Genomic DNA, 56,542 nt, shown 5'->3' with positions numbered 1-56,542 from the left:
GTGACCATTCCGGCCAGCGTCTCCGGCGTGGTGTCGGTGAGGTCGACGCTGTGCCGCTTGGGCAGCACCAGCGTGTGGCCACGAGTGAACGGGCGGATGTCGAGGATCGCCAGGTAGTCGTCGTCTTCGTAGATCCGGATGGCCGGAGCTTCCCCGGCGACGACCGCACAGAACACGCAGGACATGTCGCCCACGGTACTTGTTGCCGCCCCGCGGCCCCGCCGACGCCAGCCAGGGCCCGGCCCAATTACGGGGTTACGCTGCCGCAGTGAACGACGATCTCGCCTTCGCCGGCGCGGCGGCGCAAGCGCGCATGCTGGCCGACGGTGAACTGACCGCACCGGAGTTGCTCGAGGTCTACCTGGAGCGGATCGCCCAGCTCGACAGCCAGCTGCGGTGCTACCGCGTGGTGCTCGCTGACAAAGCTCGCTACGAGGCCGCCGTGGCGCAGGACCGCCTGGACGCGGGCGAACGGCTGCCGCTGCTCGGCGTGCCGGTCGCGATCAAGGACGACGTCGATGTCGCCGGGGAGGTGACGACCTTCGGCAGCGGCGGGCACCGGCCCGCGGTGAGCTCCGACGCGGAGGTGGTGCGCCGGTTGCGCGCCGCGGGCGCCGTCGTCGTCGGCAAGACCAATGTGCCCGAGCTGATGATGCTGCCGTACACCGAGTCGCTGACCTTCGGAGCTACCCGCAATCCGTGGGATCCCAGGCGCACGCCGGGCGGCAGCAGCGGCGGCAGCGCCGCCGCGGTCGCGGCCGGGCTGGCCCCGCTGGCGTTGGGCTCCGACGGGGGCGGGTCGATCCGCATCCCGGCGACCTGGTGCGGCGTGTTCGGCCTGAAGCCGCAGCGCGATCGGGTGTCGCTGGAACCCCACGACGACGCCTGGTACGGGCTGAGCGTCAACGGCCCCATCGCCCGCACGGTGATCGACGCGGCCGTGTTCCTGGACGCGACGTCGACGGTGCCCGGGCCCGAGGGGGAGTTCGTGACCGCGGCGACCAGCAGCCCCGGGCGGCTACGAATTGCGTTGAGCGCCAAGGTCCCAACCCCGCTGCCGGTTCGGGTCGGCAAGCGGGAGCTGGCCGCGGTCGACGAGGCCGGCGCGTTGCTTCGCGACCTCGGGCATGACGTCATCACGGCCGACCCGGAATATCCGGCCTCGGCGATCCTCACCAACTACCTGCCCCGCTACCTGCGCGGCATCTGCGACGACGCCGATGCCCTGGCTCATCCCGAACGCCTGGAACCGCGCACCCGCAACATGGCCCGCTTGGGGTCTTTCTTCTCGGACCGCCGGATGGAGTCCCTGCGGGCGGCCGAGGGGGCCGTGGTGTCGCGGATCCAGGCGATCTTCGACGATGTCGACGTCGTCGTCACGCCGGGAACGGCGACGGGCCCATCCCGTATCGGCGCCTACCAACGGCGCGGCGCCGTGTCGACCCTGCTGAGGGTGGGGCAATACGTTCCCTACCAACAGGTCTGGAACCTGACCGGACAGCCCGCCGCGGTGGTTCCCTGGGACCTCGACGCAGACGGGATGCCGATGTCGGTCCAACTCGTCGGCCGGCCTTATGACGAAGCGACGCTGTTGTCGCTGTCGGCGCAGATCGAAGCCGCTCGACCGTGGGCCCTTCGCCGGCCCCCGGTGTCATGAGACCGGACGGGCCTCCGCAACCAGCTGGATCTACGCGCGCCGACCCGCTTCGCCCGGCGGCGCCGCGCTCGCGATCGGCTGGATCTACGCGCGCCGACCCGCTTCGCCCGGCGGCGCCGCGCTCGCGATCGGCGCCCACGCCGCGAGCTTGGCGCCCGGCCGCATCACGTGGGCCGGGCTGGTCGACGGCAGCCGGTGGCACTGGATCTCGTCGGGCGACACCACCCGGCGGCGGTAGAGCTCGGCGGCCTTGGCGCCGTTGAAGTACACCGCCGTGATGGCGGGGTAGTCGGCAAAGAACGCGCCAAAGTCGTTGACCGTCAGGCTGGTTGGATCGATGGCCGAGTCGGAACTGCCGCGGCGGCGGCACGTGTGAAGAACATCCCAAAGCGCAATTCCGTGGGATTGCAGTCCCGCCAGGCGCCTGTCGTAGGGCGCGGCGGCGTCGAAGCCGAAAAGCTCAGCGGTGATCGACCAGAACGCGTTGCGTGGATTGGCGTAGTACTGGTCCGCCACCAGTGATTGCGCACTGGGAAACGACCCCAGAATCAGCGTCCTGGCGCGCTCGTCGACGACCGGCGGGAATCCCCGCAGCAACGGTGTGCTCATCACCTCACATCATGACGCGCCCGCGTTGTACGTTGGCGACGTGCACGACGGGGACGACCACACCATCGACGACCTGCTCGAAGGGCTCGAGGGAACCGCGCGCACGGAACGGGCCGAACTGGTGCGGTGGCTGTTCGAGCAGGGCATCACCGCCGAGGAGATCCGGGCGACCAATCCGCCTCTGTTGCTGGCCACCCGCCACATCATCGGCGACGACGGCACGTACGTGTCGACGCGGGAGATCAGCGAGACCCACGGCATCGACCTGGGACTGCTGCAGCGCGTGCAACGCGCCATCGGTCTGGTCCGCGTCGACGACCCCGACGCGGCCGTTCACATGCGCGCCGACGGCGAGGCCGCCGCCTTCACCCAGCGGTTCGTCGAGCTGGGCCTGGACCCCGAGCACGTGATTCTCGTGGTCCGGGTGCTCGCCGAAGGTCTGTCGCGGACCGCCGAGGTCATGCGGTACTCGGCGCTTTCGGCGATCATGCGCCCGGGCGCCAGCGAGCTCGAAATCGCGCAAGCCTCAAAGGCTTTGGTGACCAAAATCGCGCCTATGCTGGGCCCGATGATCCAGCACATGCTGTTCATGCAGCTGCGCCACATGATGGAGACCGAAGCGGTCAACGCCGCCGAGCGCGCCGCCGGCAAGCCGCTGCCGGGCGCGCGCCAAATCAGCGTCGCCTTCGCCGACCTGGTCGGCTTCACCCGGATCGGTGAGGCCGTCACGCCCGAAGAGCTGGGGCATCTGGCCAACCGGCTGGCCATCCTCGCCCGCGACATGACCGTTCCTCCGGTGCGTTTCATCAAGACCATCGGCGACGCGGTGATGTTCGTCTGCCCCGAGCCGCAACCGTTGCTCGACGTCGTCCTGAAACTCGTCGAAGCCGTCGACTCCGACAACGACTTCCCTCGGCTGCGGGCGGGCGTGGCCTCCGGCATGGCGGTGAGCCGTGCCGGCGATTGGTTCGGCAGTCCGGTCAACGTGGCGAGCCGTGTCACGAGCGTGGCGCGCCCGGGCACGGTCCTGGCGGCGGATTCGGTGTGGGACGTCATCGGGGAGCGCGGTGAGTTTTCGGCATCGTTCGCGGGCTCCCGCCACCTCAAGGGCATCAAGGGCGAGGTCAAACTGTTCCGCATCCGGCGCGGCGACGCCGAGGACTGACGGCCGCCGGCCGCGGTGACATCAATATGGGCAGGCCCGGTGCGACTCCAGGGGGCGTCTGACTCCGTCTTACGCGTGTCCTACGCGGCCGGATTCCTACCCCGTGTTCCGGCGCTTCGAATTGGTCGCTTCCCGGGCCTGCTTCGCTACCCAAAATACGCCGCACAACAGCCCGGATCAACGGGTTTTCAGGCGTGGAGATGAGTTCGGCGACCGGCCCGTCTTTCGCCCCCGGCGAACGCTGTTCCGTTATACGTGCAACGGTGTAATCATGTAATCATGAAAGCGCATCACACCCATGGGCGGCGGTACGGTCGCCCCGGAGGCTGGCAGCAAGCCCAGCAACCCGACGCCGGCGACGCCGCGGAATGGTTCGCCGGACGCCTTCCCGAAAAGTGGTTCGACGGCGACCCCACGGTGATCGTCGACCGCGAAGAGATCACCGTCATCGGACGGCTCCCGGACACGGCGAGCGCCGAGAGCGGGGAGAGTGAGGCCCGCGCGGCGGGACGGGCGTCGCGATTCCGCGAGGAGACGCGATCCGAGAGAATGCACATCGCCGACGAAGCCCAGGATCGCTACGGACGCAAGGTTTCCTGGGGGGTCGAGGTCGGCTCGGAGCGAATCCTGTTCACCCACATCGCAGTACCTGTGATGACCCGGCTGAAGCAGCCCGAACGCCAGGTGCTCGACACGTTGGTGGATGCCGGCGTCGCGCGGTCGCGCGCCGACGCCCTGGCCTGGTCGGTGAAGCTGGTCGGCGAACATGCCGAGGAATGGCTGGCCAAATTGCGCGACGCGATGACGGCGGTCGACGACCTGCGTGCGCAGGGTCCCGATCTGCAGTCGTAGCAATGCCGTGACGCCCTAACGGCGTTGGCGCGTAACCGTCCGGCTACTCGTCGGCGATTCTGGCGGCGATCTTGTCCGCGATCTGGGCGCCCTGGTCGCTGATGTGATACCCGCACGCGTTGATGTCGACGATCACGTTGTTGGCCACGGTCAGTGCGCGCTGGCACTCCCAACCGTCGGCGCCTTCCTGGGTGTCCATCAGCGTGATCTTCGGCGGGCTCCCTTGAACCTGAGCGAACGTCCACCGATAGGTCTTGCTCTTGTTCGTGACCGTGACCGTCTTGCCGGCGCAGCCCTTCCACTTCTCCGCAGAGTTCTCCAGGAAGCTCTTGGCCTTGTCGGCGGACGGAAACAGCACCACCGCTTGGTTCACCCAGTGGTCGTAGTTGTCGCCCGGCTCCGAGGACACCAGTCCACTCACCGAGGTGTAACCGGTGCCCGCATACACCGGGTCTTGGGTCGTGTAGAGCGCGCCCTGGCAGTCGGGCGTCGACACCGTCACCGACGAATGGTCCGTCGACGTAATGGGTTTGCCCGGCTGCATCGTCGACGAGCCCATCACGGTGTTGATATCGGACGGGCCGAGCAGCAGGGCGCTGAGACGGTCGGCCTCCAGCGGCGCGGGGGGTGGCGGTTCGGGATCGGGCCGCGTGACCAGCCAGATGCCCAACCCGCTCCCGAGGAGAACGAACACCACGGCGACGGCCGCGACGACGAGCCAGACGTTGCGGCGGGGCCTGGGCGGGGGCTGACCCCACGGCGTCGCATTGGCGAACTGCGGCGGCGGGCCGCCCCAATTGGCGCTGGCGCCTTGGTAATACGGCGCCGCGGACGGCGACGGCGGCGGGGTGTTGAACACGGGCTGGTACGGCCGGGGAGGCGGCGCGGTGCTCAGCCGGGGATCGGGGTTGACGGCCGTGGGCAGTGCGGCTTCCTGGCTGCGGCGCAAGATGGTGGCGGCGCGGTCTTGATCGGGGTGGCTCAGCGCCTGCTTGGCGGCCAGCGCGAGGTCGCCCGCGCTCGCGTAGCGGTCCTCGGGCCTTTTGGCCATGCCGCGCGCGATCACCGCATCGAAGGCCTTGGGGATGTCCGGGCGCCGCTGACTGGGCGCGGGTATGGGGTCCATCATGTGGGCGGAGACCAGCATGCCGGCGCTGTCGGCCCGGTAGGGCGGCGCCCCGGTCAGGCACTCGAACAACACGCACGCCAACGCGTAGATGTCGGCGCGGTAGGTGACCTCGGCGTCGGAAAACCGTTCGGGCGCCATGTATTTCCAGGTGCCGACCGCGGTGCCCAGTTGGGTGAGTTTCTCGTCGGTGGTGGCGCTGGCGATGCCGAAGTCGACGAGGTAGGCGAAGTCGTCCGCGGTGACCAGGATGTTTTGCGGTTTGACGTCGCGGTGCATGACGCCGGCGGCGTGGGCGGCATCGAGCGCGGAGGCGATCTGGGTGATGACGGCGACCGCGCGTGGCGGGGTCAGCGGGCCGAAGCGTTTCAGCACGCTGTCCAGGTCGGTGCCCTCGACCAAGCGCATCTCCAAAAAGATCTGGCCGTCGATTTCGCCGTAGTCGTGCACGGGCACCACATGGGGTTCCTGCAAACGTCCGGCGGTGCGGGCCTCGCGTTTCATCCGCTCGCGGAAGACGGGGTCTCTGCTGAAGCTTTCGGAGAGAAGTTTGACCGCCACGGTCCACTCTTTGACGGTGTGTTCGGCCTCGTAGACCTCACCCATCCCACCGCGGCCCAGCAGCCGTTTCAGGTGGTAGGGGCCGAACATCGACCCCGCCCGTGAGGCCTGCTCGTCGCTCATTGCTCATCCTTCCAACCCGACCCCCGGCCCGCCGTCCCGTGGCAACGTTGCGGACGCACGCCCGATCGTCGACCCGTGACCGAGCAATCATGACGGTAAGCGCCCACCCGTCGCGCCGCATGATAACGCCGACAATCGGCGGGCCAGCATTTCGTGGCCGCGACGCCGGCCGCGGTTGTCATGCGCGGGTCATGGCGTAGTAGGCGCCGCGCCGGGCCAGCAGCTCGGCATGGTTGCCTTGTTCGACGATCCGGCCCCCCTCGATCACCAGGATCCGATCGGCGTCGCGGATCGTCGAAAGACGATGCGCGATAATGAAACTCGTCCGATCCCGGCGCAGATCGCACATGGCGCGCTGGATGAGGGCCTCGGTGCGGGTATCGACCGAGCTGGTCGCCTCATCCAGGATCAGCAGCTGCGGGCGGGCAAGGAACGCGCGCGCGATGGTGATGAGTTGCTTTTCGCCGGCGCTGATGTTGGCGCCGTCGCCGCTGACCCGGGTTTGGTAGCCGGCCGGCAGCGACCGCACGAACGGGTCGACGTGGGCTGCCTCGGCGGCCGCCACCACCTCGTCGTCGCCGGCCTCGGGGAGCCCGTAGGCGATGTTCTCCGCGATCGTCCCGTCAAAGAGCCAGGTGTCCTGCAGCACCATGCCGATTTGCGACCGCAGCGAATGCCGGTCCAACGTGGCGATGTCCACCCCGTCGAGGAGGATCTGGCCGGAATCGACCTCATAGAACCGCATCAACAGGTTCACCAGCGTGGTCTTGCCCGCCCCGGTCGGTCCCACGATCGCCACCGTGCTACCCGGTTCGGCAACCAGCGACAGGTCGTCGATCACCGGGACGCCCGGCCGGTAGGCGAAGCTGACATGCGCGAATTCCACGCGGCCGGTCCAGCGTGGGGCGCCATCGGCAGGCGGGGGCGCCGCGGGCTGGGGATCCGGGGATTCTTCCGGTTCGTCGAGCAGGGCGAAGACGCGTTCGGCGCTGGCCACCCCCGACTGCAGGGTGTTGTACATCCCGGCCAGTTGGCTCAGGGGCGAATTGAATTGCCGCACATACTGAATGAACGCCTGGATGTCGCCCAGGGTGATTTGCCCGGTGGCCACCCGCAGGCCACCCACCACGGCGACGGCCACGTAGCCGACGTTGCCGATGAACGTGGTCGCGGGTGCCACCAGCCCGGAGAAGAACTGGGCGCCGAAACTGGACCGGTAGACGTCGCCGTTGAGGGCCCGAAACTGCTCGCGGGCCGCGGCCTGGTGGCCGAACGTCTTGACCACCGTGAATCCGCTGTAGGTCTCCTCGATGTGGGCGTTGAGGCGCCCGATGCTCGCCCATTGGGCGAGGAACAGCCGCTGGGAACGCCGCGCGATCGCCCGTGTCGCCAGCAGCGACAGCGGCACCGTCAGCACGGTGATCCCCACCAGCAGCGGCGAAATGGACAGCATCATCGCCAACACCGCCACCACTGTCAGGACCGAAGTCAGCAGCTGGCTGATCGTCATCGACAGGGACGACTGGACGTTGTCGATGTCGTTGGTGACCCGGCTGAGCAGCTCGCCGCGCTGGCGCCCGTCGAAGTACGACAACGGCAACCGGTGGATCTTGTCCTCGACGTCGGAACGCAGCGCCACCATGGTGCGCTGCACGGTGAGGTTGAGCAGCCGGGCCTGCGCCCAAATCAGCACCGAGGAAACGAGATAGAGGGCCAGCGCCAGCGTCAGTGTCCGCGCGACCGCCCCGAAATCCACGCCGTGGCCCGGCACCACGTTCATTCCGGACAGCAGATCGGCGAAGGTGTTCTCGCCCCGGCCGCGAGCGGCCGAGACGGCCTGTGCCTTGCTGATGCCGGCGGGAAGCTGCCGCCCGATGACGCCGTTGAACAACAGATCGGTGGCATGGCCGAGGATCCGCGGGACGATCACGCCGATCACCGTGCCCGCGAGGCCCAGCGTGATCACCGCGATGCTCAATCTGCGTTGCGGCGCAAGTCGTTTCACCAACCGGGCGGCCGAACCCCAGAAATCGCGGGATCGCCCGGCCGGCGGCGGGGCCACGCCCCGGGTCGCGGTGCTGGTCGACGAGGTCATTGCGCGCCCCCGACGTGGCCTGACGGCAAGGCGCCCACGGCTTGTGAGTCGGCGAATTCCGCGTAGGTGGCGCTGTCGGCGAGCAGCGACTCATGCGTGCCGGCGCCGACCAGCCTTCCGCCGTCGATGACGATCACCTGGTCGGCCTGGGCGGCGGTCGAAACCCGTTGGGTGACAACGATGACGGTGGCTTCCTTCGATATCTGCTTGAGGGCGGCGCGCACCCGCGCGTCGGTGTGCACGTCGAGGGCGCCGAAGGAGTCGTCGAACAGATAGACGGCGGGGCGGCGGATGACCGCCCGGGCGATGGCGAGTCGTTGCCGCTGCCCGCCGGAAAAGTTGATGCCGCCCTGGGCCACCCGCATCTGCAGCCCGTCTGGGTGCGCGCGCACGAACCCGTCGGCGTCGGCCACCCGCAACGCTTCCCACATCTCGTCGCCGGTGATGTCGTGCCCCGGGGCGGCGCCGTAACGCAGGTTGTCGGCGATCGTTCCGGAAAAGAGGTAGCCGCGCTGGGGGACCAGACCGATCGCCGACCACAGCAGCTCGGTGTGGTAATCGCGGACGTCGATGTCGTCGACCAGGACGGTTCCGCCGGTCACGTCGTAGAGCCGGCACATCAAGGAGATCAGTGTCGACTTTCCCGATCCCGTGCTGCCGACGATCGCGGTGGTGGTCCCGGGCCGGGCGATGAACGAAATGTCTTGTAGCACTGGGCGATCGGCGCCGGGATAGGTGAATGTTGCGCCGTCCAGGCGGACCACACCGGTGATTTTGCCCGGGGGAGACGCCGGGCCGGGCGGGTCGGTGACGGCGGGACGGGTGGTGAGCACCTCGGTGATCCGTTCGGCGCACACCGACGCCCGCGGCAACACCACCAGCGTCATCGTCGCCATCAGCACGGCCATCAGGATCTGCGTGAAGTACGCCAGGAAGGCGGTCAACGAGCCGACCTGCATCTGGCCGCGATCGATGCGCTGCCCCCCGAACCAGATCAGCGCGACGCTGGACACGTTGATGGTCAGCGTGGTCACCGGCAGCATCAGCGCCTGCCAGTTGCCCGCGGTCAATGCGGTGTTCGACAGCGCGGCGTTGGCGCGCGCGAAGCGGTCGCGCTCGAAACCTTCCCGGGCGAACGCGCGGACCACCCGCACGCCGGCCAGCTGGTCGCGCATCACGCGGTTGATGCCGTCGATCAGGCCCTGCATCCTGCGGGACAGCGGCAGCATGTGCGACATCACCCAGTAGTTGGCCACCGCCATGACCGGCACGCTGACCAGCAACAGCCACGTCAGCGCCGCCTCCTGGCGCAGGGCCATGACGATTCCGCCGAGGCACATGATCGGGGCGGTCACCAGCACGGTGGCCGTGATCTGGACCAGGTACTGGATTTGCCGCACGTCGTTGGTGCTGCGCGTCAGCAAGGTCGGCGCGCCGAATCGGGCGCTCTCGCGCTCGGAAAAGGTGAGGACGTGTTCGAACACCGCCGCGCGCAGGTCGCGGCCGAAGCCCATCCCGGTCCGGGAGCCGAAATAGACCGCGCCGACCGAGCACAACACCTGCAAGCCGGTGGCCCCGAGCATCACGATGCCCAGCCGGACGATCGCGGCGGTGTCGCCCTTGGCGACGCCCTCGTCGATGATGGCCGCGTTGACGGTCGGCAGGTACAGCGACGCGAGGTTGCTGATCAGCTGCAGCACCATCAGCATTGCGACCAGCCGGCGGTACGGCTGGATGTACTGGCGCAGCAGTGCCAGGAGCATGGGGTAACTGTCGCACACCGGCGGCCCGGGCGTCCCCGCCAACCGGCGACGGTCAACGCGCGCACGGCACTCGCCGGCGACATTGAAATACCTGCTCAGGCGCGTCGGTGGTTGACCCGCTGGGCTGCCGCTACAGTGCATCGTGTGGACGAGCAGCGGGCGGAACGGAAGCAGGGTAGCGGTGCGGCGTAGCGCGAGGGCGCTGGCTCTTGTGGCGTCAGCATTGACGATCCTGATTCCCGCCGTTGCCGCCTGCTCCGATTCCGGCGGCAACAAACCCGGGGCGACGGCGTCTTCGACGCCGCAGAAGGGGCAAGGCAACCACGGGCCGATGTTCCCGCAGTGCGGCGGCATCAGCGACCAGACGGTGGCCGAGCTGACCCGGGTGACAGGGTTGATCAACACCGCCCGCAACTCCGTCGGCTGCCAATGGCTCGCCGGGGGCGGCATCCTCGGGCCGCACTTCTCCTTCTCCTGGTATCGCGGCAGCCCGATCGGACGCGAACGCAAGACCGAGGAGCTCTCACGTGCCAGCGTCGACGACATCAACATCAACGGCCACGGCGGTTTCATCGCCGTCGGCAACGAGCCCAACCTGGGTGACTCGCTGTGCGAAGTAGGCATTCAGTTTCAGGACGACTTCATCGAGTGGTCGATCAGTTTCAGTCAGAAGCCGTTCCCGCCGCCGTGCGATATCGCGAAAGAGCTGGCTCGTCAGTCGATTGCGAACTCGAAATGAGGGCCCCGATGCGCGCCGCCGCCGTGGTTTTGCTGGCCGCGCTGCTGGTGCTGACGGGCTGCTCCAGGTCGATCGGCGGCAACGCGGTCAAGGCGGGCGGCAACGTGCCCCGCAACAACAACTCCCAGCAGCAGTACCCGAACCTGCTCAAGGAATGTGAGGTGTTGACCAGCGACATCCTGGCCAAGACCGTGGGGGCCGACCCGCTCGACATTCAGAGCACGTTCGTCGGCGCGATCTGCCGGTGGCAGGCGGCCAACCCGGCCGGCCTGATCGACATCACCCGGTTCTGGTTCGAGCAGGGCAGCCTGAGCAACGAGCGCAAGGTCGCGGAGTTTCTGAAGTACAAGATCGAGTCGCGGCCCATCGCCGGGATCGACTCGATCGTGATGCGTCCCGACGACGCCAACGGCGCGTGCGGCGTGGCCAGCGACGCGGCCGGGGTGGTGGGTTGGTGGGTCAACCCGCAGGCGCCGGGAATCGATGCGTGCGGGCAGGCCATCAAGCTGATGGAACTGACGCTGGCCACCAACTCCTAGCCGGAGGTTGCGCCACCGCGCCGAATGTCGACTTGTTGTCGTCGATTTCGCGTTTTGAGCCCAACAAGTCGACGTTCGCCGCAGCGGTGTGGGCTCAGCGCGGAACGACGAAGTCGATCAGCGACGCACCCCCGAGTTCCAGTTCCTTCCACGCGCACGGCACCGCGAGGACCGCGATCGCCGACGTCGGGAACTTGGCCGAAATGCGTTCGGCCGCAGCGGCGTCGGTGCCGCCGGCGCGGCCCAGCCCCAGCGCAAGCGCCGACATCGTCGGCTCGTGTCCGATGACGAGCAGCGTGCCGATGCCGTCGTCCACCGTGTTGATCTCGTCGATCAGCGTGCCCGGGGTGCTGGCGTAGAGGCGTTCGCTGTATCGCACCGGCGCAGCGATGCGGGTGTTCCGCAGTGTCTCGCGGGTCCTGGTCGCCGTGGAACACAGCACCCCGTCGACGGGGGGCACGTGGGCGCGCAGCCAGTCGCCGGCGAGCCCGGCTTGCCTGACGCCGCGGGGCGCCAACGGCCGGTCGTGGTCGCCGACCCCGGCCGGGTAGTCGGACTTCGCATGCCGCATCAACAGCAGGGTGCGCTCGGCAGTCACGAAGGATCAGATTAATCAGTGTGGCACCCCGCCGGCCACGCCCGCTGCGCCGGAATTTGCGCAGTGCCAAGACCTGCCGATCGAGGTCCCCCGTCTTGTCGGTGCGCAGACCTAAACTCGCGATGCCCCGGTAAACACGCAGTTCGAAAGGGGGTCGCCCGCATGCGATTCCTGCACACCGCCGACTGGCAACTGGGCATGACCCGGCACTTCCTCGCCGGCGACGCCCAGCCACGCTACTCGGCGGCCCGCCGCGACGCGGTTGCCGGTCTGGGGGCGCTCGCCGCGGAGGTGGGCGCCGAGTTCGTCGTCGTGTCGGGCGACGTCTTCGAGCACAACCAGCTCCCGCCGACGGTCATCGGACAGTCCCTGGAAGCCATGCGCGCCATCGGAATTCCGGTGTATCTGCTTCCGGGCAACCACGACCCCCTGGACGCCTCATCGGTGTACACCAGCGCGCTGTTCGCCGCCGAGCGTCCCGACAACGTCGTGGTGCTCGACCGTGCCGGCGTGCATCAGGTGCGCCCCGGCCTGGAGATCGTCGCCGCGCCGTGGCGGTCGAAGGTGCCGACCACCGACCTGGTCGCCGACGTCCTCGACGGCCTGCCCGCGGCCGCGGGCACCCGAATCCTCGTCGCGCACGGCGGGGTCGACGTCCTGGACCCCGACAAGGACAAGCCCTCGCTGATCCGGCTCGCCACCCTCGACGACGCGCTGTCCCGCGGCGCGGTGCACTATGTGGCGCTGGGGGACAAGCACTCTCTGACCCAGGTCGGCGACAGCGGCCGGGTCTGGTATTCCGGATCGCCGGAAGTCACCAACTTCGATGACGTGGAATCCGACCCGGGCCACGTCCTGGTCGTGGACGTCGACGAAACCGACCCGCGGGGCGCGGTCTCGGTGACCGCACGAGACGTCGGACGCTGGCGCTTCGTCACGCTGCACCGTCAGGTCGACACGAGCCGCGACATCGCCGACCTCGACGTGAACCTGGACCTGATGACCGACAAGGACCGAACCGTGGTGCGCCTGGCGCTCACCGGGTCGTTGACGGTCACCGACCGCGCCGCCCTGGACGCCTGCCTGGACAAATACGCGCGGTTGTTCGCCTGGCTGGGCCTGTGGGAACGGCGCACCGACCTGGCGGTGATCCCCGCCGACGGCGAGTTCAGCGATCTCGGGATCGGGGGATTCGCCGCCGCGGCGGTCGAGGAGCTGATGGCGACGGCGCGCGAGGAGGATTCCGCCACCGCCGGCGACGCCCAGGCGGCGCTGGCGCTGCTGCTGCGCCTCGCCGATCGGGGCGCGGCGTGAAGCTGCACCGGTTGATCCTGACGAACTACCGCGGCATCTCGCACCGGGAGATCGAATTCCCCGACCACGGCGTCGTGGTGGTGTGCGGCGCCAACGAGATCGGCAAGTCGTCGATGATCGAGGCGCTGGACCTGCTCCTGGAGTCCCGGGATCGGTCGACGAAGAAGGAAGTCAAGCAGGTCAAACCCACCCACAGCGACGTGGGCTCCGAGGTCTCCGCCGAAATCAGTTGCGGCCCCTACCGTTTCGTCTATCGCAAGCGGTTTCACAAGAAGTGCGAGACGGAGCTGACGATCATCACGCCGTGCCGCGAACAGCTGACCGGCGACGAAGCCCACGAACGGGTGCGGGCGATGCTGGCCGAGACGGTGGACAGCGACCTCTGGCATGCCCAGCGTGTGCTGCAGTCGGCGTCGACCGCCGCGGTGGACTTGTCCGGGTGCGACGCGCTGTCACGCGCGCTCGATGTGGCCGCCGGCGACAGCGGCGGGCTCTGTGGCACCGAGCCGTTGCTGATCGAGCGGATCGACACCGAATACGCGCGGTACTTCACCCCGACCGGGCGTCCGACGGGGCCGTGGGCCGCCGCGATCGCCCGGCTCGCCGACGCCGAGGCCGCGGTCGCCGAGTGCGCGGCCGCCGTCGCCGAGGTCGACGACCGGGTCGCTCGCCACGCCGTTTTGACCGAGCAGGTGGCCGACTTCTCCCAGCGGCGCATCGCCGCCGGCCCGCGCGTGGCGGCCGCCCGGGAAGCCGCCGACCGGATCGCCGAGCTCACCGCGCAGCAGCGCGAAGCCCAGTTGGTCGCCGAGGCCGCGGACGCCACCAGCGCCGCGGCGACCGCCGCCCACACCAGCCGTTTGCAGCTGCTCGCCGAAATCGACGCCCGCGCCGCCGCTGTCGCCGAAACGGAAGCCCAGGCGGACCAAGCCGCGTCCGCGCACGCGTCGGCGCGCGCCGAGGCCGAGGCGTGCGACGCCACGCTCCAGCGGGCCACGCAGGTCCTGGCCGACCTGCAGTGCCGGGTCGACGCCGCGCGCCGCGGCGTCGACCGGCTCGCCGACCTCGAGGAGGCCGACCGGTTGAGCACCCGGCTGGCCAAGGTCGACGCCATCGAGCGGGATCGTGAGCGAATCTGCGCCGAGCTCAGCACGATCGCCGTCACCGAGGAACTGCTGCGACGAATCGAGGACGCCTGCGCCGCGGTCGATCGCATCGGGGACCAGTTGGCGTCGACGTCGGCGGCGATCGAATTCACCGCCGCCGCGGACATTCACCTGGTGGTCGGCGGTGAGCGAATCTCGTTGTCGGCGGGGCAGAGCTGGTCGATCACCGCCGCCGGGTCCACCGTGGTCGAGGTGTCCGACGTCCTGACCGCCCGGGTCACCCCCGGCGCGACCACGCTGGATATCCACACGAAACATGCTGCGGCACAACAAGAAATGGCGGCGGCGCTGGCCGCCGCCGAGGTGGCCGATCTCGCCGCCGCGCGCTCGGCCGACCAGCGGCGCCGCGAGCTGGTGAGCGCCCGCGATCAGCTCGGCGCCACGCTGGCCGGTCTGTGCGGCGACGAGCAGATCGACGAGATGCGCTCGCGCCTGGCGCAGCTGCGGGCCCAGCACCCGGCCGAGCCGGCGCCCGGTGCCACGGACATCGGCGCCGCCCGCGCCGAACTCGACGCGGCCCAGCAGGGTCACGCGGCGGCGTCGACCGACTGCGAGGCTCACCGCCAGGCCGCCACCACCGCCGCCGCGGCGCTGGCCGAGTTATCCACCCGGGCAACCGTTCTGCAGAACACGTTGGAAGCCCAGCGGGCCGAGCTGCAGGCGACCGCGGGCCGGCTGGCCGCCGAGCGCGCCTCGGTCAGCGACGAGGAACTCGCGGCGTCGGCGGACTCGGCGTTGCGGGCCGCGCAGGCCGCGGACCAACGAGTCGGCGAGCTCGCCGCCGCCTTGGCCGCCGCGTCCCCCGATGCCGTTGCCGCCGAATTGGCCGAGGCCACAAAGGAAGCCGAGTCGCTGCGGGAGCGCTACGAAGAAGCCGCCCGCGCGTTGCGTGAGATCACCATCGAACTCTCGGTGTTCGGCAGTGAGGGGCGCCAGGGCAAGCTGGACGCCGCGGAAACGGAGCGCGAGCACGCCGCCACGGAGCACAGTCAGATCGGCGCGCGGGCCCGGGCCGCGAAACTGCTGCGCTCGGCCATGACGCGTCACCGCGACACCACGCGCAGACGCTACGTCGAGCCTTATCGCGCGGAGCTGCAGCGGCTCGGACGTCCCGTGTTCGGGCCGAGTTTCGAGGTCGACATCGACAGCGACCTGTGCATCCGTAGCCGCACGCTCAACGGCATCACGGTGCCCTATGAATCCTTGTCGGGCGGCGCCAAGGAGCAACTGGGCATCCTGGCCCGGCTCGCCGGTGCCGCCCTGGTCGCCAAGGAGGACGCCGTGCCGGTGGTCGTCGACGACGCACTGGGTTTCACCGACCCCGACCGGCTGGCCAAAATGGGTCAGTTGTTCGACAGCGTCGGCACTCACGGGCAGGTGATCGTGCTCACCTGCAGTCCCGACCGTTACGACGGTGTCCGGGGCGCGCATCGCATCGACCTCACCGCCTGAGGGCCGCTGACCTCAGCCGATACCGCCGGGTGTGACGACTCGGCGCGTGCCGGGATGCGCTGCCTGCAGAATGGGACCATGGCGGTCCGACACGAATGACGATGAACGCGAAGCGGAGCCGGGTGCAGCAGAAGCTGGCGGAATTGCCCGGTGTGCGCGCCGTGCGCCGGCCGATCTCGCCGCACAGCGCCGACGAGTTCGATCTGTACTACGTGCGCACGGGCCGCAAGTCCCGCCACCCGCTGGTCATCATCCCCGGCGGGCCGGGCGTGGCGTCGGTGCAGATGTACAAGGGACTGCGCAGGCGCGCGGCGGCGGCCGGTCTCGACGTCATCATGATCGAACACCGCGGGGTGGGGATGTCGCGCCACGACGATTCGGGTGCCGACCTGCCGCCGCAGTCCATGACCGTGAATCAGGTCGTCGACGACGTGGCGGCGGTGCTCGACGACGCCCACGCCGACTCGGCCGACATCTATGGCGCGTCCTACGGCACCTATATCGCGGCCGGAGTGGGTGTGCGCCATCCCGACCGCGTGCACGCGATGGTGCTCGATTCGCCGCTGCTGTCGCGGCACGACATCGTCATCGTGCGCCGGGCGATTCGCCGGCTGCTGCTTCGGGGCGACAGCCCCGAAACCGCCGCCTTGGCACCGAAAATGCGCAAACTGGTCGACGCCGGCGTCATGACCCCGGCGGCGACACACGTCGTCGCGACCATTTACGGCTACGGCGGCGCCGACCTGCTCGAGCGTCAACTCGATCTGTTACTGCAGCGCCGGAAACTCTTGTGGTGGACGCTATCCCGGTTCACCACCCTGAGCAATCTGCCGTTCCGCTACGAGGAAGATCTGGTGAGCCGCATCGCGTTTCGCGAGCTGGACTACGCCGCCGAACCCGACGGCCTGCCGCTGGACCCCGCAGTGGCCGAAAGCGAAGCGCGCACGCAGCGAGTGACTTTCGAGGACGAGCCCTATGACCTGCCCACGGAAATGCCGAACTTCAACTGGCCCACCGCGGTGATTTCCGGCGGCCGTGACCTCATCACCCCGCCGGCGGTGGCCGAGCGCGTCGCGTCGCTGCTGCCCGATGCGGTGCTCTTGAGCCTGCCGAGCATGGCGCACAGCGCGCTGGATTTCCGCGAGCCCGTCGCGCTCGCCGCCGCCGAGGCGGTGGGGCGCGGCGACCTGAAAGGGCTTGCCGCCCAAGCGTCGGCGCTGGACGCGCTGCCGCCGCGCCCCGAGGTGCGGCTGCTGTGGAAGTTGATCGAAACGGCGGCCGCCGCCGAAGGCGCGCTGCCGGTCCCCACGCGGCTGTTGCGCCGGCTCAGCTGCGCGTGAATCCGATTGCGGTGTAGTCCAGGTCGCCGAGGCCGGCCGCGCCGAAGTTGGCCAGCGTGCTGTGCACCGCGACGTCCCCGGGCGACTGGGTGAGCGGCAGGCTGAACCCCTCCGCCCAGATCAGCCGGTCGAGGTCGTTGGCCAGCGCCCGCGCCCTGTCGGGGTCGAGTTCTTCCAGGGTCCGCTCGATGGCGGCGTCGATCTGCGGGCTGCCGATCTTGCCGAAGTTGCTTTCCCCGTCGGACTTATAGATCTGGGTCAACGATGAGAGCGGGAAAGCGTCCCCGAGCCAACCGAATTGGGCGAGGTCGAAGTCTCCGACGTTGATGTAGTTGGTGAAAAAGCCGCTGCCCGCGCGGGCGACAAGCTCGAGCTTGACGCCGATTTGGGCGAGGCTGTGCTGGGTGATCTGGGCGAACTGTCGGCTGCCCTGGGCGTCGTAGAACAGGTCACGAATGACCAGCGGGCGACCGTCCTTCTCCCGGAACTGGCCGACCTGCTTCCAGCCCAGGGCGTCGAGCTCGCGCTTGGCCGCGGCCGGGTCGTAGGGAACCACGGCGCTGTTGTCCTGGTAGCCCTTCTGGCCCGCGACGTAGATGTGATTGCCCAGCGCCACCGGGTCGCTGGTGAGGCCGTACTGGACGACCTTGGCGATGGTCTGGCGGTCGATGCCCTTGGACACCGCGACCCGCAACGCCTTGTCGGCCAGGATCGACCCCGGGGCGCCGTTGAAGGTGATGTGCGACCAGGCCGGGGCGGGGGCGCGCCGGATGGTGATTCCCTTGGTGCGCTGCGCGATGGTCAGTTGATCGATGGTGCCGACCCCGGTGGCGTCGATCGTGTTGTTCTGCAGGGCCGGCAGCCGCGCGGCGTCGTCGAGCACCAAGTAGGTGATGTTGTCCAGGCGCGGTCGCGGGCCCCACCATTTCGGGTTGCGGCTCAACACGATCCGCTGGGTCGTCCGATCCAACGAGGTGGCGATGAATGGGCCGGCCGACGGGCCCGGCCCGTCCAGCTGGCCCTTGTTGAACGCCTCGGGGGTAGCCGTCATGCTCTTGGGCAGCAGCATCCCGTTGCCGGCGAACATGCCGCGCCACTCGGCGTACGGCTTGGCGAAGGTCATGACGGCCTGCCGGTCGTCGACGCCGCGGGTCACCGAGGCGACGCGCTCGGCGCCGCTGGGCCCGGCGATCTCGAAATTCTTGTCGGCGCCACTCAGCGCGTGGACCTGGCTGGCGATGTCCTCCCAGGTGATCGGGGTGCCGTCCGACCACACCGCCTTGGGGTTGATCGTGTAGGTCACCACTTGCGGTGCGGTTCCGGTCAGTTCGATGCTGGTGAAGTAGTTGGTGTCGACCGTCGTCGAGCCGTCCGGCCCGATGACGAAGGCTCGCGGCAAGGTGGCCTTCATCATCGCGGCGACCTCGGCGGAATTGCCGTCGATGTGCAAAATGTTGAAGTTCGGCGGGAAGGCGGTGAGCGCGAGTCGCAGGTCACCGCCGTCTCGCAGGGTGGCCGGATCGCGCGGGTTGATGTCGCTGGACGTCCCGATCCGCGCGTTTTGCCCCGTTTCCGGAATCAGGTTGATGGCCGGCGAGCAGCCCGACAGCGCCAGCGCCATCGCGAAAAGCGCCGCCGCCAACCGGATGCCGACGCTAGCCACCTGCGCCCGGATCGGGTCGCGGCACCGCGTCCAGCAGCTGCCGGGTGTATTCGTGTTGCGGGTTGTCGAAGACCTGCCGGCTGTCGCCCCGCTCGACGACCGTTCCGGAACGCATCACGACCACCTCGTGGGCGAGGTGCTTGATCACCGAAAGATCGTGGGAGACGAACAGATAGGACAAGCCGAAGAGCGCTTGCAGGTCGAGCAGCAGGTTGATGATCCCGGCCTGGATGGAGACGTCGAGCGCGGAGACGGGTTCGTCGAGCGCCAGGATCTTCGGTTGCAGAGCCAGCGCACGGGCGATGCCGATGCGCTGCTTCTGCCCGCCGGAGAACTCGGCGGGGTAGCGGACCGCGTCGGCGCGGCGCAGGCCCACGATCTCGAGCAGCTCGGCGACGCGCGCGTTGGTGCCGCCCTTGTCGACCCCGTTGGCGCGCAGCGGTTCGGCGAGAAGCTCGAACACCGGCAGTCGCGGGTCCAGCGAGGCGACCGGGTCTTGGAACACGACCTGAATGTCGCGTCGCAGCGACCGCCTGCTCGCCGGGCTCAGCGTCGTGACATCGGTGCCCAGCACTTCGATCGATCCCGATTGGGGCCCGGTGAGTTCCAGGATCTCGTGCAACGTGGTCGATTTCCCCGAACCGGACTCGCCGACGATGCCGAGGGTACGGCCCTGCCGCAGCTCGAAACTGACGCCGTCGACCGCGCGCACCTCGCCGGCGCGGCGGCGCAGCACGCCCTTGGTCAGCCGGTAGGTCTTGGTCAGGTCACGCACCCGGACGACGACCGACGAGTCATCGGGTCTCACCGACTGTGCCGTGGTGCTGACGCCGTAGATGTCCGCGGCGCTGCGGCCGCCCACCTGATCGGTGCGGATGCAGGCCGCCCGATGGTCGGCACCGACGGGAAGCAGTTCCGGCTCCTCGAGCCGACATTCGTCGATGGCCAGCGGGCAGCGCGGGGCGAACGGACAGCCGGGATCCAGACCGGCCAACGACGGCGGTGCGCCGGGGATCGGCACCAACCGGGTGCCCTGTGCGGCGTCCAGCCGCGGAACCGAGCCCAACAGCCCGACGGTGTAGGGCATTCGGCGGTCCCGGTAAAGGTCGTGCACCTCGGCGGATTCGACGACCCGCCCCGCGTACATCACCAGCGCCCGGTCGGCGAACTCGGCGACCACACCGAGGTCGTGCGTGATGATCAGCACCCCGGCCCCGGTGACGTCGCGGGCGGTTTTGAGGACCTCGAGGATCTGCGCCTGCACGGTGACATCGAGTGCGGTGGTGGGCTCGTCGCAGATCAACAAGTCGGGGTCGTTGGCGATCGCGATCGCGATGACGACCCGTTGCCGTTCACCGCCGGAGAGCTCGTGCGGAAACGCGCGGGCGCGTCGCTCCGGCTGGGCGATGCCCACCAATTCGAGCAGTTCGACCGCGCGATGACGGGCCGCCCGCCGTCCCACCCGCGGCTGGTGGATCTCGATCGCCTCGGCGATCTGGTCGCCGACGGTGTACACCGGTGTCAGCGCCGACATCGAATCCTGGAACACCATGCCGACCGTCTTGCCGCGGAACCGCGACATCGCGTCGTCGTCCAGGCCCAGCAGCTCGGTGTCGTGCAGCCGGACCGAGCCGCGCACCCGCGCGTACTCGGGCAACAGGCCCACGACCGCCATCGCCGAAACGGACTTGCCCGAACCGGATTCGCCGACCATGGCGACGACTTCGCCCGGTTCGACGCGGTAGCTGACGCCGCGGACCGCGGTCACCGGATCGCCGCCGGTCGCGAAGGTCACGGCCAGGTCGGTCACCTCGAGCAGGGGGCTCATCGCGCACCGCCCCGCACCGGGGTGCTGCCCGGGTCGAGCGCGTCCCGCAGGCCGTCGCCGGTCAGGTTGGCGCACACCAGGATCAGCACCAGCACCCCGGCGGGAAAGAGGAACACCCACGGGAACGTGGTCGCCGACTGGGTGCCATTGGCGATCAAGGTGCCCAGCGACACATCCGGTGGCTGGATGCCGAAACCCAGGAAGCTCAAGCCGGTTTCGGCCAGAATGGCCGAGGCGACGTTGAGCGCTGCGTCGATGATCAGGATGGACGCCACGTTGGGCACCACATGCCCGACAATGATGCGGCGGCTGGATACGCCCATATACCGTGCGGCACGGATGAATTCGCGCTCGCGCAAACTCATGGTCATGCCCCGCACCATGCGGGAACTGACCATCCAGCCGAATCCCGCCAGCAGCAGAACGAGCATCACGATGTTCGCCGAGTCCTTGGTGCGCGGCGTCACGATGGCGATGAGGATGAAGCTGGGCACCACCAACAGCAGGTCGACCAGCCACATCAGCACACGGTCGCGCCAACCGCCGAAATAGCCCGAGACCGAACCGACGGTGGCGGCGATGCCGGTGGAGATGACCGCCACGCACACACCGATCAGCATCGACTTCTGCATCCCCCGCAGGATCTGCGCCAGCAGATCTTGTCCCAGCGCGTTGGTGCCCAGCCAGTGGCGCGCGCTGGGCGGCTGCAGCAGCGCGGTGAAATCGAGGTCCTCGTAGGAATAGGGAAGCACCGCGGGCAGGGTGTAACAGCCCACGAACAGCAGCACCAACAAGATCAGCGACGCCACCGCGAACCGATTGCGCGCAAACCTGCGTAGCACCAGCGTGCGGCGCGAGGTGAAGTCCGCCACGTCGTGACTCGAAAACCCGTGGGCGCCATCGATATCCGCCGCGGAGGTCCATGAACGCCCCGCCGCCTCATCGCTTCGCTCTGCATCGTCGGCGGCGCGGGTCATGACACCCTGACCCTCGGGTCGAGAGCCGCGTAAAACACGTCGGAGAGCAGGCCGGCCAGCAACACCACCGCGCCGGAGAACACGGTGATGGCCGCGACGATGTTGGTGTCTTGCGTCGCGATGCCCTGCACCAGCCATTCGCCCATGCCGTGCCAGCCGAAGATCTTCTCCACGAACACCGCTCCGGTGACCAGCCCGGCCACCCCGTAGGCGAACAGGGTGGCCAACGGGATCAGCGCGGTGCGCAACCCGTGCTTGACCAACGCGCGCCGGCGGGTCAGCCCCTTGGCCCGCGCGGTGCGGATGAAGTCCTGGCCCAGGACGTCGAGCATCGCGTTGCGCTGATAGCGGCTGTATCCCGCCGCGGCCGCCAGCGCCAGGGTCAACGACGGCAACACCAAATGCCGCAACCGGTCGAAGAAGTGCGCGCCGGCCCCGCCGGACACCCCCGGCGATGTCTCCCCGGTGTAGTCGAAAATCTGCAGACCCACGGCCCAGTTCACCCGCAGCGCGGCCAGGATCAGCAGGTTGGCGATGACGAACGTCGGGGTGCTCAACACGAGCAGGGCCATCATGGTGACGACGCGATCGCTGAGCCGATACTGCCGAATCGCGCCCCACGCCCCGGCCGCGATGCCCGCGACGGTGCCCACCAGCGACCCGATGACCAGCAGGCGCAGCGTCACTCCGACTCGGCGCCACAGTGACTCCCCGACGGACTGTCCGGTGACGGTCTTGCCGAAGTCACCGCGGACGGCGTGTGAAGCCCAGTGCGCGTAGCGGATCGGGATCGCCTCGTCGAGACCGAGCGCGTGGGCCTTGGCGTCGATGACGGCTTGTGGTGGTCGCGGGTTGCGCTGCAACAGGCTGTCCAGCGGTTTGAAGGCCACCGACGTCAGGCAGAACGTCAGAAACGATGCCAGCGCCAGCAGCACGACGTAGTTGAGCAAGCGGCGGGCGAGAAACCGGGTCATACCCGTCCGCACAGCACGCGTCGCATTGGGACAGGTTATCGAGCCGGCGGCACGGCGTCGCGCGTGCAGCGCCGGGCGCGTTCGGTGAGCTTCAGATCTGCTTGATTCTCATGCGTGAATCGCGTGTGATCGGTTGTTAACATGCACCGCGGTACCGAGCCGTGCGGCGATTGCGGCACGCCTCAGACCGCGACACTGTCGAGGAGGCTTGCGTGACGGTTACCGATGACTTGCTGGGCAACAACGCCGAATATGCGAAGACCTTCAACGGGCCGCTGCCGATGCCGCCGGGCAAGCATGTGGCGGTCGTCGCGTGCATGGATGCGCGGCTCGACGTGTACCGCCTCCTCGGCCTCAACGAGGGGGAGGCCCACGTCATCCGCAACGCCGGAGGGGTCGTCACCGACGACGTCATCCGCTCGCTGGCCATCAGCCAACGACTACTGGGGACGCGAGAGATCATCCTGATTCACCACACCGATTGCGGGATGCTCACGTTCACCGACGACGACTTCAAGCGCACCATCCAGGAGGAGACCGGGGTCAAACCGCCGTGGGCGGCCGAGGCGTTCCCGGATGTCGCCGAGGACGTCCGGCAGTCGCTGCGGCGCATCGAGGGCAGTCCGTTCGTCACCAAGCACGTCTCCGCGCGTGGCTTCTTCTTCGACGTCGCCACCGGCAAGCTCAACGAGGTCACGCTCTAGAAGCGCGCGCCGAGCGTGTAGCCACGGCGAAAAATCGGCCCGATCCCCGCCATCAGTGCACGTTCGGTGGCCCTTCAGCCGACCTTGTAGGTCGCCAAGGCCTTGGCCACCAGCGTGCCCCCCGAGTCGACGATCTCGGCCTCGCAATTGACCAGCGATCGGCCGCGTCGCAGCACCCGGCCGATGCCGATCACGTCGGTGGCCCGAGCCGGGGCCATGTAGTCCAGCGCCATCGACACCGTCACGCCGCGTAGTTCCGGCGGGGCTGGGACGCCGCACCACGCCGCCGCCATGACGGTGAGGTCGGCGAGGGTGGCGATGGCCCCACCGTGAACCATGTCGCCGAGCGTCACGTTGGACGGGTCCCAGGGCAGCCGCAGCCGCACCTCGTCCTCCTCGAGCCGGTCGGCGACGATGCCCAGCTTGACGACGAACGGGGACTGGGGGATGAACTGCGCGATGACGTCGCGGCCGCTGGGCGCGGGCGGGCGAGAAGGTCCGGGGTGAGAAGTCATTCGTCCATGTTTTCGCACCCCAGGTTGACAGGTCCAGCGCCAGCTGGTCTCATATATCGCTAAGATGCCAAATATGGTCAGTTCTGCCAGGTTTTAGCGAGTGAAGGAAGCTATGACCAGTGATCTGAAGGCGGCCCCCGCCGTCGGACAGTACGAATTGAGCCACCTGCGCTCGCTGGAGGCAGAGGCGATCCACATCATTCGGGAGGTGGCCGCCGAGTTCGAGCGGCCGGTGCTGCTGTTCTCGGGCGGCAAGGACTCCATCGTCATGCTGCATCTGGCGCTGCGGGCGTTCCGTCCGGGCCGGTTGCCGTTCCCGGTGATGCACGTCGACACCGGACACAACTTCGACGAGGTGATCGCGACCCGCGACGAGCTGGTCAACGAGCACGGAGTGCGCTTGGTCGTCGCCTCGGTCCAGGAAGACATCGACGCCGGGCGGGTGGTCGAGCCACGTCAGGGGCGCAACCCCATCCAGACCGTGACCCTGCTTCGCGCCATCCGGGAGAACAAGTTCGACGCGGCGTTCGGCGGGGCGCGCCGCGACGAGGAGAAGGCCCGCGCCAAGGAGCGTGTGTTCAGCTTCCGCGACGAGTTCGGTCAATGGGATCCGAAGGCGCAGCGGCCCGAGCTGTGGAACCTGTACAACGGCCGGCATCACAAGGGTGAGCACATCCGGGTCTTCCCGCTGTCCAACTGGACCGAGTTCGACATCTGGTCCTACATCGGCGCCGAGAACATCGCCCTTCCGTCGATCTATTACGCGCACCGGCGCAAGGTCTTTCGCCGTGACGGCATGTTGTTGGCGGTCGATAAGAACATGCAGCCCAACGCCGACGAGCCGGTGTTCGAGGCGACGGTGCGCTTCCGCACCGTCGGGGACGTCACGTGCACCGGATGCGTGGAATCGCAAGCCGCCACCGTCGACGAGGTCATCGCCGAGACCGCGGTGTCCCGGCTCACCGAACGCGGGGCGACCAGGGCCGACGACCGGATCTCGGAGGCCGGCATGGAAGACCGCAAACGACAGGGATACTTCTGATGGCCACCTTGCTGAGGCTCGCAACCGCGGGTTCCGTCGACGACGGCAAGTCCACCCTGATCGGCCGCCTGCTGTATGACTCCAAGGCCGTCATGGAGGACCAGTGGGCCGCGGTGGAGCAGACGTCCAAGGACCGCGGCCACGACTACACCGACCTGGCGCTGGTGACCGACGGCTTGCGGGCCGAACGCGAGCAGGGCATCACGATCGACGTCGCCTACCGCTACTTCGCCACTCCCAAGCGGAAATTCATCATCGCCGACACCCCCGGCCACATCCAGTACACCCGCAACATGGTGACCGGGGCCTCGACCGCCCAGCTCGTGATCGTGCTCGTCGACGCGCGGCACGGCCTGTTGGAGCAGTCACGCCGGCACGCTTTCCTGGCGTCCCTGCTGGGCATCCAGCACATCGTGCTCGCGGTCAACAAGATGGACCTGATCGGTTGGGACAAAGAGAAATTCGAGGCGATCCGCGACGAGTTCCACGCCTTCGCCGCTCGGTTGGACGTGCACGACGTGGCCACCATCCCGATCTCCGCGCTGCACGGCGACAACGTGGTGACGAAGTCGGACCAGACGCCGTGGTATGAAGGGCCGGCCTTGTTGTCGCACCTCGAAGAGGTGTACATCGCCGGCGATCGCAACATGGTTGACGTGCGGTTCCCGGTGCAGTACGTCATCCGGCCGCACACCCGCGAACATCAGGACCACCGCAGCTACGCCGGCACCGTCGCCAGCGGCGTCATGCGCGCCGGGGACGAGGTCGTGGTGCTGCCCGTCGGCAAGCACACCCGCATCACCGCGATCGAGGGCCCGAATGGTCCGGTGGAAGAAGCGTTCCCGCCGATGGCCGTGTCCGTCACCCTCGCCGACGAGATCGACATCTCGCGGGGAGATCTGATCGCCCGCACCCACAACCAGCCCCGGGTCGCGCAGGAGTTCGACGCGACGGTGTGCTGGATGGCCGACGGCGCGGCGCTCGAGCCCGGCCGCGATTACGTCATCAAGCACACCACCCGCACCACGCACGCCAAGGTGACCGCGCTCGACTACCGCCTCGACGTCAACACGCTGCACCGCGACAAGTCCGCGACGGCGTTGAAGCTCAACGAGCTTGGCCGCATTTCGCTGCGCACCCAGGTTCCGCTGCTCCTCGACGAGTACACCCGGAACCCGAGCACCGGGTCGTTCATCCTCATCGACCCGCACACCAACGGCACCGTGGCCGCCGGCATGGTGTTGCGCGACGCGTCGGCGCAGGCGGCGAGCCCAAACACGGTGCGGCACAAGCCTTCGGCGATCGCGCAGGCCCGGCCCCGCGGCAAGACGGTGTGGTTCACCGGTCTGTCCGGCTCCGGCAAGTCGTCGGTGGCCATGCTGGTCGAGCAAAAGCTGCTCGAAAAGGGGTCTCTGGCTTACGTTCTCGATGGGGACAACCTGCGGCACGGTTTGAACGCCGACCTGGGCTTTTCCATGGCCGACCGCGCCGAGAACCTGCGCCGGCTCGCGCATGTGGCGGCGCTGCTCGCCGACTGCGGCAACGTCGTGCTGGTGCCGGCGATCAGCCCGCTGGCCGAACAACGCGAATTGGCCCGCAAGGTGCACGCCGACGCCGGGTTCGAGTTCATCGAGGTCTTCTGCGACACCCCCATCGACGAATGCGAAAAGCGTGACCCCAAGGGGCTGTACGCGAAGGCGCGCGCCGGTGAGATCACCCAGTTCACCGGGATCGACAGTCCGTATCAGCCGCCGGCGAATCCCGATCTGCGGCTCACCCCGGACGGCACCATCGAGGAGCAGGCGCAGCGGGTCCTCGACCTGCTCGAATCGCGCGGGTAGCACGCCGGTGCCGCCCGGCTGCGCCGAAATGCCCGCACCGGATGGCACAATCCTGAGAGTGCGCATGTCAGCGAAGGCGGAGTACGCCGTGCGGGCGATGATCCAGCTCGCCACGGTGTCCGACGGGACGCTGGTGAAGACCGACGACTTGGCCCAGGCCCAGGGCATCCCGCCGCAATTTCTCGTCGACATCCTGACCAACCTGCGCACCGACCGGCTCGTGCGCAGCCATCGTGGCCGTGAGGGCGGCTACGAATTGGCCCGCTCCGGCAGCGACATCAGCATCGCCGACGTCCTGCGCTGCATCGATGGGCCACTGGCCAGCGTCCGCGACATCGGACTCGGGGACCTGCCGTATTCGGGACCGACCGCCGCGCTCACCGACGTCTGGCGGGCGCTGCGCGCCAGCATGCGGTCCGTGCTGGAACAAACCACCCTGGCCGACGTCGCGACCGGCGGCCTGCCCAAGCATGTGGCGCAACTGGCCGACGACTATCGGAAACAGGAGAGCCAGCGGCACGGCTCGGCGCGCACCGGCGACTAGGCAACGTGCACAACGGCTCAGCCGCCCGACCCGTAGGGGCGGGTGAGGATCTCCATGGCATGACCGGAGGGGTCGGTGAAATACACCCCGCGTCCGCCGTCATTGTGGTTGATCTCGCCGGGACGCGTGGCGCCCGGATCGGCCCAGTGCTGCATGCCACGAGCCCGGATCTTGTCGTAGATCGTGTCGAACTCCTGCTCGGACACCAAGAAGGCGTAGTGCTGACGCGGGATGTCCGCGCCGTCGGGGGCATCCGCGTAGTCCAGGGTGGCACCGTGCTCTAGTTCGACAACCATGAAGTGGCCGAACGGCTTTGGGCTGGGCAGCCCGAACAGCTCGGTGAGAAACTCGGCGGATTCTCGTTTGTCGCGCGACGCGACGATGGTGTGGTTGAAACTGATGCTCATAGTTCTGTCCAGTCAACCACCGCACGCCCCGCGCGACAACGCGCTACTTCGGCGCGGTCAGCTCCAGGGCGATGTTGTCGGGGTCGCGGAACTCCAGTATGTAAGACGGCCCGATGTCCTTGATCGGCTCGTGAGTGACGCCAAGGTCATCGAGATGCGCTGCCGCCGAATCCAATTCGTCCCTAGTGGTGAGCCGGAACGCGATGTGGTCCAGCCCGACGCGATTCTCGTCGAAGCGGCCCGCGGCGACGGGCCGCAGGCCGAGCAGCGTGCCGCCGAGGTCGTAGATGACACCGCCGAACAAAAAGCTCAACTGATTGCGGGTGGCTTCGTCGGCGTTGTCGGGGACCTCCAGCAACACCGGCCAGCCGAACACGCTCTCGTAGAACTGCCGGGATCGCTCGATATCGGTCACGGTCAGTCGGACATGCGCGATGGAAGTGCTGGTGAAGTCCATTCGGTCCATGGTTCCACTGATGGGTCGCATGTTAAACATGCCAGAATCGCCGTCGTGCAGATAGCGATGACGATGCCGGTGATGGAACCGGATCTGGATGCGACGGTGCTCGAGACCTGGGCGCGCACCATTGACGAGGGGCCGTTCTCGTCACTGTGCTGGGGTGAGCGCATCGCGTTCGACAATCCGGACAACCTGACGCTGCTGGGCGCGCTGGCCGCCTGGACCGATCGGGTGCGGCTGCTGACGACGGTGATCGTGCCGCAACTGCACGACCCGGTCATGCTCGCCAAGGGTCTGGCGACCGGCGACATGCTCAGCGGCGGCCGGTTGACCGTCGGCATCGGGGTGGGCGGCCGGCACGAGGATTACCACGCCGTCGGCGCCGACCCCGCCACACAGACCATGCGCGGCATGGCCGAACGGGTGGCGGTGATGAAGCGCGTCTGGGCGGGGGAGAAGACCACCGACTCGGTGCGGCCCGTCGGTCCGGCGCCGGTGCAGCCCGGCGGTCCACCGCTGTTCGTCGGCAGTATCGGTCCGAAGACCATCCGCAGCGCCGCGGCGTGGGCCGACGGGCTGGCGGGCACCACCCTGGACCTCGACGTCGCCAAGCAGAACGAGCTGTTCGACGTCACGCGAGACGCCTGGGCGCGGGCCGGCAAGCCCAAACCCCACCTCATCACCTCGTTTTGGTTCGCTTTCGGGTCCCCCGAGGAGTCCCGCGCCCAGGTGCACCGCCATCTACGTCGCTACATGAACTGGATACCGGCCGAATACGTCGACGCCATGGCGCCGATGACCGGGTGGGCCGGCAGCGAAGACGAGCTGCTGGACGTGCTGCGCCGGTTCGAGGAGATCGGCACCGACGAGGTTCAGCTCATCCCGACGAGCTCGGATGTCGATCAGCTGCGCCGCGCCGCGGAGGTCGCCGGGCGGCTGTAGTCCAGCTCGGGCCGAGCGGCGGCACAGGGTGAATTGCCGCATCGGCGCCGCGGGGTTTTCATTAGCGACATGACGCAGCAGGAGTTGCCCGCCCCGCTGGCCGAAATGACCGGGCTGATGGCGCAGTGCGCGAACAACGGCGATTTCGCCGGGGCCGCGCTGCAGGCGAACGAGCTGGTGACCCTGTGCCGGGCAACGCTGGGGGAGCGCGATCCCAACGTCCTCGAGCTCAAGGTGGCGCTGGCCACCGTGCAGCTGCGGGCGGGCGAGGACGCCGCCGTCTACGCCGACCTAAAGGAGTTGATACCCGATCTCGTCGAGGTGCTCGGTCGCGATCACCTGAGCACCTTGACCGCGCGCCACCTGCTGGCCGGTCGCCAACAAGCGCCGGTGTCGTCGCTGTCCGAATGGTCGCAGCTCGTCGCCGACGAACAGCGGATTCTGGGGCCCGACCACGAGAGCACGCTGATGGCCCGCGAGAGGGTCGCCGAGAAGCGTTGGGAGACCGGTGATTTCGCCGGAGCTATGACCGAGGGCCAACATGTGCTCGCCGCGCGGCGGCGGGTGCTCGGCGACGACCACGCCGACACCCTCGGGACGCGGTTGATGCTGGCGATCTGGCGAGGGCGGGCCGGTGACATCCCCGCGGCGATCACCGAACTCGAGTGGCTGATCGGCGAGCTGCGCGACAAGCTGGGCAGCGACCACGTTCATCTGCTCATGGCGCGGCACATGTTCACGCTGTGGGCCCCGAACCGGGCCGGCGTGACGGACGGGGTCACCGCATGGGAGGCGCTGGTCGAGGAGGAATCCCGCGTCCTCGGCGACGAGCATCCGGTGACAATCGCGGCCCGCCAGGAATTGGCCGGCTGGTGTGCCCGGCACCGCGCCCGCGCGGGCGAACCCGACACCCCGGTGGACTGGTCCGCCTCCTGACCTGGATGTGCGGGCGTCAGGTCGCCGCTTTGTCCGCCGGGCGCTCGTCGTCGACGGCAGGCTCCTGCGGTGGCTGCCCCTTGCGCAGCGTCTCCAGCAGCTCCCGGTACGGCCCGACCAGGTAGACGGTGTCGCCGCCGCGAAGCCAGGCGTCGCGGCGCGGGTGTAGCTCGACCGGGGCGTCCCGACGGGTGATGGCGATGACCCGGGTCTGGGTGGACATTTCGAACATCCGCAGCCCGTCGAGTTCGCTGCCGGCCGCCACGTGCATAGCGCCGACCATGAAGGATCGCTGCCCGACCGAGAACGTGCCCAGCACCTGCAAACCCATCGCCGCACCGATGAACCACGGGGCGGCCAGGTCGACCGTCGACCGGACGTTCTCGAACCCGAACCGCTTGGCCACCGCGTCGCCGAGGGTGCGGTCGTAGATGCGCAGCACGATCGGCACGTCGGGCCGGTTGACCTCGGGCATCACCCGGGGACCCAGCATCTCGCGCAGCACGATGCCGATCTCGATGTTGACCATGTCGTCCTGAGTCAGCACGGCCACGGCCCGGGCGCGGTCGACGCGGGCCGACTCCAGCGTCTGGCGCAGCGTGGCGTCCCCGAAGATCACCGGCACGTCGAGTTCGGCCGCGGTCGACAGGAACCGGTTGTTCTCGTCGCGTTCGATCACCGCGACGTCGTATCCGGCCGCGGTCAGATCGCCGACGACGCGGCTGCCGAAGGAGCCCAGCCCCACCACGATGATGTGGTCGCGCAGGTGGCGCGCCCGCCGAACACCGGCCGATTGCAGGACGCGGCGCGACAACAGCAAGTCCGCCACGAAGGCGACGAGCAGCGCGGTGGTGGTCACGCCGGCGAACATCAGGCCGACGGCGAAGATGCGTAGCCACGCGGATTGTTGGGCGAAGGTGAATTCGCCGTATCCCACGGTGGTGATGGTCTCCGCGGTGAAATACATTGCGTCAAGCCAGGACAGGCGCGGCTTCGTGTAGGAGAAGTGCACGACGATCGTCGACGCGAGCAGCAGGGTGAGCGCGAGCAGCATGGCGGGGAAGAGCAGGGGGTTGACGTCGTCGCGCATTGCGCGTGCGGCGTCCGAGGCCCGCCGCACCCACGAGCGGCGCGAGCGCGTCGCCGTCGGCCGGGGCGTTTTGATGCCGCGGGCGGCCAGTTCGTCGGCGCTGCCGATCATGGCGGTCCAATCACCGGCGCGCACCCGATGGTCGCGGCCCGGACAGGGCACCACCTCGCCGGGGGTAGCGGCGTCCTGGCCGTGGATCACGGCCACCGGTGCCAGGTCGCCGTAGATCTCTCGAAGGGTCGCGTCGCGTGGCGCCTCGGCGCCCGACACGACGAAGTCGATGCCGGCCGCCTCGACCGGGTGGGTGTTGCTCGCCAGGCACGCCTCGACGACCGACGGCGCCGCGAGGTCGGCGACATCGAGGATGGCCCCGGGGCCGTTGTCGGCGGCCACCGCTCCCCGCAGCACGTCGTTGCCCAACCGGGCGACCACGCGCAGATTCGGATTCGTTTTCCTTGCCAATAAAGCGTTTTCGAGATTCTTGGCGTCGTCACGCCCGGCGCAGACGATGGCGCTTGTTTGGGTGAGGTCCGCGTCGGTGAGGTCCTCGCTCGGCAGCTTGACGACGGTGGCGCCCGCGCGGTTCAGTTCCGTGGCGATCGTGGTCGCGAGCACGTCGTCGCCGCTGACGATGATGCCACCCATAAACCCCACCTTTGATGACATTGGCGCTCACGTGTTGCTATGACTATCGGGCACCGTGCCGGTTGACGCCAGTGCGACATGTGCTCAAGCGCGAATTGATTGGGCGGGCGGGCGGGCGGTGGGCCGCGGCCAAAGGCACTGCGATCGTGGGTGCGAATCCGAGTTAAGCCATCTGCCAACGGGATTGGCGACCGGGCTACAACACCTGGACGTCAGCCGGTGACCAGAAGGCGCGCATCGACGTGATTTTGGCGTCCGCGTCGAACAACATCGTCGAGATGGGGGAGATCCGGGTGCGGCTGTCACCGGCGTCGAGCGTGAGGTGCCACAAGAAGGCGGCTTCGCTGCCGGAGACCCGCAATTCGGCGAGTTCGGTGTCCTTCTTGGCGTCTTGGAATCCCGCATAGAACGCGCGGATGGCGTCATGCCCGCGGCGAATGTCGGCGCCGATCGGATCCTCGATGGTGGCATCGGCGGCGTAGAGGGTCACGATGTCGTCGGCGGTGCCCGTGGCGACGAGCGCGAGGTAGCGATTGACGGTCTCGGTGATGGCTTGCAGGGACGGCATGGATTCGGACGCTACTCCCTCGCCATGGCCACCTCTTCAGGAGCGGTGTGCACGGCAATACTGGCGGCGTGACGTTCATCGAATGCCTCGCGAGCCGCGAGATCTACCGGAATCCGTGGATGGTGCTGCGCGAGGATGACATCCGCCGCCCGGACGGCAGCACCGGCCTCTACGGCGTCGTCGACAAGCCGGGCTACGCGCTCGTGATGCCCTATGACGGGCGACGCTTCCGGTTGGTCGAGCAGTTTCGCTACCCCATCGGGGAGCGGCGTTGGGAGTTTCCCCAAGGCACCGCCCCGGACCTGGCCGACGCCGACCCGGCCGAGTTGGCCTCGCGTGAGCTGCGCGAGGAAACCGGATTGCGCGCAACGACGTTCGAGGCGCTCGGCGAGCTCGACGCGGCCCCGGGGATGACCAGTCAGCGCGGCTGGGTGTTTCTGGCCACGGGCATCATCGAGGGCGAAGCCGACCGCGAACACGAGGAACAGGACATGCGCAGCGCGTGGTTCGCCCGCGACGAGGTGGAGCGGATGATCCGCGAGGGCGTCATCGCCGACGCGCAGTCGATCGCCGCGTATGTCCTGTTCCTGTTGCGCTGAAAACCGTGATCGTGTCCTCGCCGAGATCACACCGCGTCATCGGACGCTCACCATTGACCGATGCGACCGAGGCTTCGGGTAGTTGCGGTCCTCGCAGCCGTGACTGCCTCGGTCGCCGGCGCCCCCGCCGTCTGCGCCCATGCGGTGTCGCCGTCGTGGAACGGCAAATACTCACTGGTGCGGTATGCGGCCGGCAAAACCGGCACCAGCGTCGCCGCGACGCAGGCCGAAGCCACGTTCAGCGCCGACTACGTCTTCACCACCGCATGCTCGTCGGGCCGGTGTGTGGCCACCGCCACCGACGGGCCTACGCCCAAGAATCCGACCCTGCCCCGGCCGTCGCGCTACACCTGGGACGGGGCGAAATGGGTGGAGCGCTTCGACTTTCAGTGGGATTGCTATATGGGCGAGGGCGTGCCGAAGGTGTGGGCGCCCGCGCGTTCGTGGGCCTTCTACACGCCGCAGGCGGACGGATCGCTGCGCGGTGTCTGGCACACCGACATCAACGGCGGCCCGTGCCGCGGAACGGTCGAAATGCCGGTGGCGGCGTTTGCCGCCGGGACGGCCTGACGAAGGCGACGCCGATCAGTCCGGCGCGCTGGTCATGGAGGCGATGTAATACACCTCGTGACCGGTCGGATAGCCGCCACCGTCGGTGGCGATGTGGACGTGGTCGTAATGGTTGGCGGTCTCCGAGCCCAGGTCGGCCGTCCAATTGCCGCCGCCGACGCCCGGGTAGATCTTCTGGCGCCAGATCACGTGATTGATGCCCCAGCGCTTCGCGTTCGCCAGCGCATAGCCGGCGATCTGGTTGCCGAGGTCGATGCCCTCGGGGGTGTGGAAGTTCGGGATCATCACGTCGATCGCCAACCCCTTGGGATGCCACGGCAGCGGGTCCTCCCGATACCCGTAGATCGTTTTGATCTGCGGAAACAGCACTCCGATCGCGCGGGCCGCCCAGATGGTCTTGACCTGTAGCCGATCCTCGGACGCGACGCCGCGGGGCAACGCGAGCTGAAATTGCTGGCCGGCGGACGGCGCGGGCGGTGCCAGCGCGGTGAGTGCCTCCACCTCGGCGGGACTCGCGGTGTGCGGTGGGCTGGGTGGCGGGGCCGCCGCCGCGGTGGCGCTGGTGGGGGTCGCCGCCGGCGTCTCGGCGCAACACCGCGGCTTGGTGCCCTGGGCGTGGATCATGGCGGCCGAGACGACGAGCGACGCCGCGACCGCCAGCCATCGGCCAGCGCCCTTGGCGAACACTCTCACGCCCACGGCCAGCAGCTTAATGTCGCCTGTGACCTGTGTGGCGGTGTTTTCAGAAGACGGGCGTGCGACGCGTCGTTCGAGCGAATGTGACCGTCTGGCCTACAGCAGAAGTGGGTAAACAACGCACTAGCGCGCGGCGCTGAAGTTCGAGAGCGAGTCACCGGTCGAAAGGCGGCAGCACATGGTTCGTCACGAGGGGGGCCGATGGGACGTCGGAATCAAGGCCGCCGCGGTCTACGTCGAGCGCATCTCGGACAGCGACGAGCGCCTCTTCGAGGATTCGTTGGCCGCCGAGGAGGCGCGCGACCTGGCGGGGCTGCTGACGAAGTATGCGGACAAGCTCGACGAGGCGACGTATTCCGATAAGGCCAAGGAGTCCGGCGAGGGCGAGGAGTCTGCCAAGGCCGAGGAGTCCGACGAGTCCGAAAAGGCGGAGAAGTCAGAGGACTCCGACGGGCCAGAGGACTCCGACGAGTCGGACAAGTCGTCGGATTAAGCGCAAAAGCACCATCTGACCTGCGGTAACACCGGTGCCCCCGGCAGGATTCGAACCTGACGGAGCAAACGGCGCGGCTATGATATTTTACGTGCGGTTTTAGCCGTCTGAACTGCGTCTTCTGGGCTGCAGCCACACCGGCAGTATGTCATATTGCCGGGCATTGTGAAGTATCTTTTTTGCATGAACTTTGCACGGACGGCGGGTCAGTGACGGGGAGCCGCGGCCGGCGCCAATTCGGGCAGCTCCGGCGGTTGCCCTCTGGCCGCTGGCAAGCCGCCTACACCGGCCCTGACGGCAACCGGCACAAAGCACCGCGCACGTTCCCGTCCAAGGATGACGCAATCGGGTGGCTCAACATCGAGCGCCGAAAAATCGACCTGGGCACATGGGGGTCTGTCGAACGCAGTGACGCCATCACCCTGCGGGCCTATGCCGCGCGCTGGATGGAGCAACGGTCGTTGCGGGCGCGGACCAAAGCCCACTACGAGTCGATGCTTGGGCGGTTGATCCTGCCCGAGCTGGGCGACGCCAAAATCGTGACGTTGACCCCCGCCCGCATCCGCGCCTGGCACGCCGGCCTGGGCAGCGGCCATCCCACCCGCAATGCCCATGCCTATGCGCTGCTGCATGCCATCTGCGCAACGGCCGTCCATGACGAGGTACTAGACGCCAACCCGTGCCGCATCCGCGCGGCGATGCAAACGAAGCGGCGTCGCGAGGTCGACATCTTGACCGTTGCCGAGCTGAACCGGCTGGCCTCGAAAATGCCGTCCAGGTTGGGCGCCAGCGTGATCATGGCCGCGTGGCTGGGTCTGCGGTGGGGTGAGACCTCCGAACTGCGCAGAGGAGACGTCAGCGAGGATTGCTCAGTGCTGCGGGTGCGGCGAGCAGTCACATACCGCGCGGGCACCTTCACGGTTGGCCAGCCCAAGACGTCGGCCGGTGTCCGTGACGTCGCGATCCCGCCGCACATTCGACCAATCATCAAGGCGCACTTGAAAACCCATGTGAAACCAGATCCCGAGTCGCTGCTGTTCCCGATGGACGATGGAAAGCACATGCATGGTGACAACTATCGGACCCACTGGGAGAAAGCCCGCGCCGCTATTGGCAAGCCGAATCTGCGTGTCCATGACCTACGCCACGTCGGCGCCGTGCTCGCCGCCCAAAGCGGTGCCACCACAGCAGAATTGATGCACCGGCTAGGCCACACCACACCGCAAATGGCGCTGCGCTACCAGCACGTCGCAGAAGGCCGGGACGGTGCCATAGCGGAGCGTATGTCGAAGCTGGCAACCGGAAAGTAGTTCCGAAAAACGGAATTTCGCACGTAGTGTGAGTAAGGTCACAGAGGCTCGGTCGGCGTTTGCGCAGGTGAGTCAAATGACTCAACCCATCCTGGCCATGCACATCTGTGCAGCCTCGTATGCCAGCGTATGCAATCTGCTGCGAGAACGGTTTTAGTAGCTAGATAGTTAGCTACCAATCTCAGAACCTAGATTTACCAGCGTGTTCCGCCGTATCGGCAGTTGCGAACACGTGGAGAAAGGCCGCAACATCGATGACACAAGGTCAAACCCGACCTCAGAGCCGTTGAGAGGCAATACATGTCCGCGAAACACCCCCCAACCCCGACGCTTGATGAACCACTCATCTCCGTCCAAGAGGCAGCCAACCGCTGCGGCGTCCACTACCGCACGATGCGCCGCTGGCTGGCCGAAGGCCACATCAACGGTGTCCGGGTCGGGCCGCGCCTCATCAAGGTCAACCCGCGCGACCTCGGCAACCTGGTGAGTCCTGTTGGTGGGAAGGCATGAAACCGCAACCCACCATCCCCAAGGCCTTGACCGCGATAGATACCGCCATCAAGGCTGCGCTCGGCGTGGTCGCCAACGCTGACCCCGGATTCACTGATCCAGCCACCATTTCCGTTCTAAAGCGACTGGCCGGCGCGGCTGAGACCATCGGCGAATTGCTTGCAGAGGTTGAACAGAAGCAACCGTGAGTGACATCATCAACGCATATCTAGTGAAGCACGGCGACACGGGCGAAACCGTCATCACCGCTTTCCGAAATATATTGCCAGACCGGCAAATCCAGTTCCTGACCGAGCACAGGCGCCGGTATCCACGCGACCAAATCCGGCCGCTGCCCAACAAACAGATCCCCGGATCGGTCATGGACCGGCTAACGTCGGCGCTCGGCGCAGACCCGACCCTCGACGTCGTAGCGCTCACGGTGCAAACGTACGAACTCTCACTTAATTAGTGTTCCTGCAACGCAATTGGTTCCGGCTGCACCTGGAATGAAGTGACCCCGAGACAGAAGGCTCAAATCCATCTCGGGGTCAACTTGGAGATATTGTGGACGATACCACCAAAGCCGGATGGACGCAGGTTACCGACGCTGAACACCTACGATGCCCTTGGGCCATCCCGCCCGGCACCGAGGCATTCGAGCAGCACCTGTGTGGGGAAATAGTCGATGACGGGGTAGAGGCAATCTACCTCGAACCAGACACACCGGAGGTCGCCGCCTCTAACCGTGCTGCGATAGAGAGCTGTTTAGAGCGGCGTCGCCGCAAATGGGTTCAATGGTCAAATGAGATCCCTGCCAACCGGGTTGAGGCTTACGCGCAAACCGCCTTGGACGGCATCGTCAATGACGACCTTGCATCAATCGGTAGGGGCGAGCGTAATCATGCGCTCAACGCCAAGGCGTACAAGCTGGGCGCGTTCACGAACGTAGGCGCACTCGACCGGCACGCAGTAGTTGACCGGTTGCTTGATGCCTGCCGAATGAATGGATTGCTCACCGAGGACGGCGAGAAGTCCTGCCGCGACACCATCGACTCCGGCCTGAATTCCGCTGCCAAGCACAAGATCAGGCCGCGCATACCCGAGAGAAGCCAAACCGCGTTGGCGGACGGGGCCGACACAGAAGACACCACGCCAGTGCTTGCAGCCAAACTGCTCACCCGCTCGGATCTGCGCACCCTGCCCGATCCCGCGCCGCTAATTGACAACGTGCTGGACCAGGGCACCACGGCGCTGCTCTACGGGAAATGGGGTACCGCGAAAACGTTCATCGCGCTCGACTGGGCGGCGTGCGTCGCCACTGGCAATAAATGGCAGGGCCGACCGGCCGTGCAACGCAAAGTGCTTTACGTTGTCGGCGAGGGTGCAAATGGATTCAAAGGCCGGGCAGACGCCTGGGAAATGGCGTGGAAAACACGAATCGGCGACAAATGGTTAACCTGGCTGCCGACCCCGGTCAATCTCACCAATGCAGCCGATATCAACAATCTGGCCGCCCTCATTCAATGGGGCGGGTACCAATTCATCATCCTCGACACGTTGGCGCGCTGCATGGTCGGCGCCGACGAGAACTCGGCGAAAGACTGCGGCATCGTCGTTGACACCCTCACGAAACTCGTGGGCTGCACACCCAACGGGCGCGGAGTCGTCCTGGCCGTCCACCACGCCGGCAAGGACGGGAAGACCTTGCGCGGCTCGTCAGCCTTCGAATCCGGCGCGGACACGGTGTACTTCACGGCTCGCGAGGAAAACCACATCACGCTGACCCGAGAGAAGCGCAAAGACGGGCCCGAACATGACCACCACCTGCTGAAACTCGATCCGATCATGGGCACGGAGAGTGCCGTTTTAAGTGTCCACCGGGAGGGTGGACAAACTGGCCGAGGCGGAAAGCTCTTGTCCACGTTTGTCCACCTTTTCAGCGAGACCGGAGCAACCAAAACCGAACTGAGAGCTTCCGTTGACCTCTCGCAGGGAACCTTCTATCGCGCACTATCTGACCTGTTGAAATCAGGGGAACTTATTAACACCGGCACCGACGCGCGGCCCTTCTACAAGCTGCCCAGCTAATGCCACTGTCCAGATGTCCACGATTGTCCATCATCAAGTGGACGTGTCCGTCCACCCACCCCCCCTTAGGGGGTGGACGTGGACAGATTGGATGAACAATGACGTGCTCCGCACTCGTCAGCGCCATCGCATCACCCGCCCTCCCAGGGGCACTCTGCAGTGGACGGCACGAGCTATTCGACGCCGCAGCCGAAAAGGGCGGCGAGGAACGAACACAGGCCCTAAAAACCTGCCAACGGTGCCCATCCCTGGGCCGCTGCAAGAGCTGGGCGGCCGAACAGAGGTTCACGCCGGGCACGGTGGTCGGCGGGATGGTCATTTCACCGCAGAAGAAACCCAACCCAGCTGTCCGGCCAGCTGTCCAATCGTTGACCATCGCGGAAAAGGCGGATCTGTTGGTTGCGCAATGGCGAGACCGCCCGAAACGCGCTGTGTAAACACGATGTCGACACGGCCGCCCAGCCATTTGACAACGTCGGATATTCTGGATATGGCTGCGCGACAAAAGCGATTCATTCGCAAAACTCAAAAAGGATCATTCAATGAACGCAATTGCATATGCGCGCCACCGTCACCGCAGTGAGCGGAACCGCAACGGTCAATTGAAGTGCCTCACGTGCCGCCGTCGCGAAGACCTTCGAAACGAAGAACCGCCCCATTGCCCCGCTTGCGGCAAACCAGCCCATTTCTCTCTCGACATAGACAGATTCGTCCATTCGGACGGCTCAGCCAACCGTGCCTGCTGGATTTCGTTAACCAGCGGTAACCCCCCGGAAGGAAACCACCCAGCAATGAACGATGACGCCTACCCGCTGGTTTATGTGGCAGCCGAATTGGGCTGTGGCACAAAGGAAATCGAACGGCGCGTTAACGGCTCGCTCATCCGAGACGACGTGGGCATGCGTTATGTCCCCGCACTGCAAGTCAAGCAGCTCATCGCGGAGCGTGACGCCCAAAAGGCCGCTGAAGCCGAGCGGCGCCGGACGGAAGCCGAGCGCCATGCCCGCATCCGTGAAGAACGCAGGCGCCAACGCGAACTCGCCGCCAGCAGGCCGTCAGATCCGCGCGTCGAACAGCTGGCCAGGGCCGGCGCGGGGTGGATCGAACAGTGAGCGCCCTGCAGCTCCGGAGCGCGAGTGAGGGCGCTGAGGTTCTCGGTGTCAGTTGGGACGCCCGCATCGTCACCGTTGTCGTGGTGCCCTATGAGCAGCCCACGCCAGTTGAACATCGTGGCGAGGTTTGGACGGAGACCTTCGCTCGCGGCGCGTTCGATGACACACTGAAAAACGTTGATCCGACAAGCATTCGCGTCAACAGGGGGCACGACAAGACGAAGACGATTGGCAAGGTGGTGGCGTTTCGTCCGAATGACCCCCGCGGACTGGTTGCTGACATCAGGATCGCGAACACTGCGCTTGGTGATGACAGTCTCGGGCTGGCTGCTGAGGGGTGCCTGTCCGCCTCGATTGGCGCATACAACCGCCCCAGCGGTGTCATCAGTGACCGGTACAACCGGACGCGGCGGGTGGTCGAAGCGTTCATCGATCACGTGGCCCTGGTGGAAAACCCGGCTTACGTCGGTGCCGAAGTGCTGGCAGTGCGCAGTCGGAGCGCTGCGACGCCCAACCTTGACTCGGTGGCCAATAAGCCGATCTTTGCTTGGGCTGAGCAACGCTTAGATCCGGTTCACCGCTGGGCTCGGAAGCGACTGGGCTGCTGACATGGCCCGCATTATGGGGAACTACTCACCGGCCGTGAAGGCTGCACCTAATGACAGATATGCGGTGGTGACCATTGCCGGATTCAAATTCTCGATGAACAAAGTCGAATCCCTCGATTTCGCAAAACAACTGCTCATGGTTGCTGAGCGGCTAGAGCTGCCACCACTGATCAAGGCGGAAGACAAATGACTTCGACGCTCGGTGGACGACCTACGCGGCGACTGCAGACCGCACGGTATCTCCTACTCGCGGTGCATCGTCGGTCGAGCGCACACAGCATGTGCAGCGGCTTTAGGAACCGCTGCACATGTATGGAGCGCTTTGCCACCGGGCGTCGAACCAAACCCATCGCGAGGGCTGATCAATGGTGATGAAACCCGGAGACCCACGCGGCACACAGGCCTGGAAGCGTCTTCGCAAAGAAGTCCTGGCGGCCAACCGATACTGCCAAATCCAACTGCCAGGCTGCACCGGCAAAGCAACATGCGTCGACCACATCAAACCGGTTGACCTGTATCCTGAACTCGCACTAGTGCGTTCGAACTGCCGGCCCAGTTGTTTGTACTGCAACGCCGTGCTCGGTAATCGGATCACGCCCCGCAAGGTCATCACCGCTCAAGACGCGCAGCGAGTGCAGCAGGCGAAAGAGGAAAAGCAGGGTAAAGGCTACCAACCATGGTACGAAGGTGATGACCTTACCGACCGTCCGCCTGCACTAGCGTTCTTCGACGTACCGACGAAAGGCATTGCAGCTCAACAGGACTCGGCAGCTCCATGATGACGAAAGGTGTTGTGCCGCTTTACAACTGCATTTCCGCAGGTCGGCTTTTTTGGAGAGGGGGGCCAGGCCGCCGCGCCTGGCGCTTTTATCTATATACCGAACGAAAAATAAAGAAAGACAACAACTTTCAAACAAACGGTGGCTGCGAAAAGTATTGATATGCAAGGGGATTGACTAACGTGGCCACAAAACTAGCATCCGGTTATATCGAGCTAACGGTAAAGTCCAACGTCAAAAAGGACGTTAGCGACCAGCTCTCCGACGTCGAGAAGCAAGCGAAAAAGACCGGCGATGCTATCGACAAAAGCTTGGGTAAGGGCGCCGAGAGGGCGGCCAAGTCCACGAAAGACCTTGGGAAAGAACTAGATTCCGCCAAGGGGAAGGCGAAGCAGACCGGCGACGAGCTTGAGAAAAGCGTCACCCGGGGCGCTAAAAACGCAGGTAAGTCCGTCGAGAATGAGATTGGCGGCGCCGGCAAGCGTGCGAGTAAGTCCATCGGTGAAGACATCCTTGATGGTGCGCTGAAGGCTTCTCGCGATGGGGGCAAGGCGCTATCGGATGCCCTGGTCAATGCGGCCGGTGAGGGTGGCAAGGCAATCGGTAAAGCGATTGGCGATACCGCGGTCGGCGACTGGCTGCGGGATATCCAGGAAAAAGCGGAGCCGGTGCTGGACGTCACCCACAAAATCGGTGATGCCTTTTACGCTTTCAAAAACAAGGATATTGCTGGCGGATTGTCCAGTGTTGCAGACGGTTTGACCAAGATCGGGCAGTCGGATGCCGGTAAGACACTTGGGGATATCGCACGCCAGGCCCAGCCGTTGCAGGACACGTTTTTCGGCCTCAAAGATTCCATCTCCGGCACGACCGAGGGGCTTCTGACCCTGGCGGGCAATTCAGGCAAAATCGCGGGTGGTCTATCGGCAATTTCGGCCGCAGCTGGCCCGCTTGCGATTGTGGCCGCCCTGCTGCCGAAGATGCCGGGCTTCATGGATAGCGCGGGCGGTGTGCTCGATCAGATTAAGGGCAAAAAGGGATTCAATGCCCGAGATTGGTTCCAGACGGCCAATCCTGCGTTGGGCGCCTTGAGCGAAGCCATGGGCTGGGGGTCCTCTGCTGAGCATGCGGGGAGCGGCCCATTTGGTGGGACCGACCCGACCAAGGGGTTCCAGTCGCCCATTCCGGCCAAGCCCGGCGTGTCTGCTATTCCGCTGCCGGGTTCGGCGCCGGCCGTCGAGCCGGGTTATCAGGCCTCTACGGGCTCGTCTGACCCGTTTGCCGCGCTGGGCGGCCCAGGTGGTGCGAAAGCCGCTCCCAGTGGCATGACAGGCCCCAAGGGCGCCGTGTTCAACGCGATGGTCAACGCGGGCTTCGCGCCCTCCGAATTCGGTGCGGTGGATTCGATTGTGTCCCGCGAGTCGAGCTGGAATCCGGGCGCCACCAACCCCAGCAGCGGGGCATACGGACTGTTTCAGTTTCTGGGCCACCAGGGCGACAAATACGGCGCCCTGGGCGGCTATAGCGCCGATCCCGGCCAGCAGGCCGCCGCGGGCATGGCCTATATCAAAGACCGATACGGCACGCCGTCGAACGCGAAAGCCTTCTGGGACTCCCATGGCTGGTATGACGATGGCGGATTGCTTCAGCCTGGAATCACCATCGCGCACAATGAAACTGGGAAGCCTGAGCTTGTATTAACCGAGGACCAGTTGAAGGGGGCACAGCCCGCGCCCCAGGGCATCGACATGGGCGCCCTACTCGGTGACGGCCAGGCCGACAACCCGGCCGCCCCGAGCGCACCGGGCAAGCCAGGCGGGAAAGACCTGCGGACCCAGGGTTACATCCCGGCCGGCGCGGGTGGCAGCGGTGCGGCCGGTTCCAGCTTTATCTCCGGTTCGCTGCAGATGGGTGCCCAGGCCATCAACGGGCTGATCGATCAGGCCGCATCAGCGGCATCTCAGGCGGCATCGATGGGTGCCAATGCATTCGCGCCGGGTTCTGGTGGCGCGGCGGGCGCCGCCGCCAGTACGGCCATCGGTATTGGCACCCAGGCAGCCAAGCGAGGCGTCCAATATGGGTTCCAGCTGGCGGGCATCGCGGGGGATGCGGCCACCGAAATCCTGATGCCCTTTGGTGTTCCGCGGTTCTTCCAGACGGACCCGTCACAGTTCATGCCGCAGTTGCCCGGCAAGGCCGCAGCGATCACGACAGGGGAAAAGGCGCAGCAGCAGGGCAACCCTGGGCTGCCGAATGAGCCGGGTAACCAGCCGGGCGGCCCGGTGCAGCCGGGGCAGTTGCCTGGTGCGCAGGCCGTGGGGAGTCCCGCGCCGATTGCCTCGCCGGGCACGGGGGACTTCAAGCCAAACCCCATCAAGGTGCCTGGTCTTGGTGGTACTCCCACACAGGCTGGCTCCAATCCGGCGCCCCCCGCCGAAAACGCAGGACCAATGCCGAAGGCGCCTGCGCCTGCTATTGCCGCCCCCACGCCCCCGGCGCCAGCTCAGCAGCAGCCACCGAAACCACCTGGCCCACTGGACTTTCTGCCCATGGACACAATGGTGCCGACGTTCGACTCCGGCGGATGGCTGATGCCCGGGGAGATTGGGATCAATAAGTCCAACGCCCCTGAGCCCATGGCGGTGTTCACGCCCGAGCAGTGGGGAACATTGGGCGGCTTGGCCAAGGGCGCCAGCCTGAAACCCGATCCGTCCCAGGGTGGCAACGGATCGGATTACAGCATCCACTTCCATGACACCGTGGTGAAAGACGTGAATGAGATGATTAACCAAGCGAACGCGCAACAGAGGTTGCAGCGCATGCGGTATGGCGGGCGGCCGTGAAAGTTGTATCCGTCACAACGAAAGCCGAAGTAACCAAAGCTGATCGGGATCGCCTCGTGTTGCGGTTTGGGACGCTGCGCGTGGCGATGAATCGGGATGAGGCCATCCAGTTGGCCACTCAGCTTGCCGACGTCGCTGCTGAGCTAACCGGGGAGTCGTCCGAGGGCAGGCACTGGCTGAGATAAGAGAACACCCGGCCAAATTGACCGGGTGCCCCTGAGGTGAGTCGGATGACTCAGCTACGCGAGCTGGGCGCCTGGGCAGTAATGGGCGATGGCGATGTCGATGAACATTTCGACCAACGCGCGGTCTATGCCGTCGTCGCCGGCCGCGAGTAGTGCGGTAATCATCTGCTCGCGCGTCCCCAGGTGATTCGTGGTCAGATAGCACACTTTCTTCGCGTTGTGGACAGCCGCGTACGCGCCTAGTAGATGGCCGCCGTGGGCATCGAGGTCCATGAGAAACGCTGAGTCCTGGTCGGGCTGGGTGAGTGCCGGCGCCCGTGTGGTGATGGTTGGCCGGGTGACGGTGACGATGGGTGTGTTGGCGTCATTGAGCGCCCGCACGCCAATGGCCCCGGCCGCGATGAGCGCGGCAACGGCCACCAGCAGCGCAGCGAGGGGCAACGCCCAGCGGGCGCGGCCTGCAGCCGTTTGCGGGTAGTCCTCGCCATCATCGAGCGCGTACGCATGCAGCTGTTCCGGCGCGGCGATGGTTTCGCCGGCCGCGGTCACGTCGGTTTCGTCGGTCATGGTGATCACCGTGACCCGCCTGCCGGGTGGCGCTGGACGGCCGCATCAACCGCCTCATCGGCTCGCAGGTCGCCTATCGCGACGAACTTCAAACGCTCGGCGAACGCCTGCGCGTCGTCCAGCTTGCCGAGAAGCTCCACGGCCCGCGCGTTGCGTGCCCCTTCGAGCCCCCGCGCGGCTCGGGCGACGTTGTCTCGCGCCAGCTCGATCAGCTTGGCGCAATCGCCCAGGTCGCTGATGGCATCACACAGGCCATCCGTGGCGGGTTGCGGGCTGTACGGGGTGGGGTCGGTGGTCATTGGCGGGTCTCCATTCGGTTGGAGCCGCGCCGAGAGCTAATTGCACGAATCTTGCACAGCGATACATTCCCGCTGGTCAGATGGTGCCCCCGGCAGGATTCGAACCTGCGGCCTTCTGCTCCGGAGGCAGACGCTCTATCCCCTGAGCTACGGGGGCGCTACAACTTTGTTGTTGCACCATTGGGCTCCGACAGACTAGCGCATCCAGGCGGCCGCCCCGCCACCGCAACGGATTCGGGGCGCGGGCATGCGAGCCAATAGGATGGACGCTCGTGACCCCCGCTGACCTCGCTGAGCTGCTCAAAAACACCGCCGCCGCGGTGCTGGCCGAGCGCGGGCTGGACGCTGCCATGCTGCCGGCGACGGTGACCGTCGAGCGCCCCCGCAATCCCGAGCACGGCGATTACGCCAGCAACCTGGCGATGCAGCTGGGCAAAAAGGTCGGTGCCAACCCCCGCGAGCTCGCCGGATGGCTCGCCGAGGCACTCGCGCAGGCCGACGGCGTCGCGTCGGCGGAGGTGGCCGGACCGGGCTTCATCAACCTGCGGCTCGAGGCGTCGGCGCAGGCGGTCGTGGTCAACAACGTCATCGACGGCGGCGCTCGCTACGGCCATTCCGACGCGCTGGCCGGTCACCACATCAACCTGGAGTTCGTCTCGGCCAACCCGACCGGGCCGATCCACATCGGCGGAACCCGCTGGGCCGCGGTCGGCGACGCGCTGGGCCGGCTGCTGTCCACCCAGGGCGCCGACGTGGTGCGCGAATACTATTTCAACGACCACGGCGCCCAGATCGACCGCTTCGCCAGCTCGCTGATCGCCGCGGCCAAGGGCGAACCCACCCCGGAAGACGGCTACGCGGGCGCCTACATCAACGACATCGCCGCCCAGATCGTGCAGAAGGCCCCCGACGCGCTGAGCCTGCCCGCCCCCGAGATGCACGAGACCTTCCGCGCCATCGGCGTCGACCTGATGTTCACCCACATCAAGGAGTCGTTGCACGAATTCGGCACCGACTTCGACGTCTACACCCACGAAGACGCGATGCACACCAGCGGCCGGGTCGACGAGGCCCTCGCCAAGCTGCGCGAGACTGGCAACATCTACGAGAAGGACGGCGCAACATGGTTGCGCGCCAGTGCCTTTGGTGATGACAAGGATCGCGTCGTGATCAAGAGCGACGGGAAGCCGGCCTACATCGCCGGGGACATCGCCTACTACCTGGACAAGCGGCAACGCGGCTTCGACCTGTGCATCTACATGCTCGGCGCCGACCACCACGGGTACATCGCCCGCCTCAAGGCGGTCGCCGCCGCCCTCGGCGAGGACCCGGCCACCGTCGAGGTGCTCATCGGCCAGATGGTCAACTTGGTCCGCGACGGCCAGCCGGTCCGGATGAGCAAGCGCGCCGGAACCGTGCTCACCCTCGACGACCTCGTCGAGGCGATCGGCGTCGACGCCGCCCGCTACAGCCTGATCCGGTCCTCGGTGGACACCCCGATCGACATCGACCTCGCGCTGTGGTCGTCGGCGTCCAACGAAAACCCGGTCTATTACGTGCAATACGCGCACGCCCGGCTCTCGGCGCTGGCCCGCAACGCCGCCGAACTCGGTCTCATCCCCGACACCGGGAACCTCGGGCTGCTCGACCACGACAAGGAGGGGACGCTGTTGCGCACCCTCGGCGAATTCCCGCGGGTGCTCACGACGGCGTCGTCGCTGCGCGAACCGCACCGGATCTGCCGCTACCTGGAAGATCTCGCCGGCGACTACCACCGGTTCTACGACTCCTGCCGGGTGCTGCCGCAGGGCGACGAGCAGCCCACCGTCCTGCACACCGCGCGCCTGGCGCTGTGCCAGGCGACCCGCCAGGTGATCGCCAACGGCTTGGCGATACTCGGCGTCACTGCCCCGGAGCGAATGTGAACGTTCATCCCGCCGGTCCTCGGCACGCCGAAGAGACCCGCCACGCCGACAGCCCGCCGCGGCCGCAATCCGCCGAGGAGCTGCTGCTGTTGGCGCCAAACGTGTGGCCCCGCAACACGACTCGCGATGAAGGCGGAGTCGCCAGCATCGCGGGGGTTGCGGTGACCGACCTCGCCCAGGAGTACGGCACCCCGCTGTTCGTCGTCGACGAGGACGATTTCCGGTCCCGCTGCCGCGAGATCGCGTCGGCGTTCGGTGGGGGCAAGAACGTGCACTATGCCGCGAAAGCCTTTCTGTGCAGCGAGATCGCGCGCTGGATCGACGAGGAAGGCCTGTCGCTCGACGTGTGCACCGGCGGCGAGCTCGCCGTTGCGCTGCACGCCAACTTCCCGCCCGAGCGCATCACCTTCCACGGCAACAACAAGTCGGTCGCGGAATTGACCGCGGCGGTCAAAGCCGGTGTCGGCCACGTCGTTTTGGACTCGATGACCGAGATCGAGCGTCTGAATACCATTGCGGGCGAGGCGGGTATCGTCCAGGACGTCTTCGTCCGTCTCACCGTCGGCGTCGAAGCGCACACCCATGAGTTCATCTCGACCGCACACGAGGACCAGAAGTTCGGACTGTCCGTGGCCAGCGGCGCGGCGTTGGCCGCCGTCGGCCGGGTATTCGAAGCCGAACACCTGCGGGTGGTCGGTCTGCACAGCCACATCGGTTCGCAGATCTTCGACGTCGCCGGCTTCGAACTCGCCGCGCGCCGTGTCCTCGGCCTGCTGCACGAGGCCGTCGAGCAGTTCGGCGTCGACAAGACCGCGCAGATCTCGACCGTGGATCTCGGTGGCGGACTTGGTATCTCGTATCTGGCCGCGGACGACCCGCCGCCGATGGGCGAACTGGCCGCCAAGCTGAGCGCGATCGTGAAGAACGAGTCGGAGGCTGTCGGGCTGCCGACACCGCGGCTGGTCGTCGAGCCCGGACGAGCCATCGCCGGACCGGGCACCATCACCCTCTACGAGGTGGGTACCGTCAAGGACGTGGACGTCAGTGCCACGGCACACCGGCGCTACGTCAGCGTCGACGGCGGCATGAGCGACAACATCCGCACCGCCCTGTATGACGCCCAATACGACGCCAGGCTGGTCTCTCGGCTTAGCGATGCACCCGCCGAGCTGGCGCGCGTCGTCGGAAAGCATTGCGAGAGCGGCGATATCGTCGTGCGCGACACGTGGGTGCCCGGCGACCTGCATTCCGGCGACCTGATCGGGGTGGCCGCCACCGGCGCCTACTGCTATTCGTTGTCGAGTCGGTACAACATGGTCTGCCGTCCCGCCGTCGTCGCGGTGCGTGACGGGCGCGCGCGCCTGCTCCTGCGCCGCGAGACGGTCGACGATCTGCTGAGTCTGGAAGTGAGGTGAACTGGTGCCGCGTGAGGAAAAGCCGGTCGGTGTAGCGGTACTCGGGTTGGGCAACGTCGGCAGCGAAGTCGTCCGAATCATCAAGGAAAGCGCCGATGACCTCGCGGCCCGCGTCGGCGCGCCCCTGGTGCTGCGCGGCGTCGGAGTGCGCCGCGTCGCCGACGACCGTGGCGTTCCCGCCGAGCTGCTCACCGACGACATCGAAGGGCTCGCCGCGCGCGACGACGTCGACATCGTCGTGGAGCTCATGGGACCGGTCGAGCCGTCCCGCAAGGCCATCCTGTGCGCCCTCGAACACGGCAAATCGGTCGTCACGGCGAACAAGGCGCTGCTGTCCATCTCCACCGGAGAGCTGGCGCAGGCGGCCGAAAGCGCGCATGTCGACCTGTATTTCGAGGCGGCGGTCGCGGGGGCCATTCCCGTCATCCGGCCGCTCACCCAGTCGCTTGCGGGTGACACGGTGTTGCGGGTCGCGGGCATCGTCAACGGCACCACGAACTACATCCTGTCCGCGATGGACAGCACCGGCGCCGACTACGACACCGCCCTCGCCGAGGCCAGCGCGCTCGGCTACGCCGAGGCCGACCCCACCGCCGACGTCGAGGGCTACGACGCCGCCGCCAAGGCCGCGATCCTGGCGTCCATCGCGTTCCACACCCGGGTGACCGCCGACGACGTCTATCGCGAGGGCATCACCAAGGTCACGCCGGCCGACTTCGAGTCCGCCCGTGCGCTGGGCTGCACCATCAAGCTGCTGTCCATCTGCGAGCGCATCACGGACGGCGATGGCCAGGAACGGGTCTCGGCCCGCGTCTATCCGGCGCTGGTGCCGCTGTCGCATCCGCTGGCCACGGTCAACGGGGCGTTCAACGCGGTCGTGGTCGAGGCCAAGGCCGCCGGAAGGCTGATGTTCTACGGCCAGGGCGCCGGTGGCGCGCCGACCGCGTCCGCCGTGGCCGGGGACCTGGTGATGGCCGCGCGCAACCGGGTGCTGGGCAGCCGCGGGCCGCGGGAATCCAAGTACGCCCAACTCCCCGTGGCCCCAATGGGTTTGATCTCCACGCGCTACTACGTCAGCATGAACGTGGCGGACAAGCCCGGCGTGTTGTCCTCGGTGGCAGCCGAATTCGCCAAGCGCGAGGTCAGCATCGCCGAGGTGCGGCAGGAGGGCGTCGCGGACGAGGGCGGACGACGGGTGGGGGCCCGGATCGTCGTGGTCACCCACCGCGCCACGGACGCCGCGCTGTCCGAAACCGTCGACGCGCTCGCCGACCTCGATGCCGTGCAGAGCGTGACGAGCGTGCTGCGACTGGAAGGGACCACCCTATGAGCGCGCCGCGCACCGCCGTCCACCAGCCCTGGCCCGGGCTCATCGAGGCCTACCGGGACCGGTTGCCGGTGGGTGATGACTGGACCCCGGTCACCCTGCTCGAGGGCGGCACCCCGCTGATCGCGGCGACCCGCCTGTCGGAAAAGACCGGCTGCACAGTCCATCTCAAGGTCGAGGGCCTCAATCCCACCGGCTCCTTCAAAGACCGGGGGATGACGATGGCGGTCACCGATGCGGTGGCGCGCGGCCAACAGGCCGTGTTGTGCGCCTCGACCGGCAACACCTCGGCGTCGGCGGCGGCCTATGCCGCACGCGCCGGGATCACCTGCGCGGTGCTGATCCCGCAGGGCAAGATCGCGATGGGCAAGCTGGCGCAGGCGGTGATGCACGGCGCCAAGATCATCCAGATCGACGGCAACTTCGACGACTGCCTGGAACTGGCCCGGAAGATGGCCGCCGACTTCCCGACGATCTCCTTGGTCAACTCGGTCAACCCGGTGCGCATCGAGGGCCAGAAGACGGCCGCGTTCGAGATCGTCGACGCGCTCGGCGCAGCGCCGGACGTGCACGCCCTTCCGGTCGGCAACGCGGGCAACATCACCGCGTACTGGAAGGGATACACCGAGTATCACCACGAGGGCCTGATCGAAAAGCTGCCGCGGATGCTGGGCACCCAGGCGGCCGGCGCGGCCCCCCTGGTGAACGGTGCGCCGGTCAAGAACCCGGAAACGATTGCGACCGCGATCCGCATCGGCGCGCCCGCGTCGTGGACGGCCGCGGTCGACGCGCAGCGCCAATCCAACGGCCGCTTCCTGGCGGCCACCGACGAGGAGATCCTGGCCGCCTACCACCTGGTGGCCGAGTCCGAAGGTGTGTTCGTCGAACCCGCCTCGGCGGCCAGCATCGCGGGTCTGCTCAAGGCCGTCGACGACGGCTGGGTGGCCCGCGGGTCGACGGTCGTGTGCACGGTGACGGGCAACGGGCTCAAGGATCCCGACACGGCACTACGGGATATGCCCACCGTGACCGCGCTGCCGGTTGATCCGGTCCTGGTGGTCGAAAAACTGGGGCTGGCGTAGTGCGGTCACCGAGCGTGGGGCCTATGGACGAATTCCAGGCAGGCCACGTACATAGCGCCCACACTCGGCGGTCACGTTGGTGACCCCGATGCTGCCCGCCGGGCTGGTGGCCACCGCCGTGGTTTCGGCCTCCAGCGCAAACCTCGGGCCGGGCTTCGACAGCATCGGTCTGGCGTTGAGTCTGTGCGACGAAATCACCGTGGAGACAACTTCTTCCGGCTTGGTCGTCACGGTAGAGGGGGAAGGTGCCGGCCAACTGCCGGTGGACGCCGACCATCTGGTGGTGCGCGCCCTCGAGCGCGGCCTGCAAGCTGTCGGGGTCCGCGCCCCCGGGCTGGTGGTGCGGTGCCGCAACGCCATCCCGCATTCCCGCGGCCTGGGCTCGTCCGCGGCGGCGGTGGTGGGCGGGCTTGCGGCCGCGAACGGCCTTGTCGCGCAGACGGATTGGCAGACGCTCGACGACACCCAGCTGATTCAATTGTCCTCGGACTTCGAGGGTCATCCCGACAACGCGGCGGCGGCCGTGCTGGGCGGTGCGGTCGTGTCGTGGGTCGACCGCAGCGGTGATCACCCGCGGTACGCGGCGGTGCCGCTGCGGCTTCACCCCGACATCCACCTGTACTGCGCCGTTCCCGAGGAACGCTCCCTGACGGCCGAGACCCGCGTGCTGCTGCCGGCGCAGGTCAGCCATGACGACGCACGCTTCAACGTCAGCCGCACCGCGTTGCTGGTGGTCGCGCTGACCGAACGCCCGGACCTGCTCATGGCGGCCACCGAAGATGTGCTCCACCAGCCGCAGCGCGCACCGGCCATGCCCGCCTCGGCGGAATATTTGCGGCTGCTGCGGCGTCATAACGTGGCAGCGACGCTGTCCGGGGCTGGTCCATCGGTGATCGCGATGACCACGGCGGCGGGGTTGCCCCCGGAGGCGGTGGAGTACGCCGCCACAAGCGGATTTGCCCTCATCAAGATGGCCGCCGGCGAACGAGTTCGCTGGAGTCCGGGAGTCACCGTCGCGGGTTGATCAACAGCGTGGCCGGAGGGTTTGCTTGCTTCCAGCAGGGATGGGGGCTATCCTCGGAGCCGTCCAGCAATCGCAGCATCTGCATCTGCATCCATACTGCCTTGCCGCTAGGACAACACCAATTCTTCTTGTGGACGAGGTTCGCCGTTTACTCCGCCGATCCAGGCGATCACCGTTGCAGAGTCGATGATTGGGCGCACTCGGCAATTTGGCTGAATGCAACGAACCCCCCGTATGACGTGATCATTGGGGGAAGAAAGGAACTCCGTGACTGATACGGACCTGTTCACGGCTGGCGAAAACACTGACGCCAATCAACTGTCTAATGCCGTGACCACCGACACTCCCGACGCGAAGACGAACGCTTCGGCCGGCGCCCTGTCCACCATGGTGCTGCCCGAGCTACGCGCGCTGGCTAACCAGGTCGGCGTCAAAGGGACGTCGGGAATGCGTAAGAACGAACTGATCGCCGCGATCAAAGAAGTCAGGGGACAGGCCAACGGCGTGCCCGCCAACGGCACGAAGTCCACTGAGGACAGCGGCAAGCCGGACACCAAAGACGACGACACCAAAGACACCAAGGACGACAACGGCGCTGACGCACCGGCGGCCAAGGAAGGCCAGAACGGCGCAGCCACCGAGGCGCCCCGCCGCGAACGACGCGGCGCTTCCCGCGACGCGGGATCGACCGACCGCGGCAACGAGGATGCCGATCGCGAGCGCACCGGCGGCCGAGTTGGCGGCGCCACCGGCGAGACCGACGGCCGCGAAGGCAAGCAGGACAAAGACAACCAGAACGAGAACCGCGGCCAGGGCGGCGGGAGCGAGGATCAACAGAGCTCCGGCGGCCAGCAGGGCCGTGGCGGGTCGAATCAGCAGGACGACGACGGCGAAGGACGCGGCGGCCGGCGGGGACGCCGCTTCCGCGACCGCCGGCGCCGGGGCGAGCGCTCCGGAGAGGGCGGCGACGCCGAACTGCGCGAGGACGACGTCGTTCAGCCGGTAGCCGGCATTCTTGACGTCCTCGACAATTACGCGTTCGTGCGCACTTCCGGCTACCTGGCCGGGCCCCATGACGTTTACGTGTCGATGAACATGGTGCGCAAGAACGGCCTGCGCCGCGGTGACGCCGTCACCGGCGCCGTCCGCGTGCCGAAGGAAGGCGAGCAGCCCAACCAGCGGCAGAAGTTCAACCCGCTGGTCCGCCTGGACAGCGTCAACGGCGGCTCGGTCGAGGACGCCAAGAAGCGCCCCGATTTCTCCAAGCTGACGCCGCTGTACCCCAACCAGCGTCTTCGCCTGGAAACCACGCCCGACCGGCTGACCACGCGGGTCATCGACCTGATCATGCCGATCGGGAAGGGCCAGCGTGCGCTGATCGTGTCGCCGCCCAAGGCGGGTAAGACGACGATCCTGCAGGACATCGCCAACGCGATCACCAAGAACAACCCGGAATGCCACCTCATGGTCGTGCTCGTCGACGAGCGGCCCGAGGAGGTCACCGACATGCAGCGTTCCGTCAAGGGCGAGGTCATCTCCTCGACCTTCGACCGGCCGCCGTCCGATCACACCCAGGCCGCCGAGCTCGCCATCGAGCGGGCCAAGCGGCTCGTCGAGCAGGGCAAGGACGTCGTCGTGCTGCTGGACTCGATCACCCGCCTCGGGCGCGCCTACAACAACGCCTCGCCGGCGTCGGGCCGCATCCTGTCCGGTGGTGTCGACTCCACCGCGCTGTACCCGCCCAAGCGCTTCCTGGGCGCCGCGCGCAACATCGAGGAGGGCGGCTCGCTGACCATCATCGCCACCGCGATGGTCGAGACGGGGTCCACCGGTGACACGGTCATCTTCGAGGAATTCAAGGGCACCGGCAACGCCGAGCTCAAGCTGGACCGCAAGATCTCCGAACGCCGGGTCTTCCCCGCGGTCGACGTGAACCCCTCCGGCACCCGCAAGGACGAACTGCTGCTGTCGCCGGACGAGTTCGGCATCGTGCACAAGCTGCGCCGCGTGCTGTCGGGCCTGGATTCCCACCAGGCCATCGACCTGCTGATGTCGCAGCTGCGCAAGACGAAGACCAACTACGAGTTCCTGGTCCAGGTGTCCAAGACGACGCCTGGGATGGACAACGACTAGGGGGACCGTCGCTCCCGCTAAACCACGCACAAGACACGCCGGGCGCCAGCGCCGTGATTTAAGTGTCGCGGCGACCGCCCCGGGAATGGCGAAGCCCATCCCGCTGTTTTGGGGCATGACGGTTGACCCGGCATAATCGGACGCTGAAACGATCGAAGAGGACACCATGAAAGCTGACATTCACCCCGCCTACGCGGAGACCACCGTGCTCTGCGGATGCGGCAACACCTTCCAGACGCGCAGCACCAAAGAGGGTGGCCACATCACCGTCGAGGTCTGCTCGCAGTGCCACCCCTTCTACACCGGCAAGCAGAAGATCCTGGACAGCGGTGGCCGGGTCGCCCGCTTCGAGAAGCGCTACGGCAAGCGCAAGGCCGGAGCTGCTGCCGACAAATAGCTCGGTTACCGACGCCCGAACTGTGCGTGCAGTCGCACAGGCCGGGCGTCGGTTTGCGTTTGCGGCAGTGACGGGCGACAACGGGGCAGGAGGTGTGGCATGACGAAGCCGGTACAGACCATTGACGTGCTGCTGGCCGAGCACGCCGACCTCGAGCGACGGCTGGCCGACCCCGAACTGCACAGCAACCCCGACGAGGCCCGCAAGGCCGGACGGCGCTTCGCCCGGCTGGCTCCGATCGTCGGCACCTACCGCAAGCTGATGGCCGCCCGTGAAGACCTCGAGGCCGCGCGCGAACTGGCCGCCGACGACGATTCCTTCGCCGTCGAGGCGAGCGACCTGGAAACCCGGGTGGCCGAGTTGGACACCCAGCTCACCGACATGCTGGCCCCGCGCGACCCGCACGACGCCGACGACATCGTGCTCGAGGTCAAATCCGGTGAGGGCGGGGAAGAGTCGGCGCTGTTCGCCGCCGACCTGGCCCGGATGTACATTCGCTACGCCGAGCGGCACGGCTGGACCGTCACCGTGCTGGACGAAACCACCTCGGACCTCGGCGGTTACAAGGACGCGACGCTGTCCATCGCCAGCAAGGGTGATTCGGCCGACGGGGTTTGGTCGCGGATGAAGTTCGAGGGCGGGGTGCACCGGGTTCAACGCGTCCCGGTGACGGAATCCCAAGGCCGCGTTCACACTTCGGCGGCGGGCGTGCTCGTGTATCCCGAACCCGAAGAAATCGGCGAGGTGCAGATCGACGAGTCGGATCTGCGCATCGACGTCTACCGTTCGTCGGGCAAGGGCGGCCAGGGTGTCAACACCACCGACTCCGCGGTGCGGATCACGCACTTGCCCACCGGAATCGTGGTCACCTGTCAAAACGAGCGCTCGCAGCTACAGAACAAGGCGCGGGCGCTGCAGGTTCTGGCGGCGCGCCTGCAGTCCTTGGCCGAAGAACAGGCGCTGGCGGACGCGTCGGCGGACCGGGCCAGCCAGATCCGCACGGTGGACCGCAGCGAGCGCATCCGCACCTACAACTTCCCGGAGAACCGGATCGCCGACCACCGCATCAACTTCAAGTCGCACAATCTCGATCAAGTGCTCGACGGCGACCTGGATGCGTTGTTCGATGCCCTGGCTGCGGCCGACAAGCAAAGCCGGCTGCAACAAGCATGACGTCCCAGCGACGACGCGGAGCGAAGCGATGAGGAGCGGGACAAGCCAGCTCAGCCTGCGGCGCGCGATCGACGATGCGACGGCCACCCTCGCCGAAGCGGGAATCGATTCCGCGCGTTGGGATGCCGAGCAGCTGGCCGCGCACCTGGCGGGCATCGACCGCGGTCGCCTGGCGTTGCTCGAATCGCCCGGCGAGGACTTTCTCGGACGGTACCGCGACGCGGTGGCCGTTCGTTCGCGACGCGTGCCGTTGCAGCATCTGCTGGGGACGGCGGCATTCGGTCCGGTGCAGCTGCGCGTCGGCCCCGGCGTGTTCATACCCCGCCCCGAAACCGAGGCCCTGCTGGAATGGGCCCGCGCGCAACGACTTGCGCCACGGCCGGTCATCGTCGACCTGTGCACCGGGTCCGGCGCTTTGGCGGTGGCGCTGGCCCACCAGCGGGCCGAACTGGGGCAGGAAGCACGAATAGTCGCTCTCGACAACTCCGACGCCGCCCTCGAGTACGCGCGCGGTAACGCTGAGGGCACGGCCATCGAGATCGTGCGGGCCGACGTCACCGAACCCGGCCTGCTTCCGCAACTGGACGGAAGGGTCGACTTGATCGTGGCCAACCCGCCCTATGTTCCCGACGGCGCCGTGCTGGACCCTGAAGTCGCCCAACATGATCCCCACCAGGCGGTGTTCGGCGGGCCGGACGGTCTGGCGGTGATTGCTCCGATAGTGCGCCTCGCCGGCCGTTGGCTGCGTCCCGGGGGGCTGATCGGCATTGAGCATGACGACACCACCTCGCGCGAGACCGTGGAATTGTTCGTTCGCACCGGGCTTTTCGAGGACGTCCAGGCGCGTCAGGACCTGACCGGCCGGCCGCGGTTCGTGACGGCGAGGAGGAGTGGCGCCAATGACGCGCGTCGCGACGATGCAGAGCGCAGCGATGAGGAGGAGTGGCGCCAATGACCGACGTCTTTGACTGCGCCGATCCCGAGCAGCGCGCGCTCGGAATCGCCGCGGCGGCAGGAGCTCTCAAGGGCGGGCGGCTCGTGGTCATGCCGACCGACACGGTGTACGGCATCGGTGCCGACGCGTTCAACAGCGCCGCGGTCTCGGCGCTGCTCTCGGCGAAGGGGCGCGGGCGCGACATGCCGGTGGGCGTGCTGGTCGGCTCCTGGCACACCATCGAGGGACTCGTCTA

57 protein-coding genes and 1 tRNA gene (2 of these 58 cut by a window edge) are annotated in these 56,542 nt (G+C 67.1%); 38 read left to right on the top strand and 20 right to left on the bottom strand.

Translation table 11 applies throughout. The annotated features are described in order from the left end of the window. Positions 1-185 carry the 5' portion of an HIT family protein gene (locus QGN30_RS21310; RefSeq protein ID WP_009953969.1) on the bottom strand. Its footprint begins 250 nt before the window's first position, so only the first 185 of its 435 coding nucleotides appear in the window; it begins with the start codon at positions 183-185; the stop codon falls past the left edge of the window. 128 nt (positions 186-313) lie between these two features. Here QGN30_RS21310 and QGN30_RS21305 point away from each other — a divergent pair, with 128 nt between their 5' ends. Next, positions 314-1,657, top strand: a complete 1,344-nt coding sequence (locus tag QGN30_RS21305) for an amidase (protein ID WP_233042765.1) — start codon at positions 314-316, stop codon at positions 1,655-1,657. An 84-nt stretch (positions 1,658-1,741) separates the two neighbouring features. Here QGN30_RS21305 and QGN30_RS21300 read toward each other — a convergent pair whose 3' ends face one another. Beyond that, on the bottom strand, positions 1,742-2,266 hold the full coding sequence (locus QGN30_RS21300; protein WP_038535517.1) for a DNA-deoxyinosine glycosylase: 525 nt from the start codon (positions 2,264-2,266) through the stop codon (positions 1,742-1,744). A gap of 40 nt (positions 2,267-2,306) precedes the next feature. On the opposite strand from QGN30_RS21300, the gene QGN30_RS21295 reads away from it, so the two are divergent. Both QGN30_RS21295 and QGN30_RS21290 read left to right on the top strand, forming a co-directional pair. Further along, entirely contained in the window at positions 2,307-3,431 is a 1,125-nt protein-coding gene (locus QGN30_RS21295; RefSeq protein ID WP_172417497.1) for an adenylate/guanylate cyclase domain-containing protein, read from the top strand. A 279-nt stretch (positions 3,432-3,710) separates the two neighbouring features. Next, entirely contained in the window at positions 3,711-4,283 is a 573-nt protein-coding gene (locus tag QGN30_RS21290) for a hypothetical protein (protein WP_065508569.1), read from the top strand. A 43-nt stretch (positions 4,284-4,326) separates the two neighbouring features. On the opposite strand, the gene QGN30_RS21285 is transcribed toward QGN30_RS21290, so the two are convergent. The 3 genes from QGN30_RS21285 to QGN30_RS21275 form a co-directional block, all read right to left on the bottom strand. Continuing rightward, positions 4,327-6,093 carry a serine/threonine-protein kinase PknH/PknJ gene (locus tag QGN30_RS21285; protein ID WP_248923563.1) on the bottom strand — a complete coding sequence of 589 codons (1,767 nt, stop codon included), beginning with the start codon at positions 6,091-6,093 and terminating at the stop codon, positions 4,327-4,329. Between the two features lie 178 nt (positions 6,094-6,271). Further along, positions 6,272-8,188, bottom strand: a complete 1,917-nt coding sequence (locus QGN30_RS21280; RefSeq protein ID WP_248923564.1) for an ABC transporter ATP-binding protein — start codon at positions 8,186-8,188, stop codon at positions 6,272-6,274. Then, entirely contained in the window at positions 8,185-9,951 is a 1,767-nt protein-coding gene (locus QGN30_RS21275) for an ABC transporter ATP-binding protein (RefSeq protein WP_248923565.1), read from the bottom strand. Before QGN30_RS21275 ends, QGN30_RS21280 begins: the two co-directional genes overlap by 4 nt. A 181-nt stretch (positions 9,952-10,132) precedes the next feature. Between QGN30_RS21275 and QGN30_RS21270 the strand changes: the two genes are divergently transcribed. Next, entirely contained in the window at positions 10,133-10,690 is a 558-nt protein-coding gene (locus QGN30_RS21270) for a DUF3558 domain-containing protein (protein ID WP_008254722.1), read from the top strand. An 8-nt stretch (positions 10,691-10,698) separates the two neighbouring features. Then, the gene (locus QGN30_RS21265; RefSeq protein WP_009953976.1) at positions 10,699-11,229 is read left to right on the top strand and encodes a DUF3558 domain-containing protein; all 531 of its coding nucleotides are present in this window, start codon (positions 10,699-10,701) and stop codon (positions 11,227-11,229) included. A gap of 94 nt (positions 11,230-11,323) precedes the next feature. On the opposite strand, the gene QGN30_RS21260 is transcribed toward QGN30_RS21265, so the two are convergent. Further along, the gene (locus tag QGN30_RS21260; protein WP_038535523.1) at positions 11,324-11,827 is read right to left on the bottom strand and encodes a SixA phosphatase family protein; all 504 of its coding nucleotides are present in this window, start codon (positions 11,825-11,827) and stop codon (positions 11,324-11,326) included. Between the two features lie 162 nt (positions 11,828-11,989). On the opposite strand from QGN30_RS21260, the gene QGN30_RS21255 reads away from it, so the two are divergent. From QGN30_RS21255 to QGN30_RS21245, 3 genes are all read left to right on the top strand, one after another. Further along, complete coding sequence (locus QGN30_RS21255) at positions 11,990-13,141, top strand: metallophosphoesterase family protein (protein WP_008254730.1); 1,152 nt, start codon at positions 11,990-11,992, stop codon at positions 13,139-13,141. Further along, the gene (locus tag QGN30_RS21250) at positions 13,138-15,759 is read left to right on the top strand and encodes an AAA family ATPase (protein ID WP_248923566.1); all 2,622 of its coding nucleotides are present in this window, start codon (positions 13,138-13,140) and stop codon (positions 15,757-15,759) included. Before QGN30_RS21255 ends, QGN30_RS21250 begins: the two co-directional genes overlap by 4 nt. A gap of 95 nt (positions 15,760-15,854) precedes the next feature. Then, positions 15,855-17,099, top strand: a complete 1,245-nt coding sequence (locus QGN30_RS21245) for an alpha/beta hydrolase (RefSeq protein ID WP_009955263.1) — start codon at positions 15,855-15,857, stop codon at positions 17,097-17,099. Here the strand turns inward: QGN30_RS21245 and QGN30_RS21240 are convergent. The 4 genes from QGN30_RS21240 to QGN30_RS21225 form a co-directional block, all read right to left on the bottom strand. After that, positions 17,086-18,720 (bottom strand): ABC transporter family substrate-binding protein, encoded by a 1,635-nt coding sequence (locus tag QGN30_RS21240; protein ID WP_050989410.1) that lies wholly within the window; start codon positions 18,718-18,720, stop codon positions 17,086-17,088. The genes QGN30_RS21245 and QGN30_RS21240 overlap by 14 nt on opposite strands. A gap of 34 nt (positions 18,721-18,754) precedes the next feature. After that, complete coding sequence (locus tag QGN30_RS21235) at positions 18,755-20,590, bottom strand: ABC transporter ATP-binding protein (protein WP_248923567.1); 1,836 nt, start codon at positions 20,588-20,590, stop codon at positions 18,755-18,757. Further along, positions 20,587-21,462, bottom strand: a complete 876-nt coding sequence (locus QGN30_RS21230) for an ABC transporter permease (RefSeq protein WP_008254741.1) — start codon at positions 21,460-21,462, stop codon at positions 20,587-20,589. Before QGN30_RS21230 ends, QGN30_RS21235 begins: the two co-directional genes overlap by 4 nt. A 101-nt stretch (positions 21,463-21,563) precedes the next feature. Beyond that, positions 21,564-22,541, bottom strand: coding sequence for an ABC transporter permease (locus QGN30_RS21225; protein ID WP_008254743.1), 978 nt, complete (start codon positions 22,539-22,541; stop codon positions 21,564-21,566). A 212-nt stretch (positions 22,542-22,753) separates the two neighbouring features. On the opposite strand from QGN30_RS21225, the gene QGN30_RS21220 reads away from it, so the two are divergent. After that, positions 22,754-23,245, top strand: a complete 492-nt coding sequence (locus tag QGN30_RS21220; protein ID WP_008254746.1) for a beta-class carbonic anhydrase — start codon at positions 22,754-22,756, stop codon at positions 23,243-23,245. Positions 23,246-23,319: 74 nt separating this feature from the next. Here the strand turns inward: QGN30_RS21220 and QGN30_RS21215 are convergent, their stop codons facing one another. Next, entirely contained in the window at positions 23,320-23,760 is a 441-nt protein-coding gene (locus QGN30_RS21215) for a PaaI family thioesterase (protein WP_008254748.1), read from the bottom strand. A 112-nt stretch (positions 23,761-23,872) separates the two neighbouring features. Between QGN30_RS21215 and cysD the strand changes: the two genes are divergently transcribed. From cysD to QGN30_RS21200, 3 genes are read left to right on the top strand one after another with little or no spacing between them, the layout of a single operon-like run. Next, positions 23,873-24,802 carry a sulfate adenylyltransferase subunit CysD gene (gene cysD, locus QGN30_RS21210; RefSeq protein ID WP_008254750.1) on the top strand — a complete coding sequence of 310 codons (930 nt, stop codon included), beginning with the start codon at positions 23,873-23,875 and terminating at the stop codon, positions 24,800-24,802. Next, positions 24,802-26,643 (top strand): adenylyl-sulfate kinase, encoded by a 1,842-nt coding sequence (gene cysC, locus QGN30_RS21205; protein ID WP_008254752.1) that lies wholly within the window; start codon positions 24,802-24,804, stop codon positions 26,641-26,643. Before cysD ends, cysC begins: the two co-directional genes overlap by 1 nt. 58 nt (positions 26,644-26,701) lie before the next feature. Further along, a complete protein-coding gene (locus QGN30_RS21200; RefSeq protein WP_008254753.1) occupies positions 26,702-27,187 on the top strand; it encodes an Rrf2 family transcriptional regulator in 486 nt (161 codons plus the stop codon). Between the two features lie 17 nt (positions 27,188-27,204). On the opposite strand, the gene QGN30_RS21195 is transcribed toward QGN30_RS21200, so the two are convergent. Both QGN30_RS21195 and QGN30_RS21190 read right to left on the bottom strand, forming a co-directional pair. Next, positions 27,205-27,594, bottom strand: coding sequence for a VOC family protein (locus QGN30_RS21195; RefSeq protein ID WP_008254755.1), 390 nt, complete (start codon positions 27,592-27,594; stop codon positions 27,205-27,207). 43 nt (positions 27,595-27,637) lie between these two features. After that, the gene (locus QGN30_RS21190) at positions 27,638-28,051 is read right to left on the bottom strand and encodes a VOC family protein (RefSeq protein WP_008254757.1); all 414 of its coding nucleotides are present in this window, start codon (positions 28,049-28,051) and stop codon (positions 27,638-27,640) included. A 66-nt stretch (positions 28,052-28,117) separates the two neighbouring features. Between QGN30_RS21190 and QGN30_RS21185 the strand changes: the two genes are divergently transcribed. Both QGN30_RS21185 and QGN30_RS21180 read left to right on the top strand, forming a co-directional pair. Next, positions 28,118-28,996: an LLM class flavin-dependent oxidoreductase gene (locus QGN30_RS21185; RefSeq protein ID WP_008254760.1), complete on the top strand. Its 879-nt coding sequence runs from the start codon at positions 28,118-28,120 to the stop codon at positions 28,994-28,996. 69 nt (positions 28,997-29,065) lie between these two features. Beyond that, a complete protein-coding gene (locus QGN30_RS21180) occupies positions 29,066-29,932 on the top strand; it encodes a tetratricopeptide repeat protein (protein ID WP_008254762.1) in 867 nt (288 codons plus the stop codon). A gap of 16 nt (positions 29,933-29,948) precedes the next feature. Here QGN30_RS21180 and QGN30_RS21175 read toward each other — a convergent pair whose 3' ends face one another. Together QGN30_RS21175 and QGN30_RS21170 are read right to left on the bottom strand one after the other, a co-directional pair. Continuing rightward, the gene (locus tag QGN30_RS21175) at positions 29,949-31,667 is read right to left on the bottom strand and encodes a potassium channel protein (RefSeq protein WP_009955281.1); all 1,719 of its coding nucleotides are present in this window, start codon (positions 31,665-31,667) and stop codon (positions 29,949-29,951) included. 196 nt (positions 31,668-31,863) lie between these two features. After that, on the bottom strand, positions 31,864-32,235 hold the full coding sequence (locus tag QGN30_RS21170; RefSeq protein WP_009955282.1) for a nuclear transport factor 2 family protein: 372 nt from the start codon (positions 32,233-32,235) through the stop codon (positions 31,864-31,866). Positions 32,236-32,303: 68 nt separating this feature from the next. Between QGN30_RS21170 and QGN30_RS21165 the strand changes: the two genes are divergently transcribed. After that, a complete protein-coding gene (locus QGN30_RS21165; RefSeq protein WP_416366866.1) occupies positions 32,304-32,834 on the top strand; it encodes an NUDIX domain-containing protein in 531 nt (176 codons plus the stop codon). Between the two features lie 99 nt (positions 32,835-32,933). Further along, entirely contained in the window at positions 32,934-33,404 is a 471-nt protein-coding gene (locus tag QGN30_RS21160; protein ID WP_009955284.1) for a hypothetical protein, read from the top strand. Positions 33,405-33,419: 15 nt separating this feature from the next. Here the strand turns inward: QGN30_RS21160 and QGN30_RS21155 are convergent, their stop codons facing one another. Continuing rightward, a complete protein-coding gene (locus QGN30_RS21155; protein ID WP_029384887.1) occupies positions 33,420-34,103 on the bottom strand; it encodes a hypothetical protein in 684 nt (227 codons plus the stop codon). A gap of 175 nt (positions 34,104-34,278) precedes the next feature. On the opposite strand from QGN30_RS21155, the gene QGN30_RS21150 reads away from it, so the two are divergent. The 7 genes from QGN30_RS21150 (at position 34,279) to QGN30_RS21120 (ending at position 38,920) form a co-directional block, all read left to right on the top strand. Then, complete coding sequence (locus QGN30_RS21150; RefSeq protein WP_038535536.1) at positions 34,279-34,593, top strand: hypothetical protein; 315 nt, start codon at positions 34,279-34,281, stop codon at positions 34,591-34,593. A 209-nt stretch (positions 34,594-34,802) separates the two neighbouring features. Continuing rightward, entirely contained in the window at positions 34,803-35,903 is a 1,101-nt protein-coding gene (locus QGN30_RS21145; protein ID WP_326565511.1) for a tyrosine-type recombinase/integrase, read from the top strand. A gap of 300 nt (positions 35,904-36,203) precedes the next feature. Then, positions 36,204-36,413, top strand: coding sequence for an excisionase family DNA-binding protein (locus QGN30_RS21140; protein WP_145013413.1), 210 nt, complete (start codon positions 36,204-36,206; stop codon positions 36,411-36,413). Further along, entirely contained in the window at positions 36,410-36,601 is a 192-nt protein-coding gene (locus QGN30_RS21135) for a hypothetical protein (protein WP_326565508.1), read from the top strand. Before QGN30_RS21140 ends, QGN30_RS21135 begins: the two co-directional genes overlap by 4 nt. Next, positions 36,598-36,864 (top strand): hypothetical protein, encoded by a 267-nt coding sequence (locus tag QGN30_RS21130; RefSeq protein WP_145013415.1) that lies wholly within the window; start codon positions 36,598-36,600, stop codon positions 36,862-36,864. Before QGN30_RS21135 ends, QGN30_RS21130 begins: the two co-directional genes overlap by 4 nt. 95 nt (positions 36,865-36,959) lie before the next feature. Further along, on the top strand, positions 36,960-38,483 hold the full coding sequence (locus QGN30_RS21125; protein WP_145013416.1) for an AAA family ATPase: 1,524 nt from the start codon (positions 36,960-36,962) through the stop codon (positions 38,481-38,483). A 98-nt stretch (positions 38,484-38,581) separates the two neighbouring features. After that, a complete protein-coding gene (locus QGN30_RS21120; RefSeq protein WP_145013417.1) occupies positions 38,582-38,920 on the top strand; it encodes a WhiB family transcriptional regulator in 339 nt (112 codons plus the stop codon). A gap of 102 nt (positions 38,921-39,022) precedes the next feature. Here the strand turns inward: QGN30_RS21120 and QGN30_RS21115 are convergent, their stop codons facing one another. Beyond that, the gene (locus QGN30_RS21115) at positions 39,023-39,199 is read right to left on the bottom strand and encodes a hypothetical protein (protein WP_326565501.1); all 177 of its coding nucleotides are present in this window, start codon (positions 39,197-39,199) and stop codon (positions 39,023-39,025) included. A 75-nt stretch (positions 39,200-39,274) separates the two neighbouring features. Here QGN30_RS21115 and QGN30_RS21110 point away from each other — a divergent pair, with 75 nt between their 5' ends. The 5 genes from QGN30_RS21110 to QGN30_RS21090 all read left to right on the top strand — a co-directional run bounded on the left by QGN30_RS21110 (position 39,275) and on the right by QGN30_RS21090 (position 43,825). Then, positions 39,275-39,595 carry a hypothetical protein gene (locus tag QGN30_RS21110; RefSeq protein WP_326565499.1) on the top strand — a complete coding sequence of 107 codons (321 nt, stop codon included), beginning with the start codon at positions 39,275-39,277 and terminating at the stop codon, positions 39,593-39,595. Beyond that, positions 39,592-40,203 (top strand): HK97 family phage prohead protease, encoded by a 612-nt coding sequence (locus QGN30_RS21105; protein ID WP_326565497.1) that lies wholly within the window; start codon positions 39,592-39,594, stop codon positions 40,201-40,203. The genes QGN30_RS21110 and QGN30_RS21105 overlap by 4 nt, the downstream gene beginning before the upstream one ends. Before the next feature lies 1 nt (position 40,204). After that, positions 40,205-40,393, top strand: a complete 189-nt coding sequence (locus tag QGN30_RS21100; RefSeq protein WP_326565496.1) for a hypothetical protein — start codon at positions 40,205-40,207, stop codon at positions 40,391-40,393. Positions 40,394-40,568: 175 nt separating this feature from the next. Next, positions 40,569-40,982, top strand: a complete 414-nt coding sequence (locus tag QGN30_RS21095; protein ID WP_326565495.1) for an HNH endonuclease — start codon at positions 40,569-40,571, stop codon at positions 40,980-40,982. Positions 40,983-41,164: 182 nt separating this feature from the next. After that, positions 41,165-43,825: a transglycosylase SLT domain-containing protein gene (locus tag QGN30_RS21090; RefSeq protein ID WP_326565493.1), complete on the top strand. Its 2,661-nt coding sequence runs from the start codon at positions 41,165-41,167 to the stop codon at positions 43,823-43,825. 239 nt (positions 43,826-44,064) lie between these two features. Here QGN30_RS21090 and QGN30_RS21085 read toward each other — a convergent pair whose 3' ends face one another. The 3 genes from QGN30_RS21085 to QGN30_RS21075 form a co-directional block, all read right to left on the bottom strand. Beyond that, a complete protein-coding gene (locus QGN30_RS21085) occupies positions 44,065-44,577 on the bottom strand; it encodes a DUF732 domain-containing protein (RefSeq protein ID WP_326565491.1) in 513 nt (170 codons plus the stop codon). 5 nt (positions 44,578-44,582) lie between these two features. Next, positions 44,583-44,876 (bottom strand): hypothetical protein, encoded by a 294-nt coding sequence (locus QGN30_RS21080; RefSeq protein WP_326565489.1) that lies wholly within the window; start codon positions 44,874-44,876, stop codon positions 44,583-44,585. An 81-nt stretch (positions 44,877-44,957) separates the two neighbouring features. Continuing rightward, positions 44,958-45,033: transfer RNA gene (locus tag QGN30_RS21075), tRNA-Arg, on the bottom strand. A gap of 115 nt (positions 45,034-45,148) precedes the next feature. Between QGN30_RS21075 and argS the strand changes: the two genes are divergently transcribed. The 10 genes from argS to QGN30_RS21025 all read left to right on the top strand — a co-directional run. Next, positions 45,149-46,801, top strand: a complete 1,653-nt coding sequence (gene argS, locus QGN30_RS21070) for an arginine--tRNA ligase (protein WP_014379585.1) — start codon at positions 45,149-45,151, stop codon at positions 46,799-46,801. After that, on the top strand, positions 46,798-48,216 hold the full coding sequence (gene lysA / locus QGN30_RS21065; RefSeq protein ID WP_014379586.1) for a diaminopimelate decarboxylase: 1,419 nt from the start codon (positions 46,798-46,800) through the stop codon (positions 48,214-48,216). Before argS ends, lysA begins: the two co-directional genes overlap by 4 nt. A gap of 4 nt (positions 48,217-48,220) precedes the next feature. Then, a complete protein-coding gene (locus tag QGN30_RS21060; protein WP_014379587.1) occupies positions 48,221-49,546 on the top strand; it encodes a homoserine dehydrogenase in 1,326 nt (441 codons plus the stop codon). Next, the gene (gene thrC / locus QGN30_RS21055) at positions 49,543-50,625 is read left to right on the top strand and encodes a threonine synthase (protein ID WP_008254781.1); all 1,083 of its coding nucleotides are present in this window, start codon (positions 49,543-49,545) and stop codon (positions 50,623-50,625) included. Before QGN30_RS21060 ends, thrC begins: the two co-directional genes overlap by 4 nt. Positions 50,626-50,701: 76 nt before the next feature. Continuing rightward, positions 50,702-51,649, top strand: coding sequence for a homoserine kinase (thrB, locus tag QGN30_RS21050; RefSeq protein ID WP_168710506.1), 948 nt, complete (start codon positions 50,702-50,704; stop codon positions 51,647-51,649). Between the two features lie 267 nt (positions 51,650-51,916). Beyond that, the gene (rho, locus tag QGN30_RS21045) at positions 51,917-53,782 is read left to right on the top strand and encodes a transcription termination factor Rho (protein WP_036458452.1); all 1,866 of its coding nucleotides are present in this window, start codon (positions 51,917-51,919) and stop codon (positions 53,780-53,782) included. A gap of 166 nt (positions 53,783-53,948) precedes the next feature. After that, positions 53,949-54,179 carry a 50S ribosomal protein L31 gene (gene rpmE, locus QGN30_RS21040; RefSeq protein ID WP_008254787.1) on the top strand — a complete coding sequence of 77 codons (231 nt, stop codon included), beginning with the start codon at positions 53,949-53,951 and terminating at the stop codon, positions 54,177-54,179. Between the two features lie 99 nt (positions 54,180-54,278). Continuing rightward, the gene (prfA, locus tag QGN30_RS21035; RefSeq protein WP_036458455.1) at positions 54,279-55,352 is read left to right on the top strand and encodes a peptide chain release factor 1; all 1,074 of its coding nucleotides are present in this window, start codon (positions 54,279-54,281) and stop codon (positions 55,350-55,352) included. Between the two features lie 28 nt (positions 55,353-55,380). Beyond that, positions 55,381-56,307 carry a peptide chain release factor N(5)-glutamine methyltransferase gene (gene prmC, locus QGN30_RS21030; protein WP_036458458.1) on the top strand — a complete coding sequence of 309 codons (927 nt, stop codon included), beginning with the start codon at positions 55,381-55,383 and terminating at the stop codon, positions 56,305-56,307. Then, a protein-coding gene (locus QGN30_RS21025; protein WP_008254793.1) for an L-threonylcarbamoyladenylate synthase crosses the window boundary here: on the top strand, positions 56,304-56,542 show its start. Its footprint extends 421 nt past the window's final position; the window shows 239 of its 660 coding nt (coding positions 1-239); the start codon lies at positions 56,304-56,306; its stop codon lies off the right edge, out of view. Before prmC ends, QGN30_RS21025 begins: the two co-directional genes overlap by 4 nt.

Source organism: Mycobacterium sp. 3-98 (genome assembly GCF_035918355.1).
Taxonomy (GTDB): domain Bacteria; phylum Actinomycetota; class Actinomycetes; order Mycobacteriales; family Mycobacteriaceae; genus Mycobacterium; species Mycobacterium intracellulare.
Note: the sequence above shows the minus strand (reverse complement) of the source record. Positions and strands in the feature narration are given on the sequence as shown.

Excerpts from the sequence above, each read along its gene's own strand:
- QGN30_RS21305 (WP_233042765.1), top strand. The coding sequence starts at position 314 with ATGCTGGCCGACGGTGAACTGACCGCACCGGAGTTGCTCGAGGTCTAC.
- QGN30_RS21300 (WP_038535517.1), bottom strand. The coding sequence starts at position 2,266 with ATGAGCACACCGTTGCTGCGGGGATTCCCGCCGGTCGTCGACGAGCGC.
- QGN30_RS21290 (WP_065508569.1), top strand. The coding sequence starts at position 3,711 with ATGAAAGCGCATCACACCCATGGGCGGCGGTACGGTCGCCCCGGAGGC.
- QGN30_RS21285 (WP_248923563.1), bottom strand. The coding sequence starts at position 6,093 with ATGAGCGACGAGCAGGCCTCACGGGCGGGGTCGATGTTCGGCCCCTAC.
- QGN30_RS21280 (WP_248923564.1), bottom strand. The coding sequence starts at position 8,188 with ATGACCTCGTCGACCAGCACCGCGACCCGGGGCGTGGCCCCGCCGCCG.
- QGN30_RS21275 (WP_248923565.1), bottom strand. The coding sequence starts at position 9,951 with ATGCTCCTGGCACTGCTGCGCCAGTACATCCAGCCGTACCGCCGGCTG.
- QGN30_RS21265 (WP_009953976.1), top strand. The coding sequence starts at position 10,699 with ATGCGCGCCGCCGCCGTGGTTTTGCTGGCCGCGCTGCTGGTGCTGACG.
- QGN30_RS21255 (WP_008254730.1), top strand. The coding sequence starts at position 11,990 with ATGCGATTCCTGCACACCGCCGACTGGCAACTGGGCATGACCCGGCAC.
- QGN30_RS21245 (WP_009955263.1), top strand. The coding sequence starts at position 15,855 with ATGACGATGAACGCGAAGCGGAGCCGGGTGCAGCAGAAGCTGGCGGAA.
- QGN30_RS21240 (WP_050989410.1), bottom strand. The coding sequence starts at position 18,720 with ATGGCGCTGGCGCTGTCGGGCTGCTCGCCGGCCATCAACCTGATTCCG.
- QGN30_RS21235 (WP_248923567.1), bottom strand. The coding sequence starts at position 20,590 with ATGAGCCCCCTGCTCGAGGTGACCGACCTGGCCGTGACCTTCGCGACC.
- QGN30_RS21225 (WP_008254743.1), bottom strand. The coding sequence starts at position 22,541 with ATGACCCGGTTTCTCGCCCGCCGCTTGCTCAACTACGTCGTGCTGCTG.
- QGN30_RS21215 (WP_008254748.1), bottom strand. The coding sequence starts at position 23,760 with ATGACTTCTCACCCCGGACCTTCTCGCCCGCCCGCGCCCAGCGGCCGC.
- cysD (WP_008254750.1), top strand. The coding sequence starts at position 23,873 with ATGACCAGTGATCTGAAGGCGGCCCCCGCCGTCGGACAGTACGAATTG.
- cysC (WP_008254752.1), top strand. The coding sequence starts at position 24,802 with ATGGCCACCTTGCTGAGGCTCGCAACCGCGGGTTCCGTCGACGACGGC.
- QGN30_RS21195 (WP_008254755.1), bottom strand. The coding sequence starts at position 27,594 with ATGAGCATCAGTTTCAACCACACCATCGTCGCGTCGCGCGACAAACGA.
- QGN30_RS21190 (WP_008254757.1), bottom strand. The coding sequence starts at position 28,051 with ATGGACTTCACCAGCACTTCCATCGCGCATGTCCGACTGACCGTGACC.
- QGN30_RS21185 (WP_008254760.1), top strand. The coding sequence starts at position 28,118 with ATGACGATGCCGGTGATGGAACCGGATCTGGATGCGACGGTGCTCGAG.
- QGN30_RS21180 (WP_008254762.1), top strand. The coding sequence starts at position 29,066 with ATGACGCAGCAGGAGTTGCCCGCCCCGCTGGCCGAAATGACCGGGCTG.
- QGN30_RS21175 (WP_009955281.1), bottom strand. The coding sequence starts at position 31,667 with ATGGGTGGCATCATCGTCAGCGGCGACGACGTGCTCGCGACCACGATC.
- QGN30_RS21170 (WP_009955282.1), bottom strand. The coding sequence starts at position 32,235 with ATGCCGTCCCTGCAAGCCATCACCGAGACCGTCAATCGCTACCTCGCG.
- QGN30_RS21150 (WP_038535536.1), top strand. The coding sequence starts at position 34,279 with ATGGTTCGTCACGAGGGGGGCCGATGGGACGTCGGAATCAAGGCCGCC.
- QGN30_RS21140 (WP_145013413.1), top strand. The coding sequence starts at position 36,204 with ATGTCCGCGAAACACCCCCCAACCCCGACGCTTGATGAACCACTCATC.
- QGN30_RS21135 (WP_326565508.1), top strand. The coding sequence starts at position 36,410 with ATGAAACCGCAACCCACCATCCCCAAGGCCTTGACCGCGATAGATACC.
- QGN30_RS21120 (WP_145013417.1), top strand. The coding sequence starts at position 38,582 with ATGACGTGCTCCGCACTCGTCAGCGCCATCGCATCACCCGCCCTCCCA.
- QGN30_RS21115 (WP_326565501.1), bottom strand. The coding sequence starts at position 39,199 with ATGGACGAATCTGTCTATGTCGAGAGAGAAATGGGCTGGTTTGCCGCA.
- QGN30_RS21110 (WP_326565499.1), top strand. The coding sequence starts at position 39,275 with ATGAACGATGACGCCTACCCGCTGGTTTATGTGGCAGCCGAATTGGGC.
- QGN30_RS21100 (WP_326565496.1), top strand. The coding sequence starts at position 40,205 with ATGGCCCGCATTATGGGGAACTACTCACCGGCCGTGAAGGCTGCACCT.
- QGN30_RS21095 (WP_326565495.1), top strand. The coding sequence starts at position 40,569 with ATGGTGATGAAACCCGGAGACCCACGCGGCACACAGGCCTGGAAGCGT.
- QGN30_RS21085 (WP_326565491.1), bottom strand. The coding sequence starts at position 44,577 with ATGACCGACGAAACCGACGTGACCGCGGCCGGCGAAACCATCGCCGCG.
- QGN30_RS21080 (WP_326565489.1), bottom strand. The coding sequence starts at position 44,876 with ATGACCACCGACCCCACCCCGTACAGCCCGCAACCCGCCACGGATGGC.
- thrC (WP_008254781.1), top strand. The coding sequence starts at position 49,543 with ATGAGCGCGCCGCGCACCGCCGTCCACCAGCCCTGGCCCGGGCTCATC.
- rpmE (WP_008254787.1), top strand. The coding sequence starts at position 53,949 with ATGAAAGCTGACATTCACCCCGCCTACGCGGAGACCACCGTGCTCTGC.
- prfA (WP_036458455.1), top strand. The coding sequence starts at position 54,279 with ATGACGAAGCCGGTACAGACCATTGACGTGCTGCTGGCCGAGCACGCC.
- prmC (WP_036458458.1), top strand. The coding sequence starts at position 55,381 with ATGAGGAGCGGGACAAGCCAGCTCAGCCTGCGGCGCGCGATCGACGAT.